At 71.3% G+C, this 57,671-nt stretch carries 45 protein-coding genes and 2 pseudogenes (2 of these 47 cut by a window edge); 33 read left to right on the top strand and 14 right to left on the bottom strand.

Annotated features, from left to right (window positions below; all coding sequences use genetic code 11):
* Nucleotides 1-683: the 5' portion of a serine hydrolase domain-containing protein gene (locus AC5P09_RS05105; protein ID WP_493872782.1), read on the bottom strand. Its footprint begins 460 nt before the window's first position; the window shows 683 of its 1,143 coding nt (coding positions 1-683); it begins with the start codon at nucleotides 681-683; its stop codon lies beyond the left edge, outside the window.
* A 311-nt stretch (nucleotides 684-994) separates the two neighbouring features.
* Here AC5P09_RS05105 and AC5P09_RS05100 point away from each other — a divergent pair, with 311 nt between their 5' ends.
* Nucleotides 995-2,656 (top strand): RNA polymerase sigma factor, encoded by a 1,662-nt coding sequence (locus AC5P09_RS05100; protein WP_493872649.1) that lies wholly within the window; start codon nucleotides 995-997, stop codon nucleotides 2,654-2,656.
* Nucleotides 2,657-2,688: 32 nt separating this feature from the next.
* Here AC5P09_RS05100 and AC5P09_RS05095 read toward each other — a convergent pair whose 3' ends face one another.
* Complete coding sequence (locus tag AC5P09_RS05095) at nucleotides 2,689-3,375, bottom strand: glycerophosphodiester phosphodiesterase (protein ID WP_493872648.1); 687 nt, start codon at nucleotides 3,373-3,375, stop codon at nucleotides 2,689-2,691.
* A 31-nt stretch (nucleotides 3,376-3,406) separates the two neighbouring features.
* On the bottom strand, nucleotides 3,407-4,468 hold the full coding sequence (locus AC5P09_RS05090) for an adenosine deaminase (protein ID WP_493872647.1): 1,062 nt from the start codon (nucleotides 4,466-4,468) through the stop codon (nucleotides 3,407-3,409).
* Between the two features lie 151 nt (nucleotides 4,469-4,619).
* Between AC5P09_RS05090 and AC5P09_RS05085 the strand changes: the two genes are divergently transcribed.
* Nucleotides 4,620-5,588: a DUF4190 domain-containing protein gene (locus AC5P09_RS05085; protein ID WP_493872646.1), complete on the top strand. Its 969-nt coding sequence runs from the start codon at nucleotides 4,620-4,622 to the stop codon at nucleotides 5,586-5,588.
* A gap of 88 nt (nucleotides 5,589-5,676) precedes the next feature.
* On the opposite strand, the gene ybiA is transcribed toward AC5P09_RS05085, so the two are convergent.
* Nucleotides 5,677-6,243 carry a riboflavin biosynthesis intermediates N-glycosidase gene (gene ybiA / locus AC5P09_RS05080; protein ID WP_493872645.1) on the bottom strand — a complete coding sequence of 189 codons (567 nt, stop codon included), beginning with the start codon at nucleotides 6,241-6,243 and terminating at the stop codon, nucleotides 5,677-5,679.
* A gap of 217 nt (nucleotides 6,244-6,460) precedes the next feature.
* Between ybiA and AC5P09_RS05075 the strand changes: the two genes are divergently transcribed.
* The 7 genes and pseudogenes from AC5P09_RS05075 to AC5P09_RS05045 all read left to right on the top strand — a co-directional run.
* Nucleotides 6,461-7,996, top strand: coding sequence for a gamma-aminobutyraldehyde dehydrogenase (locus AC5P09_RS05075; RefSeq protein ID WP_493872644.1), 1,536 nt, complete (start codon nucleotides 6,461-6,463; stop codon nucleotides 7,994-7,996).
* A gap of 60 nt (nucleotides 7,997-8,056) precedes the next feature.
* On the top strand, nucleotides 8,057-9,304 hold the full coding sequence (locus AC5P09_RS05070) for a polyamine ABC transporter substrate-binding protein (RefSeq protein ID WP_493872643.1): 1,248 nt from the start codon (nucleotides 8,057-8,059) through the stop codon (nucleotides 9,302-9,304).
* Nucleotides 9,301-10,479, top strand: a complete 1,179-nt coding sequence (locus AC5P09_RS05065) for an ABC transporter ATP-binding protein (protein WP_493872642.1) — start codon at nucleotides 9,301-9,303, stop codon at nucleotides 10,477-10,479. Before AC5P09_RS05070 ends, AC5P09_RS05065 begins: the two co-directional genes overlap by 4 nt.
* Nucleotides 10,479-11,408, top strand: a complete 930-nt coding sequence (locus tag AC5P09_RS05060) for an ABC transporter permease (RefSeq protein WP_493872641.1) — start codon at nucleotides 10,479-10,481, stop codon at nucleotides 11,406-11,408. Before AC5P09_RS05065 ends, AC5P09_RS05060 begins: the two co-directional genes overlap by 1 nt.
* Before the next feature lies 1 nt (nucleotide 11,409).
* The gene (locus tag AC5P09_RS05055; RefSeq protein ID WP_493872640.1) at nucleotides 11,410-12,210 is read left to right on the top strand and encodes an ABC transporter permease; all 801 of its coding nucleotides are present in this window, start codon (nucleotides 11,410-11,412) and stop codon (nucleotides 12,208-12,210) included.
* 29 nt (nucleotides 12,211-12,239) lie between these two features.
* Nucleotides 12,240-13,658, top strand: coding sequence for an NAD(P)/FAD-dependent oxidoreductase (locus tag AC5P09_RS05050; RefSeq protein ID WP_493872639.1), 1,419 nt, complete (start codon nucleotides 12,240-12,242; stop codon nucleotides 13,656-13,658).
* A gap of 124 nt (nucleotides 13,659-13,782) precedes the next feature.
* Nucleotides 13,783-14,247: pseudogene (locus AC5P09_RS05045) on the top strand (hypothetical protein); the annotation flags it as partial.
* A gap of 84 nt (nucleotides 14,248-14,331) precedes the next feature.
* On the opposite strand, the gene AC5P09_RS05040 reads toward AC5P09_RS05045, so the two are convergent.
* Both AC5P09_RS05040 and gabT read right to left on the bottom strand, forming a co-directional pair.
* Nucleotides 14,332-15,141, bottom strand: coding sequence for a phosphatase PAP2 family protein (locus AC5P09_RS05040; RefSeq protein ID WP_493872781.1), 810 nt, complete (start codon nucleotides 15,139-15,141; stop codon nucleotides 14,332-14,334).
* Nucleotides 15,142-15,291: 150 nt separating this feature from the next.
* A complete protein-coding gene (gabT, locus tag AC5P09_RS05035) occupies nucleotides 15,292-16,626 on the bottom strand; it encodes a 4-aminobutyrate--2-oxoglutarate transaminase (RefSeq protein ID WP_493872638.1) in 1,335 nt (444 codons plus the stop codon).
* 246 nt (nucleotides 16,627-16,872) lie between these two features.
* Between gabT and AC5P09_RS05030 the strand changes: the two genes are divergently transcribed.
* The 3 genes from AC5P09_RS05030 to AC5P09_RS05020 all read left to right on the top strand — a co-directional run bounded on the left by AC5P09_RS05030 (nucleotide 16,873) and on the right by AC5P09_RS05020 (nucleotide 22,402).
* A complete protein-coding gene (locus AC5P09_RS05030; protein WP_493872637.1) occupies nucleotides 16,873-19,002 on the top strand; it encodes an ATP-binding protein in 2,130 nt (709 codons plus the stop codon).
* Nucleotides 19,003-19,129: 127 nt separating this feature from the next.
* Nucleotides 19,130-20,809: a PucR family transcriptional regulator gene (locus AC5P09_RS05025; RefSeq protein ID WP_493872636.1), complete on the top strand. Its 1,680-nt coding sequence runs from the start codon at nucleotides 19,130-19,132 to the stop codon at nucleotides 20,807-20,809.
* A gap of 147 nt (nucleotides 20,810-20,956) precedes the next feature.
* Nucleotides 20,957-22,402, top strand: coding sequence for an aldehyde dehydrogenase family protein (locus AC5P09_RS05020; RefSeq protein WP_493872635.1), 1,446 nt, complete (start codon nucleotides 20,957-20,959; stop codon nucleotides 22,400-22,402).
* A 120-nt stretch (nucleotides 22,403-22,522) separates the two neighbouring features.
* Here the strand turns inward: AC5P09_RS05020 and AC5P09_RS05015 are convergent, their stop codons facing one another.
* On the bottom strand, nucleotides 22,523-25,378 hold the full coding sequence (locus AC5P09_RS05015; RefSeq protein ID WP_493872634.1) for a glycoside hydrolase family 3 C-terminal domain-containing protein: 2,856 nt from the start codon (nucleotides 25,376-25,378) through the stop codon (nucleotides 22,523-22,525).
* Nucleotides 25,379-25,729: 351 nt separating this feature from the next.
* On the opposite strand from AC5P09_RS05015, the gene AC5P09_RS05010 reads away from it, so the two are divergent.
* The 7 genes from AC5P09_RS05010 to AC5P09_RS04980 all read left to right on the top strand — a co-directional run bounded on the left by AC5P09_RS05010 (nucleotide 25,730) and on the right by AC5P09_RS04980 (nucleotide 36,746).
* Nucleotides 25,730-27,412, top strand: a complete 1,683-nt coding sequence (locus AC5P09_RS05010) for an extracellular solute-binding protein (RefSeq protein WP_493872633.1) — start codon at nucleotides 25,730-25,732, stop codon at nucleotides 27,410-27,412.
* Nucleotides 27,412-28,464, top strand: a complete 1,053-nt coding sequence (locus AC5P09_RS05005; protein WP_493872632.1) for an ABC transporter permease — start codon at nucleotides 27,412-27,414, stop codon at nucleotides 28,462-28,464. Before AC5P09_RS05010 ends, AC5P09_RS05005 begins: the two co-directional genes overlap by 1 nt.
* Entirely contained in the window at nucleotides 28,461-29,387 is a 927-nt protein-coding gene (locus AC5P09_RS05000) for a carbohydrate ABC transporter permease (protein ID WP_493872631.1), read from the top strand. Before AC5P09_RS05005 ends, AC5P09_RS05000 begins: the two co-directional genes overlap by 4 nt.
* 194 nt (nucleotides 29,388-29,581) lie before the next feature.
* Nucleotides 29,582-31,795 carry a 1,4-beta-glucanase gene (locus AC5P09_RS04995; protein ID WP_493872630.1) on the top strand — a complete coding sequence of 738 codons (2,214 nt, stop codon included), beginning with the start codon at nucleotides 29,582-29,584 and terminating at the stop codon, nucleotides 31,793-31,795.
* A complete protein-coding gene (locus AC5P09_RS04990; RefSeq protein ID WP_493872629.1) occupies nucleotides 31,795-33,762 on the top strand; it encodes a beta-galactosidase in 1,968 nt (655 codons plus the stop codon). The genes AC5P09_RS04995 and AC5P09_RS04990 overlap by 1 nt, the downstream gene beginning before the upstream one ends.
* Nucleotides 33,759-35,975, top strand: coding sequence for a glycosyl hydrolase family 95 catalytic domain-containing protein (locus AC5P09_RS04985; protein ID WP_493872628.1), 2,217 nt, complete (start codon nucleotides 33,759-33,761; stop codon nucleotides 35,973-35,975). The genes AC5P09_RS04990 and AC5P09_RS04985 overlap by 4 nt, the downstream gene beginning before the upstream one ends.
* Nucleotides 35,976-36,020: 45 nt before the next feature.
* Nucleotides 36,021-36,746, top strand: a complete 726-nt coding sequence (locus tag AC5P09_RS04980; RefSeq protein ID WP_493872627.1) for a glycoside hydrolase family 12 protein — start codon at nucleotides 36,021-36,023, stop codon at nucleotides 36,744-36,746.
* Nucleotides 36,747-36,778: 32 nt separating this feature from the next.
* On the opposite strand, the gene AC5P09_RS04975 is transcribed toward AC5P09_RS04980, so the two are convergent.
* The 3 genes from AC5P09_RS04975 to AC5P09_RS04965 form a co-directional block, all read right to left on the bottom strand.
* Nucleotides 36,779-37,966: a sulfotransferase family protein gene (locus AC5P09_RS04975; RefSeq protein ID WP_493872626.1), complete on the bottom strand. Its 1,188-nt coding sequence runs from the start codon at nucleotides 37,964-37,966 to the stop codon at nucleotides 36,779-36,781.
* Nucleotides 37,967-38,064: 98 nt separating this feature from the next.
* Nucleotides 38,065-40,125: a glycoside hydrolase family 31 protein gene (locus AC5P09_RS04970; protein WP_493872625.1), complete on the bottom strand. Its 2,061-nt coding sequence runs from the start codon at nucleotides 40,123-40,125 to the stop codon at nucleotides 38,065-38,067.
* An 83-nt stretch (nucleotides 40,126-40,208) separates the two neighbouring features.
* A complete protein-coding gene (locus AC5P09_RS04965) occupies nucleotides 40,209-41,225 on the bottom strand; it encodes a LacI family DNA-binding transcriptional regulator (RefSeq protein ID WP_493872624.1) in 1,017 nt (338 codons plus the stop codon).
* A gap of 352 nt (nucleotides 41,226-41,577) precedes the next feature.
* On the opposite strand from AC5P09_RS04965, the gene AC5P09_RS04960 reads away from it, so the two are divergent.
* Nucleotides 41,578-42,387, top strand: a complete 810-nt coding sequence (locus AC5P09_RS04960) for a GH12 family glycosyl hydrolase domain-containing protein (RefSeq protein WP_493872623.1) — start codon at nucleotides 41,578-41,580, stop codon at nucleotides 42,385-42,387.
* A 21-nt stretch (nucleotides 42,388-42,408) separates the two neighbouring features.
* Nucleotides 42,409-42,645 (top strand): annotated as a pseudogene (locus AC5P09_RS04955) (CDP-alcohol phosphatidyltransferase family protein); the annotation flags it as partial.
* An 83-nt stretch (nucleotides 42,646-42,728) separates the two neighbouring features.
* Here the strand turns inward: AC5P09_RS04955 and AC5P09_RS04950 are convergent.
* Nucleotides 42,729-43,331: a hypothetical protein gene (locus AC5P09_RS04950; protein ID WP_493872622.1), complete on the bottom strand. Its 603-nt coding sequence runs from the start codon at nucleotides 43,329-43,331 to the stop codon at nucleotides 42,729-42,731.
* A 367-nt stretch (nucleotides 43,332-43,698) separates the two neighbouring features.
* On the opposite strand from AC5P09_RS04950, the gene AC5P09_RS04945 reads away from it, so the two are divergent.
* The 12 genes from AC5P09_RS04945 (at nucleotide 43,699) to AC5P09_RS04890 (ending at nucleotide 55,788) form a co-directional block, all read left to right on the top strand.
* A complete protein-coding gene (locus AC5P09_RS04945; protein ID WP_493872621.1) occupies nucleotides 43,699-45,630 on the top strand; it encodes an acyl-CoA dehydrogenase family protein in 1,932 nt (643 codons plus the stop codon).
* 347 nt (nucleotides 45,631-45,977) lie between these two features.
* A complete protein-coding gene (gene dxr, locus AC5P09_RS04940) occupies nucleotides 45,978-47,183 on the top strand; it encodes a 1-deoxy-D-xylulose-5-phosphate reductoisomerase (RefSeq protein WP_493872780.1) in 1,206 nt (401 codons plus the stop codon).
* 8 nt (nucleotides 47,184-47,191) lie between these two features.
* On the top strand, nucleotides 47,192-48,484 hold the full coding sequence (locus AC5P09_RS04935) for a M50 family metallopeptidase (protein WP_493872779.1): 1,293 nt from the start codon (nucleotides 47,192-47,194) through the stop codon (nucleotides 48,482-48,484).
* Nucleotides 48,485-48,685: 201 nt separating this feature from the next.
* Nucleotides 48,686-49,843, top strand: coding sequence for a flavodoxin-dependent (E)-4-hydroxy-3-methylbut-2-enyl-diphosphate synthase (gene ispG / locus AC5P09_RS04930; RefSeq protein ID WP_493872620.1), 1,158 nt, complete (start codon nucleotides 48,686-48,688; stop codon nucleotides 49,841-49,843).
* 219 nt (nucleotides 49,844-50,062) lie between these two features.
* On the top strand, nucleotides 50,063-50,911 hold the full coding sequence (locus AC5P09_RS04925) for a GNAT family N-acetyltransferase (protein WP_493872619.1): 849 nt from the start codon (nucleotides 50,063-50,065) through the stop codon (nucleotides 50,909-50,911).
* 42 nt (nucleotides 50,912-50,953) lie between these two features.
* Entirely contained in the window at nucleotides 50,954-51,484 is a 531-nt protein-coding gene (locus AC5P09_RS04920; protein WP_266433124.1) for a GNAT family N-acetyltransferase, read from the top strand.
* A 73-nt stretch (nucleotides 51,485-51,557) separates the two neighbouring features.
* Nucleotides 51,558-53,261 carry a proline--tRNA ligase gene (locus tag AC5P09_RS04915; protein WP_493872618.1) on the top strand — a complete coding sequence of 568 codons (1,704 nt, stop codon included), beginning with the start codon at nucleotides 51,558-51,560 and terminating at the stop codon, nucleotides 53,259-53,261.
* 136 nt (nucleotides 53,262-53,397) lie between these two features.
* Nucleotides 53,398-53,715 (top strand): hypothetical protein, encoded by a 318-nt coding sequence (locus AC5P09_RS04910; RefSeq protein WP_493872617.1) that lies wholly within the window; start codon nucleotides 53,398-53,400, stop codon nucleotides 53,713-53,715.
* Complete coding sequence (locus AC5P09_RS04905) at nucleotides 53,715-54,680, top strand: FAD:protein FMN transferase (RefSeq protein ID WP_493872616.1); 966 nt, start codon at nucleotides 53,715-53,717, stop codon at nucleotides 54,678-54,680. The genes AC5P09_RS04910 and AC5P09_RS04905 overlap by 1 nt, the downstream gene beginning before the upstream one ends.
* Nucleotides 54,677-55,054, top strand: a complete 378-nt coding sequence (locus AC5P09_RS04900) for a ferric reductase-like transmembrane domain-containing protein (protein WP_493872615.1) — start codon at nucleotides 54,677-54,679, stop codon at nucleotides 55,052-55,054. The genes AC5P09_RS04905 and AC5P09_RS04900 overlap by 4 nt, the downstream gene beginning before the upstream one ends.
* 72 nt (nucleotides 55,055-55,126) lie before the next feature.
* Complete coding sequence (locus tag AC5P09_RS04895; RefSeq protein ID WP_493872614.1) at nucleotides 55,127-55,264, top strand: hypothetical protein; 138 nt, start codon at nucleotides 55,127-55,129, stop codon at nucleotides 55,262-55,264.
* Nucleotides 55,261-55,788: a hypothetical protein gene (locus AC5P09_RS04890; RefSeq protein ID WP_493872613.1), complete on the top strand. Its 528-nt coding sequence runs from the start codon at nucleotides 55,261-55,263 to the stop codon at nucleotides 55,786-55,788. The genes AC5P09_RS04895 and AC5P09_RS04890 overlap by 4 nt, the downstream gene beginning before the upstream one ends.
* Here AC5P09_RS04890 and AC5P09_RS04885 read toward each other — a convergent pair.
* The 3 genes in view from AC5P09_RS04885 to AC5P09_RS04875 are tightly spaced (at most 27 nt apart) and all read right to left on the bottom strand, a layout consistent with a single transcriptional unit that may run on beyond the window.
* Complete coding sequence (locus AC5P09_RS04885) at nucleotides 55,785-56,684, bottom strand: aminoglycoside phosphotransferase family protein (RefSeq protein ID WP_266433120.1); 900 nt, start codon at nucleotides 56,682-56,684, stop codon at nucleotides 55,785-55,787. The genes AC5P09_RS04890 and AC5P09_RS04885 overlap by 4 nt on opposite strands.
* 27 nt (nucleotides 56,685-56,711) lie before the next feature.
* Nucleotides 56,712-57,194: a ferritin-like domain-containing protein gene (locus tag AC5P09_RS04880; RefSeq protein ID WP_493872612.1), complete on the bottom strand. Its 483-nt coding sequence runs from the start codon at nucleotides 57,192-57,194 to the stop codon at nucleotides 56,712-56,714.
* Nucleotides 57,191-57,671 carry the 3' portion of a hypothetical protein gene (locus tag AC5P09_RS04875; RefSeq protein WP_493872611.1) on the bottom strand. It continues 74 nt past the right edge of the window, so 481 of the gene's 555 nt are visible here — the last part of the coding sequence; its start codon lies off the right edge, out of view — the gene reads right to left on this strand; the stop codon is at nucleotides 57,191-57,193. The genes AC5P09_RS04880 and AC5P09_RS04875 overlap by 4 nt, the downstream gene beginning before the upstream one ends.

Here is a 57,671-nt window from a genome sequence, read left to right as displayed (position 1 = left end):
GGGCGGAAGAGCCGTACGGCCGCCTGGTGGGCGTACGAGTCGCCGGTGACCTTCTCGATCAGCATGCCGAGCACGGTGTAGTGGATGTTGCTGTAGAACTGCCGCTCGCCGGGTGCGTGGTCCGGGTTCGGGCCCTTGGCGACCGACGCGGCCACGACCTCCTCGGGCGTCAGCGTCTCGAAGCGGTGCGGGTACATCTCCTCGGTGCTGTCGCCGAGGGACGCCCCGGGCTGCAGGCCGCTCGTGAAGTTCAGCAGCTGCCGGACGGTGATTGGCGCGAAGTCCTCGGTGAGCAGGCCGGGCAGGTACTGCTGGACCGTCCCGTCCAGGGAGATCCGGCCCTCGGCCGCGAGTTGCAGCGCGAGCGCCGCGGTCACGATCTTCGTCGTCGAACCGGCCCGGAACCGCGCCTTCTCCAGCGCGGGCGCCCCGGTTCTCAGGTCGCGCACCCCGGCCGTCCCGCGCCAGCTCCCCTTGCCGCCCACCCGCACGAGGGCCGCGGTGGCGTCCTGGTCCGGGAGGCCCGCGATCGCGGCCTCCAGGGCCTCGGTGTCGGGGCCGGTCGTGGTGGCGTGCGCTGCGGCCGGTCCGGACGCGGCGAACGCGGGGGCGGCCAGGGGGACGGCCCCCAGGGCGAGGACGAGGGAGGCGGCGAGGACGGTCGTACGGCGGCGGGCGCGCATGCGTCTGCTCCAGAGGTCGACATATGTGTTGCTGATCATCTTCTGCGCGTACGGCGATCCCCGGATCGTCGGCGAGGAGGGCACCCGACCCTGGTGGAACCCCTAGTAACTCCCGTTCCCGGCAAGGGGGTTGTCAGGGGCGCCCCCTAAGGGCGCCGAAAAACTGTTATCCCCGCCGCCTTCACACCGTCTCCGCACTGTGATCCCGGACATAGCCACCAGCCCCGGACTGCCTGAGAGGGTGCGTGCAGAAGACCACTGACCTCAGCCGACACTTGAGCCACCTGAGTCATCGCCACCGAAAGGGCCCCGTGGACACCCAGCACTGGCGCTCCACCATCGCCGCCGCCCAGGCCGGCGACCGGCAGGCGCTGGACGAGCTCGTCGCGGGCTGGCTGCCGCTGGTGTACAACATCGTCGGCCGGGCCCTGAACGGTCACGCCGACGTCGACGACGTCGTCCAGGAGACGATGCTGCGGGCCGTCGACAACCTCGGCTCGCTGCGCGACCCGGACAGCTTCCGGTCCTGGCTGGTGGCGATCGCCATGCGGCAGATCCGGGACCGGGCCCGCCGCAGGACCACCGACCGGCTGGACGAGTCGGCACCGCAGGACGCCGCCGACTTCGCCGAACTGACCGTGCTGCGGCTCCAGTTGGAGGGGCAGCGGCGCGAGGTCGCGGAAGCGGTGCGCTGGCTCGACGACGAGGACCGCCAGCTGCTGTCCCTGTGGTGGCTGGAGGTCGCGGGCGAACTCACCCGGCGCGAGCTCGCCGCGGCCGTCGGCATCAGCAGGCAGCACGCGGCCGTGCGCGTCCAGCGGATGAAGGAGCGCCTGGAGACCTCGCGCGGCATCGTGCGCGCTCTCGACGGCGCCTGCCCGGACCTGCGCGAGCTGACCGCCCGCTGGAACGGCCGCCCCGACTCGGTCTGGCGCAAGCGGCTGGCCCGGCACCTGCGGGGCTGCGGCTACTGCGGCGACGCCCGCGAGCCCGTCGTACCGGCGGAGCGCCTGCTCGTCGGGATCGCGCTCGTCCCGATCCCCGTCGGCTTCACCCTCTCGCTGGCCTTCGGCGGCAAGACGGCGGCCGCGGCCACCTTCGCCGGCACGTCCGTCGGCTGGTCCGCCAAGGTGCTGGGCGCGCTCACCAAGCCGGCCGTCGCCATGACGGCGGGCGCGACCATCGTCGCGGGCGGCGCGTACGTCGTCACGCAGCCCCCGGAGCCCGTCCCGCCACCGCGCGCGGCCGTCACCAGCTCCGCCCCGGCGGCCACCTCCGCCCCGCCGCCGCCCGCTTCGGCCACCCCGTCCCCCTCGCCGTCGGTGACGAAGAAGACCGACCTGTACGGCACCGTCGTCGACGCCGTCGACCGGGCGCCCGACCCGAACGCGAAGCCCGCGGCGCTGCCGCACCGGCCCGAGTCCGGGATCACCAGCACCGGCGGACGGCAGGCCGTGATGCAGCACCGCGGCGAGAGCGTGACGCTCAGCGGGCAGGGCTATGTCCTGGTGCGCTGGCAGATCGCGCCGCACGACCGGCCCGGCGGGCTGACCATGCCGACCTGGACCGGTCTGAAGGGCAGGATCTTCCACGTCGCCTCCGGTGGCGGCCGTCGTATGGACGACGTCATCGGGGACGGTTCCGACCGTGGCTACGTCACCGGCATGGGCGGCCCGGACATCGGCTACACGGTCCTGCCCGACGGCACCCAGCAGATGTGGCAGAACGAGTACTTCTACGTCGACGGCACCGTCACCCTCAACCAGAACGAGCGCGGCGCGTCCTACGGCCTGACCGTCTTCCCGACCACCTGGGACAAGGTGACCGAGGACATCACGGCCGGCCCTCCCGAGGGCGCGATCCGCTACGGCCTGGTCCGTGACACCGGCGAGGACGACGCCCCGGTGCCGCAGTACGTCACCCGCGCGACGCCGGCCGACCCCGCGACCGTCCCTCAGGAGTCGCGCGTGTAGCGCTCCGACGTGCCGGTGGCGCTCCCGCGACGTCAGACGCCGTCCCGCAGGGCGCACAGGATGTCGACGCGGTTGGTGGTGATCGAGTCGACGCCGATGTCGATGAGGCGGCGCATCGAGCGGCGGGTGTCGGGGGTCCAGACGGAGAGCAGGTAGCCGTCGGTGTGGACGCGCTCGGCGAGGGCGCGGTCGACGAGCGCGAAGCGGTAGTTGAGCCAGCGCGGCCGGACCGCGGCCAGCAGCGCGGGCCGCGGCGGCGCCAGTGTCGTCCAGGTCAGCGCGATCTCGGCGGCCGGATCGGCGGCGCGCACGGCGAGCATGGCCGTGGCGTCCGCGCAGTAGTACACGCGCTCCTCGGCCCCGCACTCGCGCACGACGTCCACCACCCGGCGCGCCACCCGCACGTCGGAGGTACGCGGCAGGTCGAGCATCACCCGGCTGTCGCCGGTCGCGGCGAGCGCCCGGGCCAGCGTCGGCACCTCGTCGCCGGTGAGCCCGCACACCTCGTCCGACGACAGCGACAGCAGCGGGCGGTCGTGCTCCCACAGCCGCTTCAGCGTCTCGTCGTGCAGCAGCACGGGCACGCCGTCCCGGGTGAGCCGTACGTCGATCTCGACCGCGTCCGCGCCCAAGCGGAGCGCGGAACGCAGCGAGTCGATGGTGTTCTCACGGACGCGGTAGGGGTCGCCGCGGTGCGCCACGGCGGTCAGCTTCTGCATGCGCCCATTGTGGTGGTCGACATGGTCGTCGTCAGAGGGCGAGCCAGGCCGAGGTGTAGGTGTCGATCTCTTCCTTGATGCGGGCCTTGCCGGCCGTGTCGAGGAAGGACACCTCCACCGCGCTCTTGGCCAGGTCGGCCAGACCCCGCTCGTCGAGGTCCAACAGCCGGGCGGCGACCGCGTACTCGTTGTTGAGATCGGTGCCGAACATCGGCGGGTCGTCGGAGTTGATGGTGACCAGGACGCCGGCCTTCACGAACTCCTTGATCGGGTGCTCGTCGAGGGTGCGGACCGCGCGGGTGGCGATGTTGGAGGTCGGGCACACCTCCAGGGCGATCCGGTGCTCGGCGAGGTGGGCGAGGAGCTTCTCGTCCTGCGCGGAACTGGTGCCGTGTCCGATGCGCTCGGCGCGCAGGTGGTTCAGCGCGTCCCACACCGTCTCGGGCCCGGTGGTCTCGCCGGCGTGCGGCACCGACCGCAGGCCCGCGGCGATCGCCCGGTCGAAGTACGGCTTGAACTGCGGCCGCGATACGCCTATTTCGGGCCCGCCGAGCCCGAAGGACACCAGCCCCTGAGGACGCACCCGGTCGTCGGTGGCCAGCCGCGTCGTCTCCTCGGCGGCCTCGAGACCGGCCTCGCCGGGAATGTCGAAGCACCAGCGCAGTACGGTCCCGAAGTCCGCCTCGGCCGCCTTGCGGGCGTCCTCGATCGCGTCCATGAAGGCGCCCTCGTCGATACCGCGCCGGGTCGAGGAGAACGGCGTGATGGTCAGCTCGGCGTAGCGCACCTGCTGCCGGGCCAGGTCCCGGGCCACCTCGTACGTCAGCAGCCGGACGTCCTCCGGGGTGCGGATCAGGTCGACGACCGACAGGTACACCTTGATGAAGTGGGCGAAGTCCGTGAACGTGAAGTAGTCGACCAGGGCCTCGGGATCGGTCGGCACCATGGAGTCGGGGTGGCGGGCGGCCAGTTCCGAGACGATCCGCGGGGAGGCGGAGCCCACATGGTGCACATGCAGTTCGGCCTTCGGCAGCGACGCGATGAAGGCGTGCAGGTCGCGCGGGACACGGGGCTCGATGAGGTGGTCGGTCAAGGTTCCTCCCCGGGAACGGCGTCCCCGGCCGGTGTGCGGCGGGACGCGGTGATCGGCTGATCGGTGACTCGGGGATCATCGTAGGCCGGGGTCACGCCGGACGGTCCCGGGCCTTAGCATGACGGAACGTTCGACAGAGGGGGGCCCGCGCATGTCCGACGACGCGCAGACGCCGGAAGCGCAGGGAAACGCCGCTCCCGGGCCGACGCCGACGCGTGGGGCCGGTGAGCCCGTCGACGCTCCCCGCGACCCGTGGGCGGCGCCGGGCGACCAGGGATCCGACCGGCCCGAGTCGGGGTCCGAGCCGTGGCCGACGGCGCCGCAGGACTCTCTGCCCGGCCCCGGTGCGACCGTTGCCGACGCGGAGTCCGTGCTGCCGCCGACCTCCCCACCGTCCTCCTCCGTGCACGACCAGCAGACGGTCACGTCGATGCCGGGCGTGGGCGGTACGCCGCCGCACGGTGCCACGCCGTCCCAGGGCGGCACCGCTCCGGCCGATGCCGTCCCGCCCTTCGGCGGCAAGGCCCCCGCCGGCGGTCCCGAGGCACCTCAGCCCTGGTCCTCGCCCTTCACGCCGTCCGCCCAGCCGAACGGCGAGGCCAACCCCTTCGCCCCGCCGAACGCCGCGGCACCCGCGAACCCCGGCCCGGCGGGCGCCTTCGCGCCCCCGGCCCCCATCGCCCCCTACCCGGCCGCGCCGTACGGGCAGGAGCAGGTGCCCCCGCCGCCCATCGCCCCCGGCGGCCCGGGCCAGGCCCCGTACGGCTACCCAGGCGGCTACGGCTACCCGGCCCCGCCCGGACCCGGCTACGGCTCCCACGCCCCGCACTCCCAGGGCCCCGGCGCCTACTACGGCTGGCCCGGCATGGCGCCCGCGCCGAACAACGGGATGGGCACGGCCGCGCTGATCGTCGGCATCATCTCGGCCGTCGGTTTCTGCATGTGGCCGATCGCCATCATCGGCGGGATCGTGGCGGTGGTTCTGGGGGTGCTCGCCCGGCAGAAGGCGCGGCGGGGCGAGGCCACGAACGCGGGCCAGGCCCTGGCCGGGATCATCTGCGGCTCGGTGGGTCTGGCCCTGGCCGTCGGGATGATCGCCTTGCTGGTCTTCATGTCGTAGGGCCGACCGAGGGGGAGACCGGGTGCGCTTTTCAAAGGGTGCGCCCGATCACCGGGCGCACCCGATCGCCGGGCGCACCCGGTACGCCCTACCCCAGCAACCGCCCCCGCGCCTCCATCAACGCGAACCCCAGCAGGTTCGGCCCCCGCCACAGCTCCGGGTTCCCGGCCCGCTCGTCGTCCGCCGCGAGCCCGATGCCCCAGATGCGGTCCACGGGGCTGGCCTCGACCAGCACCCGGTTCCCGGTGCCCAGCAGGAACTCCCGCAGATCGGCGTGCGCGGCGAACTTGTGGACGCTGCCCTCCACCACGATCCCGTACCGCTCGCGCTCCCATACGGCGTCGTCGAAGCCGCGCACGAGCCGCCCCGCCTTCTTGGCCTGGGCCGGGCTCCGCGCCTCGACAGCGGCGCGCTCGGCCTCCGGGTCACCGAAGAGGCGCGCCTTGGACGCCATCATCCAGTGCTCGGCCGTCCGGTACGCCACGCCGTCCACGGTGAACGGCGACGGCCACCACTGACTCAGGCAGCTCGCGCCCACCTGTCCGTCCGGGCGCGGCCGGTGCCCCCAGAAGTGCAGGTACTTCACCTTCGCCCCAGAACGGACTTCGCTGGTCAGGGCCTCCCAGGAAGTGATCTCCCCCGTGGTTCTCTCCATGCACCCGAGTCTGGCAGCCACCACTGACACTCCGTCCTCCCTTTTCCGCGCCGACTCGACACCTGGTCGACAGATTCCGTCGCGTAACCAAAAGGCAACAACGGAATCACTTGTTGGGTGCCCATAGCTCTGTCAGGATCGGCACTCAAATCGAGCTGGAGCTACGCCACCCGCATTCGACAAACGCGGGGCGACGGCGGAGGAGAGCGAGAGCGACATGCACAACCCGGGCAATGCCACCCCGGAACGATTCCCGGCCCAGGACCGCTTCGCGGACGGCGCGCAGTTCATCGCGGGGCGCCTGACCAAGGGCACCTCCGGCCGTACGCACGCCGTCGTCGACCCGTCGACCGGCGAGGAGGTGTACACGTACGAGCTGGCGGGCGCCGCCGACGTGGACGCGGCCGTCGCCGCCGCCCGCGCGGCCTTCCCGGGCTGGTCCTCGGTCACCCCGGGCGAGCGCTCCGACGCCCTGCACCGCTTCGCCGCCGTGCTCGCCGAGCGCGCGGAGGACTTCGCCCGCGCCGAGTCCCTCCAGTGCGGCAAGCCGCTCAAGCTGACCCGCGAGTTCGACGTCCCGGGCACCCTCGACAACACCGCCTTCTTCGCCGGTGCCGCCCGCCACCTCCAGGGGCAGTCGGCCGGCGAGTACTCCGGCGACCACACCTCGTACGTACGCCGTGAACCCATCGGCGTCGTCGGCTCCATCGCGCCCTGGAACTACCCCCTCCAGATGGCCGCCTGGAAGATCCTCCCGGCGATCGCCGCGGGCAACACGATCGTCCTCAAGCCCGCCGAGCTCACCCCGCTCACCTCGCTCCTCTTCGCCCAGGCCGCCACCGACGCCGGTATCCCGGACGGCGTGATCAACATCGTCAGCGGCACCGGAAAGGAGGCCGGCGAGCACCTCGTCGGCCACCCGGACGTGGCCATGACCTCCTTCACCGGCTCCACCGCGGTCGGCAAGCGGGTCGCCGAGGTCGCCACCGCGACCGTCAAGCGCCTCCACCTGGAGCTCGGCGGCAAGGCGCCCTTCGTGGTCTTCGACGACGCCGACCTGGAGGCGGCCGTCCACGGCGCGGTCGCGGGCGCGCTCATCAACACCGGGCAGGACTGCACGGCCGCCACGCGCGCGTACGTGCAGCGGCCCCTCTACGAGGCGTTCGTCGAGCGGACGGCCGCCCTCATGGAGACCGTCCGGCTGGGCGACCCGTTCGCGCCGGGCACCGATCTCGGACCGCTGATCTCGCACGTCCAGCGCGACCGGGTGGCCGGTTTCGTCGACCGGGCGCGTGCCTACGCGCGCGTGGTGACCGGCGGCGAGGCTCCTCAGGGGGATCTCAAGAACGGTGCGTACTATCGCCCCACCCTGGTCGCGGACGCCGCCCAGGACAGCGAGATCGTCCAGTCCGAGCTCTTCGGTCCGGTGCTCGTGGTCCTGCCCTTCGACAGCGACGACGAGGGGATCGGGCTGGCCAACGACACCCCGTACGGGCTCGCCGCCTCCGCCTGGAGCCGCGATGTCTACCGGGCGAACCGCGCCACCCGCGAGATCAAGGCGGGCTGTGTGTGGGTCAACGACCACATCCCGATCATCAGCGAGATGCCCCACGGCGGATACAAGGCGTCCGGCTTCGGCAAGGACATGTCCGCGTACTCGTTCGAGGAGTACACCCAGATCAAGCACGTCATGTTCGACAACACGGCGGTGCCGCGCAAGGACTGGCACCGCACGATCTTCGGGGACCGATAGCCGTATTCGGGCCGCCTGACCCGCGGCCGCCCACCATCCTCCCGAAAGGGCACCACGCGCATGGAGCAGTACGAGCCCGACCGCCTGTCCCCGGCCCAGGTGGCCGCCATGCGGCGCAGCTTCAGGAACGGCAGGGCCGCCCTCACCCGCCGCTCACTGCTGCGCGCCTCCGCGGGCGGCGCGCTCGCGGTCGGCGGAATGGGCGCGCTGAGCGCCTGCGGCATCCCCGCGGCGGGCAAGACGCAGGGCGGGGTCTCCGCCGACGACCACTCGGCGAAGGAGAAGACCGTCAACTTCTCCAACTGGACCGAGTACATGGACGTCGACGACAGCGGCAAGCACCACCCGACGCTGGAGGCGTTCACCAAGCGGACCGGCATCAAGGTCAAGTACACCGAGGACATCAACGACAACAACGAGTTCTTCGGCAAGATCAAGCCGCAGCTCGCCGCAGGCCAGGACACCGGCCGCGACATCATCGTCCTCACCGACTGGCTGGCCGCCCGCCTCATCCGCCTGGGCTGGGTCCAGAAACTCGACCCGTCGAACCTCCCGCACGCCTACGCGAACCTGTCGGCGCAGTTCCGCGACCCCGACTGGGACCCCGGCCGCGCCTACTCGTACGTCTGGCAGGGCATCTCCACGGTCATCGCCTACAACAAGAAGGCGCTGGACGGCGTCGAGGTGAAGTCGGTCTCCGACCTGCTCGACAACCCCAAGCTGAAGGGACGCGTCGGCTTCCTGTCGGAGATGCGCGACAGCATCGGCATGACCCTGCTCGACATGGGCAAGGACCCGGCGAACTTCACCGCCGACGACTACGACGCGGTCATCGCCCGCCTCCAGAAGGCCGTCGACAAGGGCCAGATCCGCCGCTTCACCGGCAACGACTACACCTCCGACCTGACCAGCGGCGACTTCGCCGCCTGCATCGCCTGGGCCGGTGACGTCGTCCAGCTGAAGGCGGACAGCCCCGACATCGACTTCCTGATCCCGGACAGCGGTTACATGACGTCGACCGACAACCTGCTGGTCCCCAACAAGGCGCGTCACAAGACGAACGCCGAACGGCTCATCGACTACTACTACGAGCCGAAGCCGGCCGCCGAACTCGCCGCGTACATCAACTACGTGTGTCCCGTCGACGGAGTCAAAGCCGAGCTGGAGAAGATCGACGCGGATGCGGCGAACAACCCGCTGATCATCCCCGACCAGGCCATGGCCGCCAAGTCCCACGCCTTCCGCTCGCTGAGCTCGAAGGAAGAGACCGAGTTCGAAGAGAAGTTCGCGAAGCTGACTGGGGCGTGACCACCATGACGAACAAGACCGACACCACGGGCGATGTCCGCCTCTCGGGCATCAGCAAGACCTACGGCTCCTTCACCGCCGTACACCCGCTCGACCTGACCGTGCCGCAGGGCTCCTTCTTCGCCCTGCTCGGCGCCTCCGGCTGCGGCAAGACCACCACCCTGCGCATGATCGCCGGCCTGGAGGAACCTTCCTCCGGCACCGTCTTCCTCGGCGACCAGGAAGTCACCCACCTCCCGCCCTACAAGCGGCCGGTGAACACGGTCTTCCAGTCCTACGCCCTCTTCCCGCACCTCGACATCTTCGAGAACGTCGCCTTCGGCCTGCGCCGGCGCGGCATCAAGTCGGTGAAGAAACAGGTCGAGGAGATGCTGGACCTCGTCCAGCTCGGCGAGCAGGCCCGCAAGAAGCCGCACCAGCTCTCCGGCGGCCAGCAGCAGCGCGTCGCGGTCGCCCGCGCCCTGATCAACCACCCCAAGGTGCTCCTCCTGGACGAGCCCCTCGGCGCCCTCGACCTCAAGCTGCGCCGCCAGATGCAGCTGGAGCTCAAGCGCATCCAGACCGAGGTCGGCATCACCTTCGTGCACGTCACGCACGACCAGGAGGAGGCCATGACCATGGCCGACACCGTCGCCGTGATGAACGCGGGCCGCGTCGAACAGCTCGGCTCGCCCACCGACCTCTACGAGAACCCGAACACCACCTTCGTCGCCAACTTCCTCGGCACCTCCAACCTGATCGAGGCCGAGGTCGACTCCAAGAGCGGCGACGAGATCGTCCTCAGGGCGGGCGGCGGCAAGCTGGTGCTCCCCGAGGCGCGCTGTTCCGCCCCGACACAGACCGGCGGCAAGGTGCTGGTCGGCGTCCGCCCGGAGAAGATCTCCCTCACGCACGCCGACGACGCGGGCGAGATCCCGGTCGGCCGCAACCACATCACCGGAAGGATCGCCAACTCCAGCTTCATCGGCGTCTCCACGCAGTACGTCGTCGACAGCCCGGTCTGCCCGGAGTTCGAGGTGTACGCCCAGAACATCGACCGCGACGCCCGGCTCGTGCCCGGCGCCGAGGTCGTCCTGCACTGGAGCCCGGCCCACACCTTCGGCCTGGACGCGGCCCAGGCTGTATCTGCTGGAAAAATGGGCGACGCCGGTGTCCAGGAAGAGGCGGCGCTCTGATGTCGACCCTCACCGAGGCGCCCCCGCCTCTGTCTCCGACGGCACCCGAGAAGAAGCCCCCGCGCAGACGCGGCCGCCTTGTGCCGTACTGGCTGCTGCTGCCCGGCATCCTCTGGCTGCTGGCCTTCTTCGCGCTGCCGATGGTCTACCAGGCCTCCACGTCCGTGCAGACGGGCTCCCTGGAGGAGGGCTACAAGGTCACCTGGCACTTCGCCACCTACTGGGACGCCCTGTCCGAGTACTGGCCGCAGTTCCTGCGCTCGATCGCCTACGCGGCCGCCGCGACCGTCCTGTGCCTCCTCCTCGGCTACCCGCTGGCCTACCTCATCGCCTTCCGCGCGGGCCGCTGGCGGAACCTGATCATGATCCTGGTGATCGCGCCGTTCTTCACCAGCTTCCTGATCCGTACGCTCGCCTGGAAGACGATCCTCGCGGACGGCGGCCCGGTCGTCGGCGCCCTCAACACGCTGCACGTCCTGGACGTCACGAGCTGGCTCGGCTGGACCTCCGGCGACCGCGTGCTGGCCACGCCGCTCGCGGTCGTCTGCGGTCTGACGTACAACTTCCTGCCGTTCATGATCCTGCCGCTGTACAGCTCGCTGGAGCGCATCGACGGACGCCTCCACGAGGCGGCGGGCGACCTGTACGCCAAGCCGTTCACGACCTTCCGCAGGGTCACCTTCCCGCTGTCGATGCCGGGCGTGGTCTCCGGCACGCTGCTGACCTTCATCCCAGCGGCCGGCGACTACGTCAACGCGGATTTGCTTGGCTCCACGGACACCCGCATGGTCGGAAACGTCATCCAGAGCCAGTTCCTGCGGATCCTCGACTACCCGACGGCCGCGGCACTCTCCTTCATCCTCATGGCCGGGATTCTCGTGATGGTCACGGTCTACATCCGCAAGTCCGGCACGGAGGATCTGGTTTAAAATGACCTTCGTCAACTGGCTCAAGCGCCATTTCGTCGTCATCGCGGGACTTTTGACGCTCGGATATCTCCTCCTGCCGAACGTCGTTGTCACGGTGTTCTCCTTCAACAAACCGAAGGGGCGCTTCAACTACGAATGGCAGCAGTTCTCCACGGACGCCTGGAAGGACCCGTGCGGGGTCTCCGACCTGTGCGGCTCGCTGTCACTCAGCCTCCAGATCGCCTTCTGGGCGACGCTCGGCGCGACCGCCCTCGGTACGGCGATCGCCTTCGCGCTGGTCCGCTACCGCTTCCGGGCGCGGGGTGCCGTCAACTCGCTGATCTTTCTGCCGATGGCGATGCCCGAGGTCGTCATGGCGGCCTCGCTGCTCACCCTGTTCCTCAACATGGGTGCGCAGCTGGGCTTCTGGACGATCCTCATCGCCCACATCATGTTCTGCCTCAGCTTCGTCGTGACGGCGGTCAAGGCGCGCGTGATGTCCATGGACCCGAGGCTGGAGCAGGCAGCTCAGGACCTGTATGCGGGCCCTTTCCAGACCTTCATACGGGTCACCCTGCCGATCGCGGCTCCCGGAATCGCGGCGGGTGCGCTGCTCGCCTTCGCGCTCTCCTTCGACGATTTCATCATCACGAATTTCAACGCGGGCTCGACCGTCACCTTCCCCATGTTCGTCTGGGGTTCGGCACAGCGCGGCACACCCGTTCAGATCAATGTCATCGGGACGGCCATGTTCCTGGTCGCCGTCCTGTTCGTCCTGACCTCGATGGTCATCGGCAACCGCCGCACCAAGCAAAAGGCGTGAGCGGAAGAGCCCTGCAGGGAGTTGACATCATGGCCCCAAGCGCCATGAGCCGTTGGACCACGTCCCTTTCCGACGCCCAGCCGGTCCCGTACTGGCTGGACGACCCCGGCAAGCCCCACCCCGAGCCCGCGCTCACCGGCACCGAGACCTGCGACCTGCTGGTCGTCGGCGGCGGCTACAGCGGACTGTGGACCGCGCTCCTCGCCAAGGAGCGCGACCCGCAGCGGGATGTCGTCCTGCTGGAAGGCCGCGAGGTGGGCTGGGCCGCCTCGGGCCGCAACGGCGGCTTCTGCGCCGCCTCCCTCACCCACGGCCTGCCCAACGGCCTGACCCGCTGGCCGGACGAGATCCACAAGCTCCAGGAGCTCGGCGCCCGCAACCTCGACGAGATCGAGAAGGCGGTCGCCCGGCACGACCTCGACTGCGACTTCGAGCGCACCGGCGAGATCGACGTGGCCACCGAGACGTACCAGGCGCGGGAACTGCGCGACTGGTACGAGCAGATGGAGCGCGAGGGTCTCGCCGACGGCGTCGAGTTCCTGGACAGGGAGGCCGTCCGGGAACAGGTGGCCTCACCGACCTTCCAGGCCGGCCTCCACGACCGCCGGGGCGTCGCCATGCTCCACCCGGCCAAGCTGGTCTGGGGGCTGAAGCGGGCCTGCGTCCGGCTCGGCGTCCGTGTCCACGAGCACACGCCCGCGCTCACGCTGAAGCCGTACGGCGCCGGGATGGCCGTACGCACTCCGTACGGCTCGGTCCGCGCCCGCACGGTCGCGCTCGGCACCAACATCTTCCCGAACCTGGTCAAGCGCGTGCGGGCGTACACGGTCCCGGTCTACGACTACGCGCTGATGACCGAACCGCTGAGCGCCGGCCAACTGGCGTCGATCGGCTGGAAGAACCGGCAGGGGCTGGGGGACAGCGCCAACCAGTTCCACTACTTCCGCCTGTCCGCGGACAACCGCATCCTCTGGGGCGGCTACGACGCGATCTACCCGTACGGCGGCCGGGTGCGCGCCGAGTACGACGACCGCCCTCAGACGTACGCCAAGCTCGCCGAGCACTTCTTCACCTGCTTCCCGCAGCTGGAGGGCCTCCGCTTCACGCACGCGTGGGGCGGCGCGATCGACACCTGCTCGCGCTTCTCGGCGTTCTACGGCACGGCCCACCACGGGAAGGTGGCGTACGCGGCGGGCTACACGGGTCTGGGCGTCGGGGCCACCCGGTTCGGCGCCGACGTGATGCTGGACCTGCTGGCGGGGGAGTCCACGGAGCGCACGGCGCTGGAAATGGTCCGCAAGAAGCCGCTGCCCTTCCCGCCGGAGCCCTTCGCGTGGACGGGCATCGCCCTCACCAAGTGGTCGCTGGCACGGGCGGACGCGCACGGCGGGCGGCGCAACCTGTGGCTGCGGACGATGGACAGACTCGGGCTCGGCTTCGACAGCTGAACTGTCGTATGTGGTCCGGTTCACTCCAACGAGGGGCGAAAACCCGCGTAATGCTGCCAGGAGACCTCCCTCTCTCTCGTGACGCGACTCGCGTCCACGACACAACAGGGAGGTCCCCTCATGACTGGGGCGAAGACGGCGGTCGACTGGGGCGAAGACGGCGGTCGACTGGCTCGCATCCGTGGCTCCGGATCCGGAGGCCTGCCGCTGGGAGTGGGAACGCAACCCCCTCGGGGTCGCGCTCCTGCCCGCGGGCAAGGCCTGGGACGTACTGATCCTGCCGGGCGAGCTCGGCTCCCCCACGCTCGACGTCCTCACCCGCATCCTCGACCAGCCGGGACCGGTGCTGGTCGACTTCGGCGACGCCCGCATGGGCTTCTTCGTACCGCCCGGGACCGCGGCCCGCTGGCTCGGCACGGGCATCCGTACCGCGGGCGCCGGCACCTGGATCGTGGTGCCGTACCCGGGCCGCGCCACCGGCGGCGGAGTCCGCTGGCTGGTGCCCCCGGACGGCTCCGGCACCCTCACCGACCCGGCACTCCTCGAACTGGCGATGCACGAGGCGGCGGCGGGCCTGGCGACGGACGAGCACGACCAGACGAGACCGACTGGACGGCTACTCGTCGGCCGCCCGTGCGGCCGACGCGGAAGGCCGCCTCCGTCCACCTACTACCTACTCCGTCGGCTCGTCGTCGGGCGTCCCCCGCCCGAGGAACAGCCACAAGGACGACAGCAGCACCGCACACAGACACCAACTGGCCACGACATCCAGCGGCCAGTGGTAGCCGCGGCGGACCAGGCCGAAACCGACGCCGACGTTGACGACTGCACAGGCGATGAGGAGTTCCCGGCGGGCGTAGGCCGTGCGCAGCCACGGGAAGAGGAGCAGGGCCGCGGAGCCGTACGCGACGGCGGCCGTGGCGGTGTGGCCGGAGGGGTAGTAGCCGGCCCCCGGCGGCATGACCGAGGTGCCGTGGCGGGCCGTGAGTTCCTTGAGCGGGATGATCAGCGCCGGGACCAGGGCCATGAGGAGGGCCGCCGCGGTGGGCGGGAGCCACCAGCGGTCTGCACCACTGCGCCGGCCCCGCCAGGCGACATAGGCCAGGACGGCGGCGAGGACGGGGACCGCGACCTGGATGTTGCCCAGGTCGGCGAGGAGTTCGGAGACGCGGTCCGGATGCACCAGGGCGCGGCTGACGCGCTCGTCCGCGCGCAGCAATGGGCCGTCGGCGACGACCTGCCAGGTGATCAGCGCGAAGAGGAGGGCCGGAAGCCCGAAGAGGAAGAAGAAGGAGGTCGGCCGCCCCGGAACAGGGGGGGTGGTTCCGGGGCGGCCGATCAGATCGGATGGTCGGCCGCCCCGGGGGGTTTGGGGCGGGCGACTGTCCGATCGGTGAGGAGATCCGGAGCCGGAGGCACCGGTTGTGTGCGCGAGGGCACGACCAGGTCGAAGCTGGGGAGGCCCCGGCCTGATGTCGCCCACAGTCCCCTGTGGGCGGGGTGTATCTCTCATCTGGTTAGAACCTACGTCAGGCGATGGGGCTAGGACAGGCGGAATCGAGTCCTCCCATCCACCTCGCACACCTTCTTCACACGGTCTGCCGCTCGCGGAATCACCTGTGCGGCCCACCCGTCAGATGCGCGCGAAAGCCTGCTCGATGATGTCGAGTCCCTCGCGCAGGAGATCCTCGCCGATGACCAGCGGGGGCAGGAAGCGCAGCACGTTGCCGTAGGTGCCACAGGTCAGGACCAACAGGCCCTCCTGGTGGCAGGCCTTGGCGAGGGCGGCGGTCGCCTCCGGGTTCGGCTCCTTGGTGGCGCGGTCCTTGACCAGCTCGATGGCGATCATCGCGCCGCGGCCGCGGACGTCGCCGATGATGTCGAACTTCTCGGCCATGGCGGACAGCCGGGCCTTCATCGTCGCCTCGATCGCCTTCGCCCGGGCGTTGAGGTCGAGCTCCTTCATCGTCTCGATGGAGCCGAGCGCACCCGCGCAGGCGACCGGGTTGCCGCCGTAGGTGCCGCCGAGGCCACCCGCGTGCGCGGCGTCCATGATCTCGGCGCGGCCGGTGACGGCGGCGAGCGGCAGACCGCCCGCGATGCCCTTGGCGGTGGTGATCAGGTCGGGCACGATGCCCTCGTCCTCGCAGGCGAACCACTGGCCGGTGCGGCAGAAGCCGGACTGGATCTCGTCGGCGACGAACACGATGCCGTTGTCCGAGGCGAACTTCCGCAGCGCGGGCAGGAAGCCCTTGGCCGGCTCGATGAAGCCGCCCTCGCCGAGCACCGGCTCGATGATGATCGCGGCCACGTTGTCCGGGCCGACCTGCTTGGTGATCTGGTCGATGGCCTGGGCGGCGGCCTCCGGGCCCGCGTTCTCCGGGCCGGTCGGCCAGCGGTAGCCGTAGGCCACCGGGACCCGGTAGACCTCGGGCGCGAACGGGCCGAAGCCGTGCTTGTACGGCATGTTCTTCGCGGTCAGCGCCATCGTCAGGTTGGTACGGCCGTGGTAGCCGTGGTCGAAGACGACGACCGCCTGCCGCTTGGTGTAGGCGCGGGCGATCTTGACGGCGTTCTCGACGGCCTCGGCGCCGGAGTTGAACAGAGCGGACTTCTTGGCGTGGTCGCCCGGGGTCAGTTCGGCGAGGGCCTCGGCGACCTCCACGTACCCCTCGTACGGCGTGACCATGAAACAGGTGTGGGTGAAGTCGGCGAGCTGGGCGGAGGCCCGGCGTACGACGGCCTCGGCCGAGGCGCCGACCGAGGTGACCGCGATGCCGGAGCCGAAGTCGATCAGACGGTTGCCGTCGACGTCCTCGATGATCCCGCCGCCCGCGCGCGCGGTGAACACGGGCAGCACGGAGCCCACTCCCTGCGCGACCGCGGCGACACGGCGGGCCTGCAGCTCCTGCGACTTCGGGCCGGGGATGGCGGTGACGACGCGGCGCTCCTGCGGAAGTGCGGTCATGGGGGGCTCCTGGGGTTTCTGCTCTGCCGACGATTGCCTTCTCTTTTCTCGCAGGCTAGGGCGGGGACTGGGAGGTGGGCATGCTCCATGTGGGCGTTCTCGCCGATACGGCTTGTCCGCCGTGGACATAGAGATGTACGGCCCGGTCGGTGCGGGCCCGGCCGCGTAAGCGGTGAACTACCCAGGCGGGGGCGTTAGATTGACTCGCTGACGGTGGACGGAACGGCTGGTCAAGGGGCGAGGGCGATGGACAGCGACGGGACGCGGGACGCGCGGGGTACGCATGCGAACCCTGTGCCACGTCCGGCGGGACCCCCCGGGATCCCGGCGATGCCGCCGCGGCCGACCGCGGCTCCGACGCCGGGCGTGCCGCCGAGGCCGGACGGGTCGGCCTTCCTCGCGTGGCTGCGGACGCCCCGGCCGGAGGCGGCACCGGGGGTCTGGCGGTTCGGGCACGAGCCCCGTCCGGAGGTCGAGCCGGAGCAAGTCCCGACGCGGCAGTTGTTGAGTGGGGCGGTGATCGCGTTCCTGGTGGGCTGGCTGATCTGGTCGCTGCTGGAGAATGGCTACCTCGGGGGCTGGTGGATCCTGCCGTTGCAGCTCCTTGCGCCGGACGCCTGGTTGCACAGCGACAGCAGTGTCGTCAGGCTCCTTCTTTACGACGGCTACACCCTGCTCATCGTCCTGGCGATCATGGTCGGGGTGGGTCGGCTCGGCCGCTGGGATGAGGTGTGGCGTCGCTTCGTAGCCCCCCGTTTCCGGCGCCGTGAACCTGAGCAGGCAACCCCCGCCCCTCAGGAAGACCCCGCCGAGTGGCCCCAGCTGCGGGCCGCCGGGGCCGTCGACGCCGCCGAGCGGCTCGCCGCCGAGGCCCGGGCCGGGCTGATGCGGGACGTCGACCTCGCCCGGATCGACCGCGCCTGGCAGGGCGTGCGCAGCGGCCGCCACAGCCTCGCCACCTTCACCGGCGCGGTGCTCGGCGAAGGCGCCGCCGCCTGCGCGCACCCCTCCGGCGAGCGCGACCTGCCGACCCGGATCGCCCGCCACGACCTGGTCACCGGCCAGGTGCGCCTGGGCACCACGGCCGACGACGCCCGCAACCCGTACGCCTACCGCGGCAGCGGCCTCGGCCTCGGCCCCGAGCTGCTCGGCACCTCGCTCCTCGCCGTCGGACCGCCCGGCTCCGGCAAGACCGGGACCGTCGTGAACCCGCTCGCCGAGTCGCTGTGCCTGCACGCGCTCGCCGGGCGCGCCTCGGTCGTGGTGGTCGGCGCGGCGGGCGCCGGGCTCGGCCCGGCCGACTCCTACGACGTGGTCGTACGGATCGGGAATCCGGAATCGGTGTACGACCTCGACCTGTACGGCGGGACGACGGACCCGGACGAGGCGGCGGCGGTGCTCGCCGAGGCGCTCGTCGGCGATCTCGCCGAGCCGCACCAGGGCGGGGACACCCGCCGCTCCACCACCGTCCTCGCCCAGCTCCTCGGGCCGTTCCGGACGGTCCACGGACGCTTCCCCTCCGTACCGGAGCTGCGGCAGCTGCTCGACGGATCGCCCGCCCCGCTGGCCGCACTGCGCAAGGGCCTCGAGGACTCCGGGCAGGAGTCGCTGCTGCGCGAACTGGACGCGCGGGAGCGGCAGATGGGGCAGCCGGGGGACGTGGGGGGCGTACTCGCGGATCGCGTGGCGCTGCTCGACCGGCCGGCCTTTGCGGGCTTCTTCGACACGTCCGGACAGTCGCGGCCGTTCTCGCTCAAGGCGCTCGACCATCCCGTGCGGGTCCGCGTCGACCTGCCGCAGCGCGGGCACGCCGACGCCTCGCGGATGCTGGCGCGGCTGGTGCTGGCCCAGTTCACGGCGAGCGTGGCGGTACGGGAGGACCGGTCGCTGTTCGCCTGCCTGATCCTCGACGACGCCACGGGCGTGGTGACACCCGAAGCGGTGCGGGGCATTCAGCGGCTGCGGTCGGGCAACGCCGGTGTCGTGCTGACGCTGCGCACCCTGGACGACGTACCGAGGCCGCTGCGCGGGCCGCTGCTCGGGGCCACCGGGTGCCGGATGGCGCTGTCCGGGCTGACGCCGTGGGACGGGCAGGACTTCGCCGAGGTGTGGGGCAAGGAGTGGATCGAGGCGCGGGACGTCACCGACCGGCAGATCATCGCCGAGACGCCGGCCGGCAAGGTGCTGCACGCGGTGCGGCGGGTGATCACCGGCAAGGCGCCGACCGCGCGGGCGGTGACCGTACGGCAGGTCGAGCGGGAGCGGTGGTCCGCGTCCGAGCTGGCGCACGGCGTGCCGCCGGGGCACGCGGTGCTGTCCCTCACCAACGTGAAGGGCGAGCACGCGCCGCCGCTGCTGGTGGATCTGCGCGGTTGAGGTGACGGGGGGACCGTACGCTGAGGCAGAATCGGCACAGGCCGTTCATACGTAGCGGCCAAAAGATCACAAAGATCACGACAGCCACACATGCCACACATACCTGTCTCGTACACCTGAAGGCCTCATGCCCCCCACGCTCGCCTCGCTCGTCCACCACTCCGCGCTGAAGCTGACCGTGCGGGCGGGCGAGGACCGCCTGGACGTGCCGGTCCGCTGGGCGCACGTCAGCGAGCTCGCCGACCCCGTGCCCTACATGGAGGGCGGCGAGCTGCTGCTGGTCACCGCGCTGAAGCTGGACGCGGAGGACCCGGAGGCGATGGCGCGCTATGTGAAGCGGCTGGTCGGCGCGGGGGTCGTCGGGCTCGGTTTCGCCGTCGGGGTCAACCACGAGGAGATCCCCAAGGCGCTCGTCGACGCGGCCGAGCAGGAAGGGCTGCCGCTGCTGGAGGTACCGCGCCGCACCCCCTTCCTCGCCATCAGCAAGGCGGTGTCCGCGGAGATCGCCGCCGACCAGTACCGGGCGGTGACCGCGGGCTTCGCGGCGCAGCGAGAACTGACCAAGCAGGCCCTCACGGACGGCCCGGAGGGGCTGCTGAGCGCGCTCGCCTCGCAGGTCGACGGGTGGGCCGCGCTCTACGACGCCTCGGGCGCCGTCGTCGCCACCGCGCCGGAGTGGGCGGTACGGCGGGCCGCCCGGCTCACGGCGGACGTCGAGCGGCTGCGGGACCGGCCCGCGCCCGCCTCGTCGGTCGTCGGCGGCCCCGAGCACGAGGACCGGGTCGAACTGCACTCGCTGGGCACCGGGCGGCGGCCGCGCGCCGCGCTGGCCGTCGGGACCGCCGCGGCCCTCGGCACGGCCGAGCGGTACGCCGTCCACTCGGCCATCGCCCTGCTCACCCTCACGACGGAACGGTCACGCTCCCTGCACGCGGCCGAACAGCGGCTCGGCGCGGCGGTGCTGCGCATGCTGCTCGCCGGGGAGCCGGACCACGCGCGCACGGTCGCCGGGGATCTGTACGGCGCTCTGCTCGACGCCCCCTTCCGGATGATCGTCGCCGAGTCGGCCTCCGCCGCGTCGGCCGCCCGGGTGCAGACCGACGACCACGCGCGCGTGCCGCCCGCCAATCCGACGGCCGCCACCCTCGCCGCCGCCGACACGAACGGTGATCCGCTGGGCGCGCTCACCGAGGTCGTGGAGTCGGCGGCGGCCCGCTCCGGCGAGGCCGTGCTGGTCGTGCCGGAGAACGGGGGCGGCGAGAGCGAGCGGCTGGTGGTGCTCGCCGCGGACGGCGGTGCCGCGGTGGCCGCGTGCGGGGAGTACGCGGCGGCGCTGGAGGCGGCGCGGGCGGGGGTACGGGAGCAGGCGGCCGGCGGTGACGAGGACGAGCTGGTCGTGGGGCTGTCGGCGCCGGTCGGGCCGATCGCCGCGGCGGCCGCGTACAAGCAGGCCGAGCAGGCGTTGTCGGTGGCTCGGCGGCGGGGGCGGGTGTTCGTCGAGCACGAGCAGATGGCGGCGGGGTCGGTGCTGCCGCTGCTGGCCGACGATGCGGTGAAGGCGTTCGCGGACGGTCTGCTGCGGCCGCTGTACGAGCACGACGCGACCGGGCGGGGGGATCTGGTGGCCTCGCTCCGGGCGTGGTTGTCCCGGCACGGTCAGTGGGATGCGGCGGCCGCGGACCTGGGCGTTCACCGGCATACGCTGCGGTATCGGATGCGGCGGGTCGAGGAGATCCTCGGGCGCTCGCTGGACGATCCGGACATGCGGATGGAGCTGTGGCTGGCGCTGAAGGCGACGTCGGCGTAGGTACCCGGCGCGGGCGCGGGCCTCCCTGGGGGCGGAGCCCCCAGGGACCCGCACCCCCACCGACCCTGCCAATCCGGCGCAACCCCTGCCCCCACCACTACAACTCGGCGAAACACCATCCGCCCTCCCCACCCCTACCGTCGACACATGACTTCCACCCACGCCTTCTGGCTCGCCGGCCGCCAGGCCACCGGCGAGGACAGCTTCGACGTCACCTCGCCCTGGGACGGCCGCCTCGTCGGCAAGGTCGCCGTGCCGAGCGACGCGCAGATCGAGGAGGCCGTGGCCGCCGCGCACGCCGTCCGCGAGGACTTCGCGGCCACCCCCGCCCACCTCCGCGCCGCCGCCCTCGACCACGTGAGCCGGCGGCTGGCCGAGCGCACGGAGGAGATCGCGCAGCTCATCTCCGCGGAGAACGGCAAGCCGGTCAAGTGGGCCCGCGGCGAGGTCGGCCGGGCCGTCTCCGTGTTCCGGTTCGCCGCCGAGGAGGCGCGGAGGTTCAACGGCGGCGAGGCGCAGCGGCTCGACACGGACGCCGGCGGTCAGGGCCGGCTCGCGCTCACCCGCCGCTTCCCGAAGGGCGCCGTGCTGGGCATCGCGCCGTTCAACTTCCCGCTGAACCTGTGCGCCCACAAGATCGCCCCGGCGATCGCCGCCGGTGCGCCGATCATTCTCAAGCCGGCCCCGGCCACCCCGCTCTCCGGGCTCGTCATCGGCGAGCTGCTCGCCGAGACCGAGCTCCCGGCCGGTTCCTGGAGCATCCTCCCGGTGCCCAACGACCGGATGCCCGCCCTCGTCCAGGACGAGCGCCTGCCGGTCATCTCGTTCACCGGTTCCGAGAAGGTCGGCTACGCGATCATGGACTCGGTGCCGCGCAAGCACTGCACCCTGGAGCTGGGAGGCAACGGCGCCGCGGTCGTCCTCGGCGACTACGCCTCCGACGCCGACCTCGACTGGGCCGCCACCCGCATCGCCACCTTCTCCAACTACCAGGGCGGCCAGTCCTGCATCTCCGTGCAGCGGGTCATCGCGGACGCGTCCGTCTACGACCGTCTGCTGCCCCGCGTCGTCGCCGCCGTCGAGGCCCAGGCCACCGGCGACCCGAGCGACGACAAGACCGACGTCGGGCCGCTGGTCAGCGAGGACGCCGCCAAGAGGGTGGAGGCGTGGGTGCAGGAGGCCGTCGAGGCCGGGGCGCAGCTCCGCACCGGCGGCAAGCGCGACGGCGCCTCCTACGCGCCGACCGTCCTGACCGACGTACCGGCGAGCACCACCCTGTCCTGCGAGGAGGTCTTCGGGCCGGTTCTCACCGTGCAGAAGGTGGACGGGGAGGCGGCTGCCTTCGCCGCCGTCAACGACTCCAAGTACGGCCTCCAGGCGGGCGTGTTCACGCACGACCTCCAGGTCGCCTTCCGCGCCCACCGCGCGCTGGAGGTCGGCGGTGTCGTCATCGGCGACGTGCCGTCCTACCGCGCCGACCAGATGCCGTACGGCGGCGTCAAGCAGTCGGGAGTGGGCCGCGAGGGCGTGAAGTTCGCGATGGACGACTACACGTACGAGCGGGTCCTTGTACTGACCGGACTCGCCCTCTAGCTAATGGGAACCATTTTCAGCTAAGGTTGCGTCCGACGCGCTTACGCCGTCCCTGAAGGGGCCCGGCACCGATGCCTTCCGGTGCCGGGCCCCTTCTCTGCGCCGGTCTCCTCCGGACCCTCAGCCGGAGAAGCCGACGTGCGCGAGCCGCAGCGGGCCGCGCAGTCTCAGGTGGACGTCGTGCACGCCCTCGGCGCCGAACCCGGCGCCGAGCGTGGTGTAGGCGTACGGCCCGGAGCCGGCCGCGTCCGACGTCAGGGTGGCCAGCGTCGGCCCGCCGTCCAGGGCGAGCTCGACCACTCCCTCGCCCGCCACCGACACCGTCACCCGCGTGGCACCGGCGCCGAAGTCGCAGGCGCGGTAGACCAGTTCACCGGTCCGGCCCTCCGCCGCCGTCACCGCGTCGCCCGCGGTCTTCGTACGGTCGACGATCTCGACGCCGCTCTGGTCGTCGAAGTCGGCGCCGTCCAGGCCGCGTTCGAGCACCGGACGCGGGGCCGAGGGCTCGCCGTCCAGGAGGACGGTCGTACGAAGGCGGACGTCCTCGCTGGAGGCGCCGGCCAGCAGCTCGTACGGGCCCGGCTCCAGGCGCCACCTGCCCCGGGTCACGTCCCAGAACTCGTAGGAACGCAGGGGGACTTCGAAGGCCAGCTCCGCCTCGGCGCCGGGTGCGAGCGTCACGCGCCGGTGCGCCAGCAGTTCGCGGCGCGGGCGCGGGACCACCGGGTCCACGGCGCGGGTGTAGAGCTGGGCGACCTCGTCGGCCGTGACGTCACCGGTGTTGGTGATCGTGAAGGAGACGTGCAGCGTCTCGCCCTCGACGCGGGAGCTGAGATCGCCGTAGGAGAACGTCGCGTACGACAGTCCGTGGCCGAAGGGGAAGAGCGGCGTGCCCTCGAAGTAGAGGTACGTCTGGCGGCTGCCGATCACGTCGTAGTCGAGAAGGCCGGGCAGGTCGGCGTCGTCGGCGTACCAGGTCTGCGGGAGGCGGCCGGCGGGGGAGACGTCGCCGGCCAGGACGCGGGCGAGGGCGGTGCCGGCCGCCTGGCCGCCGTGGGCCGTCCACAGCACCGCCGGGAGATCAGCGGTGTCCAGCGCGTAGGGGTAGGCGGAGGTCAGCGCCAGCACGGTGTCCGGGTTGGCGGCGCGGGCGGCGCGCAGCAGGCGCTCCTGCTGGGCGGGCAGGCGCAGCGTCGTACGGTCCTCCGTCTCTCGGCCGTTGATGTGCGGGTCGTTGCCCGCGACCACCAGGACCACGTCGGCCTCCGAGGTGACCCGGGTCACTGCGTCCTCGCCGCGTTCGACGATGATCAGCTCGAACGTTTCGGGGTTCTCGTCGTTCTCGTCGTTCTCGTCGGCAACCTTTACTCCGTCGGCGGCGACAGAGACGTGGCGACCCGTACCGACGTGCCTGAGGAGGTGTCCGTTCTCGTGCGGTTCCATCCGGAACGTCTCCTGGACGACCCAGCCTCCGGGCTGGTCGGCGGAGGCGCGTACGTAGCCGTCCTCGGCGACCGAGAGATAGCGGCCGTCGGGCGCGCGCAGGGTCAGGACGCCCTCGCCCCAGTCGACAAGCGCGAGTTCGGTGCCGACGGCGGCCGCGGTGAGCGGGGGCAGGTCGGTGCGGCCCGCGAGCAGGGCCGGGTCCAGCGCGCCCTCGGCGCCGCGCACCTCGTCGGTCGCGTCCTGTGCCTCGGGGACGTGGAGGAACGTACCTCCGCGCGTCTTCAGCAGGACCCGGTCCACCCCCTCCGCGAACTCGACGCGCTCCGCGCCGAACCGCTCGTACAGGCCCTCCAGCGGGGTCGAGCGGTGGATGAGGGTGCCGCTGTACCAGTCGAGCTTGCACTCGTCGGCGAGCAGGCCGACCACGGCGATCCGGGTGTCCTGGGCCAGCGGCAGCACGCCGTCGTTCTTGAGCAGGACGATCGCCTGCTCGGCGGCCTCCTTGGCGAGCGCGCGGTGCGCCGGGGTGTCGAAGTCCGAGGTGTCGGCGTACGGGTCGTAGCGCGGGTCGAACTCGCCGAGCCGGAAGCGGACGGAGAGCTGGCGGCGGACCGCGGTGTCGAGGTCGGCCTCGGTCAGCAGGCCCTGATCCAGCGCGCCTCGCACCCTCTGGACGATCTGCGAACTGTCCGTGCCGTGGTCGGTGAAGCTGTCGACGCCGGCGAGGACCGCGGCCGCGGTGGCCTCCTCGTGGGTGTCGAAGTAGTGCTCGGAGTCGACCAGGTTGGTGGGCGCGCCCGCGTCCGAGCAGACCAGCAGCTCCTCGTCGGTCCAGGTGCGCAACTGCTCGCGGAGATAGGGCGAGACGTGGTTCGGGCGGCCGTTGACCAGGTTGTACGCCGGCATCACCCCGGCCGTCGCGCCCGCCTCGACGGTCTCGCGGAAGGCGCGCAGGTCGTACTCGTGCAGCACGCGCGGGCGCACCGAACTCGACGCCGTGGCCCGGTCCGTCTCGTTGTTGTGCGCCAGCCAGTGCTTGAGGACCGGCGCCGTGCGCCAGTACGTCGGATGGTCGCCGCGCAGGCCGTGTGTGTAGGCGGTGGCGATGGCCGAGGTGAGCTTCGGGTCCTCCGAGTAGCCCTCCTCGTTACGGCCCCACAGCGGATGCCTCAGCAGGTTCACCGTCGGCGACCAGACGTTGAGGCCGACGCGCTCGTCACGGGCACGCATCGCGCGGGTCTCCTTGGACACCGCCTCGCCGACCCGTCGTACCAGATCGGTGTTCCAGGTCGCGCCGAGGCCCACGGCCTGCGGGAACACCGTGGCCGGGCCCATCCATGCCACGCCGTGCAGGGCCTCCTGGCCGGTGCGGAACCCGGCGATGCCGAGGCGCTCGACGGCGGGCGTGAACTGGTGCAGGAATCCGGTCTTCTCGTCGAGGGTCAGCCGCGACAGCAGATCGTCGATGCGCTTCGCGAACGGCAGGCGCGGATCGCGGAAAGGCGTCGTAGGCGGCGTTTGTGCGGTCACGTGGGGATCCCCTTGCGATGGAGCGGCGAAGCGCTTTCGAAGCGCTTCGATGCTGATTCGATCCGGGGGTGGGTGTCAAGACACCCCGGGGCAACAACTGCGACTCCCCGCCGACATTTCAAGTCGCGTAAGAGGCCCGTTCGATCCTCCATACCTCGGAGGAATCTTGGAAGCGACTCTTGTGCACCCCTGGGTGTTCACTTAACCTCGCAGCAACATCGAAGCGCTTCGACTACTTCGACTCATTCGACTAGTCACTATGACCGCTTCAGCTCAGCCAGTTCCACTCAAGACACCGCAGCCGACGGCTCCACCGCCGGGTGTCCTGGTGCGCCATGAAGGGTTGACGCAATGACGCCGAACGCCGCTTCCGCCTCCTCCGCCCCAAGTCGGAGAAGCTTCCTCGCCTCCACGGCGGTGGCCACCGCCGCGGTGGCGGGCGGGATGCCGCTGCTTGCCGCCTGTGGCGGCTCGGACAGCGGGTCGCGTGACGGGACCACGTCGGGCAAGGCGGCGGACAAGCTGCTCCCGACGTTCGTCGCCAGCGCGGTCGCCAAGCCGGACCTGCCCTCGAAGAACGGTTCGGCTTCCGGATACACCGGCAAGGTCGAGCTCGCGGCCCTCGCCACCTCGGTCCCGGACAAGCTCGGCACCGGCGCCCCCTTCAAGATCATGTCCCCGTTCTGGGGCTCCCCGCCGAAGGCCGGCTGCGCTTACTACACGCAACTCGACGCCGCGGCGGGCACCAAGGTCACCTGGCAGAACCAGGACGGCAACACCTACGGCCAGAAGCTCGGCGCCGTCCTCGCCTCCAGCTCCATACCCGACATGGTGGTCGTGCCGAGCTGGGAACTGGTCGGCAAGATCTCGAACGCCGTCACCGCGAAGTTCATGGACCTCGGTCCGTACCTGGCGGGCGACAAGGTCAAGAAGTACCCGAACCTGGCCGCGATCCCCTCCGACGCCTGGCGCATGGGCATCTTCGGCGGCGCGCTGCGCGGCATCCCGATGCCGGCCGCCACCGCGTCCTTCATCGTGCCCTACTACCGCAAGGACATCTTCGACAAGAAGGGCTACTCCGTACCCAAGTCGCCCGACGAGTTCCTCAGCTGGGCCAAGGAGGCCACCAGCGCCAAGGCCAAGGTGTGGGCCTGCGGCGACAACATGACCTGGACCGCGTGCAACATATTCGGTGTCCGCCCCTCCGGGTCGCTCGGATGGAACGTCGGTTCCGACGGCAAGCTGACGTACCGCATCGAGCAGCCCGAGTACCTCGAGGCCCTCGAGTGGACGCGCAAGCTGTTCGACGCGGGCCTGGTCCACCCCGACGCCAAGGCGCGCTCGGGCGACGATGGCCAGCGGTTCACCGCCGGGCAGATCCTGGTCTTCAACGGCGACATGTCCGCCTGGTACGGCCTGACCGCCGAACAGGCCGCGTCCAACCCGGACTTCGTGATCGAGGGCATGGACATCTTCGGCGCCGACGGCGGCAACCCGTCGCTGACGGCGGCCCAGCCCGCCGGCATCTGGTCGATGATCCGCAAGGGCGCCTCGAAGACGACGATCGAGAACGCGCTGGCCGCCGCCGACTTCGCGGCAGCGCCCTACGGCACCAAGGAGCGGATGCTCGTCGACTACGGTGTCGAGGGCACCCACTACACGGTCAAGGACGGCGTGCCGGTCAAGAACGACCTGGGCAACTCCGAGGTGATCAACGCCTGGGTGATGCTGGCCGCGCCGGCCGCCTACTACGCCCACCCGGACTTGCCCGACATCGCCCGCAAGCAGGTCGAGTGGCAGCAGCGGATGGGCGCCTTCATGAAGAAGACGTCCACGTACGGCATGAACATCGTCGAGCCGACCCGCTACGCCAACCTCTGGAGCCAGTTCGAGCAGCTGGAGATCGACTACGTGCGCGGCAACAAGAAGCTGTCCGACGTCCAGCAGGCCATCTCCACCTGGAAGTCCTCCGGCGGCGACAAGCTGCGCGACTGGTACCAGCAGCTCATCGACAAGAACGGCAGCGCCAACTGATGTCCATCACGGCGGGGAGCAGGCCCGACGGGACCCGTCCCCCCGCGGCCGTCGAGGAACCGACGGCCGCGGTCGCCGCCGCGGCGGCGAAGGAACGGGTGCCGCGCAGGGCGGGCAAGGCGGGCAAGATCCCCTGGCGGGTCCGGCTGCGCCGGGACCGCGCGCTCATCCTGATGACGCTGCCCGTCGTCGTGCTGCTCCTGATCTTCAACTACGTCCCGCTGCTCGGCAACGTCGTCGCCTTCCAGGACTACGACCCGTACGTCTCCAGCAACGGCGTCACGGCCATCTTCCACAGCCCCTGGCTCGGCGTCGAGCAGTTCTCGCGGATGGTCGACGACCCGCTGTTCTGGGACGCCACGCAGAACACCCTCGTCCTGTTCTCGCTCCAGCTGGTGCTGTTCTTCCCGATCCCCATCGCCCTCGCGCTGCTCATCAACAGCGTGGTCCGGCCCCGGGTGCGGGCGGTGGCGCAGGCGATCATGTATCTGCCGCACTTCTTCTCGTGGGTCCTCGTGGTCACCGTCTTCCAGCAGATGTTCGGCGGCGCGGGCATCATCGCCCAGACCCTGGAGGATCACGGCTGGAGCGGCTTCGACCTGATGACCAACGCGGACCTCTTCAAGTACCTGGTCACCGCGCAGTCCGTGTGGAAGGACGCCGGCTGGGGGATCATCGTCTTCCTCGCCGCGCTGGCCGCGGTCAGCACCGACCTGTACGAGGCCTCAGCCATGGACGGCGCCGGGCGCTGGCGGCGCATGTGGCATGTGACGCTGCCCGCGCTGCGCCCGGTGATCGCGCTGCTGCTGGTGCTGCGGGTGGGCGACGCGCTGAGCGTCGGCTTCGAGCAGTTCCTGCTCCAGCGGGACGCGGTCGGCGTGGGGGCCAGCGAGGTCCTCGACACGTATGTGTGGAACATGGGTATCCAGAACGGCGACTTCAGCTACGCGGCCGCGGTCGGCCTCGTCAAGGGCGCCATCGGAGTCTGTCTCGTCCTGGGCGCGAACAAGTTCGCGCACCTCCTCGGCGAGCAGGGGGTGTACAAGAAGTGAGCCTCAACACGCAGCTCGTCCGCAGCCTCAAGGCTCCCGCCCGCCCTGTGTGGGAGGAGCCGCCCAGCAGAGCCGGACTCACCGCGAAGGGCGCCTTCCTCGCGCTCTGCTGCCTGGGGGTGCTCGGTCCGCTGTGGATCGTGATCGTCACCAGTCTCTCCCCCAAACCCGTGATCGACCAGGCCGGCGGCCTCGTCGTGATCCCCAAGGGCATCACCTTCGTCAACTACACGGAACTGCTCAGCGGCGGCCAGGTCAGCCGCGCGATCATGGTCTCACTCGGCGTCACGCTCTTCGGCACGTTGTTCTCGATGACGGTGTCGGTGCTCGCGGCCTACGGCCTGTCCCGGCCGGGCAGTCTGGGCCACCGGTTCCTGCTGATGACCATCATGGCGACCATGTTCTTCGGGGCCGGCCTCATCCCGACGTACCTTCTGGTGCAGTCGCTGGGCCTCACCGACACCTATCTGTCGCTGATCCTGCCGAGCGCGGTCAGCGTCTTCAACATCCTCGTGCTGCGCGCCTTCTTCATGGGGATCTCCCCCGAACTCACCGAGTCCGCCCGCATCGACGGGGCCAGTGACCTGCGCGTCCTGCTGACCATCATCATGCCGCTGTCGCGGGCGGTGCTGGCCGTCATCTCCCTGTTCTACGCGGTCGGGTACTGGAGCGCCTGGTTCAACGCCTCCATCTACCTCACCGACCAGCAGATGATGCCGCTGCAGAACGTGTTGATCCAGCTGGTCCAGAAGAACTCCGAGGCGCCGACCGGCCTCCAGCAGGCGGTCCGCACCGGTCAACTCTCCGCGCTCGGGCTTCAGATGGCTGTCATGGTCCTCGCGTTGATCCCCGTCGCCATCGCATCTCCCTTCGTCCAGCGGCACTTCAAGAAGGGCATGCTGACCGGCGCGATCAAGGGCTGACGCCCGAGCGGGTGGCGTGAGTGGGAGCTTCTGCGGGTTCCCGGCTGCGGGTCCGTCGTGGCTGGTCGCTCCCCCAAGTTCTCGGCTTCGCTCGAACCCGGGGGACCCCCATCGCGGCGGAGCCGCAGAATGTCACCGCCCCGCGCCCCCAGGTAGGTCTCCCCACTCCCCTTTTGCAGAACGAGGTATGTGGCATGCACGCGTCCAGCTTGAGTAGACGTGCCGTTCTTGCCGGGACCGCGGCCGCTGCCGCGCTCACCAGCCTTCCCACTCTCGCCGGTCCCGCCCGGGCCGCGGAGTCCGCCCCCACCCCCGCCTACCGCTGGCGCAACGCCGTCCAAGGCGGCACCGGCTTCGTCACCGGTATCCTCTTCCACCCCTCCGTCCGCGGCCTCGCCTACGCCCGTACCGACATCGGCGGCGCCTACCGCTGGGACGACCGGGCCGCCCGCTGGACGCCGCTGACCGATCACCTCGGCTGGGACGACTGGAACCTGCTCGGTGTCGAGGCCATGGCCGTCGACCCCGCCCACCCGAACCGCCTCTACCTTTCCCTCGGCACCTACGCCCAGTCCTGGGCCGGCAACGGTGCCGTCCTGCGCTCCGAGGACCGCGGTGCCACCTGGGCCCGTACCGACCTCGATGTGAAGCTCGGCGCCAATGAGGACGGGCGCGGCGCCGGCGAGCGGCTGCTCGTCGATCCGCGCAACAGTGACGTCCTGTGGCTCGGCACCCGGCACGACGGGCTGCTCAAGTCGACCGACCGGGGAGCCACCTGGGCCACCGCCGCCGGCTTCCCGGGCACCCCGAGCGCGGGCGGCCAGGGCGTCACCCTCCTCGTCGCCGCCGGGCGCACGCTCTACGCCGGCTGGGGCGACAGCGACGGCACCACCGCCAACCTGTTCCGCACCGCCGACGGCAGCACCTGGGAGGCCGTCCCCGGTCAGCCCTCCGGCGCCGCCGCCATGGTGCCGATCCGCGCCGCCTACGACCGGGGCACCAGCCACCTGTACGTGACGTACGCCAACGCGCCGGGCCCCAACGGCCAGTCCGACGGCAGCGTGCACAAGCTGTGCATCCTCAACGGCAAGTGGACCGAGGTCACGCCCGTCAAGCCGGGCGGCACCACCGCCGACGGCTCGGCCGACAATTTCGGGTACGGCGGTGTCGCCGTCGACGCCCGTAGGCCCGGCACGCTCGTCGTCTCCACCAACAACCGGTGGGCGGAGGTCGACACGGTGTTCCGCAGCACCGACGGCGGACGCACCTGGACGTCCCTGAAGGACACGGCTGTCCTCGACGTCTCCGAGACCCCCTACCTCAAGTGGGGAGCGGACAAGCCGAAGTTCGGCTGGTGGATCCAGGCCCTCGCCCTCGACCCGTACGACTCCCGGCACGTCCTCTACGGCACCGGCGCCACCATCTACGGCACCCGGGACCTGAAGACCTGGGCCCCGCGGATCCGCGGCATCGAGGAGGCGTCCGCCCGCCAGCTGATCTCGCCCCCGACCGGAACGGCGCACCTGATCAGCGGCAACGGGGACATCGGCGTGATGTACCACGAGTCGCTCACGGCATCCCCCTCGCGCGGCATGGCGTCGAACCCCGTCTTCGGGTCGGCGACGGGACTCGCGCAGGCCGCGACCAGGCCGGCGTACGTCGTCCGCGCGGGCTGGGGCGACAACGGCAACGGCGCCCACTCGAACGACGGCGGGCAGACCTGGGCGCCCTTCAAGGCACAGCCCGCCATCGCCAAGGACGCACCGGGACCGATCGCCACCAACGCCGACGGCAGCGCGGTGCTGTGGTCCTTCGTGCACTGGGACGGCACGAAGTACCCGGCCCACCGCTCGGCGGACAACGGTGCCACCTGGACCGAGATCTCCTCCTTCCCGAAGGGCGCCGCGCCGGTCGCCGACCCGGCCGACCCGACGCGCTTCTACGCATACGACACCGACACAGGAACGCTACTCGCCAGCACTGACAGTGGCCTCTCCTTCACAGCGCGTGCGACCGGACTGCCGTCCGGCGACAGCCAGTTCAAGCTGGTCGCCGCCCCCGGCAGGTCGGGCGACCTGTGGCTCTCCACCAAGACCAACGGCCTCTACCGGTCCACCGACGGCGGGGCCACCTTCACCAAGGTCGACAGCTGCTGGGCCTCGCACACCCTCGGCTTCGGCAAGGCGGCCGAGGGAGCCCGGTACCCCGCCATCTACCAGGTCGGCGCCACCGAGAGCATCACCGCCGTCTACCGCTCCGACGACGAGGCCAGGACCTGGGTGCGGATCAACGACGACGCCCACCAGTGGGGCTGGACCGGCGAGGTCATCGTCGGCGACCCGCGCCTCTACGGCCGGGTGTACCTCGCCACCAACGGGCGCGGCATCCAGTACGGGGAGCCCGTCTGATGCCCTCGCTGAACGACGCCACGCGCGGCCGCATCCTGTACGGCGGCGACTACAACCCCGAGCAGTGGCCCGAGGAGACCTGGCTCGAAGACGTCCGGCTGATGAAGGACGCCGGCGCCAACTCCGTCACCCTCGGTGTCTTCTCCTGGGCGAAGCTCGAACCACGCCCGGGGGAGCGGGACTTCGGCTGGCTGGACCGGCTGATGGATCTGATGCACGACAACGGCATCGGGGTCGTCCTCGCCACGCCCACCTCCTCGCCCCCGCCCTGGATGGGCCACCTGCACCCCGACACGCTGCCCGTCGACCAGGACGGCCGCACCGAGTGGTGGGGCGGCCGGCAGCACTTCTCGCACTCCAGCGCCACCTACCGCCGGTACGCCGCCGCCGTCACCGAGGACCTCGCCGCCCGCTACGGCGGCCACCCGGCCCTCACGATGTGGCACATCAACAACGAGTACTGCACGTACGACTGGAGCGACGAGGCAGCCGTCCGCTTCCGCGGCTGGCTCCAGGACAGGTACGGCACGCTCGACGCGCTCAACGAGGCCTGGGGCACCGCCTTCTGGAGCCAGGGCTACGGCGACTGGGCTCAGATCCACACGCCCCGCCACGCCCACTACCTGAAGAACCCCACCCAGGTGCTGGACTTCAAGCGCTTCACGTCCGACATGCTCCTGGAGTGCTACGTCGCCGAGCGTGACATCGTCCGCCGGGCCACCCCGCACCTCCCCGTCACCACCAACTTCATGCCGCTGTGGGTCGGTCAGGACGCGTGGCGCTGGGTCGAGGAGGAGGACGTCGTCTCGGTGGACCTGTACCCCGACCCGCGCGATCCGCTCGGCGCCCAGAACGGCGCCCTCGTCCAGGACATGACCCGCTCCCAGGCGCGCGGCCCCTGGATGCTGATGGAGCAGGCGGCGGGACCGGTCAACTGGCGAGGCGTCAACCACCCCAAGCCGCGCGGTCTCAACCGCCTCTGGTCCCTCCAGGCCGTGGCCCGAGGGGCCGACGCCGTCTGCTACTTCCAGTGGCGGCAGTCCCGGCAGGGCGCGGAGAAGTTCCACTCCGGGATGGTCAGCCACGCGGGGGAGGAGGGGCGGACGTACCAGGAGGTCAAGCAGCTCGGTGCCGAGCTGGCCCAAATCTCCGCGGAGGTGACGGGCAGTCACACCGCCAACGACATCGCCGTCCTGCACGACTGGCACGCCTGGTGGGCCGGCGCCCAGGACGGCCGCCTCTCCAGCGAGGTCGACCACCCGGCCGTCGTCCGTGCCTGGCACCGCGCCCTGTGGGAGGCCCACCTCACCACCGACTTCGCCCACCCCGAGCACGACCTGAGCGGCTACAAGCTCGTCGTCGTCCCCCAGCTGTACGCCCTCACCGACGCGGCGATCGAGAACCTCCTCGCGTACGTCCGCGACGGCGGCACCCTCGTCTCCGGCTTCCTCACCGGTGTCGCCGACGAGGACGACCGGGTGCGGGCCGGCGGCATGGACGCCCGGCTGCGCGAGCTCTTCGGCATCCGCACGCTGCACGAGTGGTGGCCGCTGGACGCGGACGAGCACGTCGAGTGCGGCGGCTTCCGCGGCACCCTGTGGTCGGAGGAGATCGAGACGTCCGAGGAGGCCGAGGTCGAGGCCGCGTACAAGGGCGGGGAGCTGGACGGGCTGCCGGCCGTGCTCCGCAAGGGACGTGCCTGGTACCTCTCGACGCTCCCCGAGCCGGACGCGATGCGCGACCTGCTCGCCCGGGTCGCCGCCGGCGTCGGCGCTCAGCCTGTGCTCGACGCACTCCCCGCCCAGGTGGAGGCGGTCCGCCGCGGTGATCTGCTGTTCGTCCTGAACCACGGACGCGAGTCCGTCACGGTCGAGGTGCCGGGCACCCGCCGCGACCTGCTGACGGGGGCGACCGTCCGGGGCGAGGTCACCCTCGGCCGCTACGGAGTGGCGGTGCTGAAGCCATGAGCACCGGTCCCGTCCACGGCACCTGGGAGCCGCGGCCCGCCGCCCGCTGGGAGGACGCCTTCCTGAGCGGCAACGGCCACCACGGCGCCATGGTGTTCGGCGATCCGAACGACGAGCGGATCGTCGTCACGCAGCACACCCTCGTCCGCCCGAACGGCGGCGAAAGCGCCCGCCCGCCGGAACTCGCCGCCGAACTCCCCGCCCTCCAGGACCGGTTGCTCGCCGGAGAACTGACCGCCGCCGAGACCTTCACCGACGGCCGCCCCCTCCAGTGGGTCCAGCCGTTCCACCCGGCCTTCCACATACGGCTGAGGGCGCCGCAGGAGGAACCGCGGGCGTACCGCCGCTGCGTGGACTTCGCCACCGGCGTCGCCACGGCCGAGTGCGCGGGCCGGCGCAGCCAGGTCTTCGTCTCCCGCGCCGACGACGTCGTCGTCCAGCAGGTCACCACGCCCGACCTGGACATCACCCTCGACCACCGGCTCCCGGGCGCACCCCACGACCTCGCCGTCGGCCACGGCGCCGTCCTCACCCCCGAGGGCGCCCTGCTCACCCTGCGCGTCCGCTACCCGGGCAGCGACCGCGCGTACACCGGGGTGACACTGGTCCTGGTCACCGGCGGCCGTACGACGCTCACGCCCCCCGGGCTGCGGATCACCGGCGCCGAGTCGGTCCTGCTGCTCACCCGCGTCCTGCGCCACACCGGCGCCCCGGGCGCCCCGGACACCGACGACCCGGACGCCCTCGCCCAGGCCCGCGCCCTCGGCGACCTGATCCCGGACGACGAGGACCCGTACGCCCGCCTCCTGGACCGCCACACCGAGCTCCACCGCACGGCCTACGAGCGCGTGACCCTCGATCTCGGGGCGGACCCCGCCGAACGTGCCCTGTCCGGCTCGGAGTTGCTGGCCCGGCCCGACAGCCCGGCCTGCCTGGAGCGTCTCTTCGCCGCGGGGCGCTACCACCTGCTGTCCGCCTCCGGCATGCTCCCGCCCCGTCTGACCGGGCTGTGGACCGGCGACTGGAACACGGCCTGGTCCGGCGCCTTCACCACCAACGCCAACCTGAACCTGCAGACCGCCTCCGCGGCGGCCGCGGCCCTTCCCGAAGTCACCGAAGCACACGCCTCACTGATCCACCGTCAACTCGACGACTGGGCCGACAACGCCCGCGCCGTCTTCGGCGCCCGGGGCGTGGTCGCCCCGCCCCACAGCGACGGCGAGTCCGGACTGACGTACCACTTCCGCCGTGAATACCCGCTGCACCTGTGGACCGCCGGCGCCGACTGGCTCCTCAAGCCGCTCGTCGACCACGACGAGACCCGCGGCGAGCGCGACCCGCGCACGGCTCATGTCCTCGCCCAAGTCGCCCTGTTCTACGAGGACTTCCTCACCCGCACCGACGAGAACGGCCACCTCACAGTCGTCCCCTCCTACTCGCCCGAGAACCGTCCGGCGAACGCGAGCTGGGGTGCGATCAACGCGGCCATGGACCTCTCGGCCGCCCGCCACGCCCTGCTCACCGCCGCCGAGTACCACCCGGAGCAGGCGGAAGGCTGGCGTGCCCTCGCCGACCGGCTCCCGCCGCACCGGATCAACGCCGACGGCGCCCTCGCCGAGTGGGCCTGGCCGGGCCTCGACGACACCTACGACCACCGCCACCTCAGCCACCTCTACGGCGTCTGGCCGCTCGACGAGATCAACCCGTACGACACCCCGGACCTCGCGGCAGCCGCGTACCGCGCCCTCGAACTGCGCGGCGCCGAGAACGACTCCGCGCACGGCCATCTGCACCACGCCCTCGTCGCGGCCCGGCTGCGCGACGGGGAGCGGGTCGCGCACGCCCTCGGGCAGGTGCTCAAGGGGGACTTCTTCCACGCGTCCCTGATGAGCGCGCACTACCCGAACCGTGACGTCTACAACGCGGACGCGGCGCACACCCTGCCCGCCGTGCTCGTCGAGATGCTGGTGCAGTCGACGCCGGACCGGCTGGTCCTGCTGCCCGCGCTGCCGACGGCGTACCCGACGGGCCGACTCCTGGGCGTCCGCACCCGGTTCGGGGCGGCGATCGACCTCACCTGGAACCAGCACGAAGCGACCGCGGTGATCCGCCCCACGCGCACGCACCGCGTCGAACTCCGGACTTCCTCCGGTGCCGAGCCGCTCGACCTCGTCGCCGGAGAAGACCGCGTCCTCACCCTGGGGACGTGGTAATCCCCCCAATCCCCCGCATTTCCCCCCACCCATGGAAGGGATCCCATGGCAACACGCACCCGCACCCGCATCCTCAGCAAGATCGGCAAGGCCCTGCTGCCCCCGGCCCTCGCGCTCGGGGCCACCGTCGGCCTCGCCTCCGCCCCCGCCTCGGCCGCCGTCTGGAACTCCTGCGACCAGTGGGGCAACACCAGCCTGAACGGCTACACGCTCTACAACAACATCTGGGGCTCCGGCGCCGGCAGCCAGTGCATCTGGGCCAACTCCGGCACCAACTGGGGAGTCTGGGCCAACCACCCCAACACCGGCGGCATCAAGTCCTACCCCAACTCCAAGAAGGTGATCAACAAGACGATCACCTCGCTCGGCTCGCTCTCCAGCAGCTACAACGTCACCGTCCCGTCGTCCGGCGCGTACAACACGTCGTACGACATCTGGGACACCGACTACGACTACGAGATCATGCTCTGGGTCAACTACAACGGAGCCGTCGGTCCGCTCGGCACCTCGCAGGGCAACGTGACCCTCGGCGGCCACACCTGGACCGTCTACAAGGGCAGCAACGGCGCCAACGAGGTCTTCTCGTTCCTGCGGACCTCCGACTCCAACTCCGGCACCGTGAACATCCTGCCGATCCTCAAGTGGATCAAGGACACCAAGGGCTGGATGGGCAACGAGACCATCGGTGACGTCCAGTTCGGCTACGAGGTCACCTCCTCGTCCGGCGGCCTGGACTTCACCACCAACAACCTGACCGTCAGCAGCAGCTGACGTCACCCGAGGGCCGGGGCCGGTCCGTGCCGTCAGGCGCGGTCGACCTCGGCCCGCAGGGCGTTGTAGTCCCCGAAGGCCGCGTCCACGTCGGCGCGGGTGAGGCCGTAGCGGGCCAGGTCGTAGCTGTGCGGCCGGCTGCCCTTGGGGCGGGCGGCCACCTCCGGGAGCCGGACGGCGTCGGCCTCGGTCCAGCGGGCGCCGATCGCCTCGTACAGCTTCGGGGCGCCGGCGGCCGGGTCGGAGCCGAGCCAGGAGTACGGGACGTCCACCAGGGACTCGCGCGGGACGGCCGCCCGGGCGGCGAGGCCGCGCCGCACCGAGCGGCTCAGCAGGTCGAGCCAGGTGGCACCCAGGGCGTGCAGGTCGACCGTGCGGCGGGAGAGGGCCATACCGCACTCGACCAGACTGCAGAACGAGGCCACGGCGGTCGCCGGGTCGCGGTGGGTCCACACGAGGGTGGCATCCGGGAACACGCTGAGCAGGGCGTCGAGGTTCCCGGTGTGCATGGGGGACTTCAGGATCCAGCGGCGCCGCGGGCGGCCGTACTGGAGCACCTGGAAGCACTCCTTGAGGTGCCGGTAGTCGGGGACGAAGTCCCGCTCGAACTGCCGGGCGTGGTACTCCGGCAGACGGGCCTGGGACAGCGGCACCAGGGCGTGCGGCAGCAGGAAGGTGCATTCCTCCGGTCCCTCGGCGGTCATGGGGTGGATGTCGCGGAAGCGCGGGGTGAGCAGGTAGGTGCCGTCCAGGGTCCGGCGCGCGGACGTGATCGCCTTCTGCCGCTCTCGGGGCGAGGGGGCGAGACCGGGGGCGAGCAGCTCCCACAGCCGGGGGCAGCGGTGCTCGTCGGAGAGGGACAGCACACTGTGGGTGAGCGTGGTGGCGGTGCGCGGCAGACCCACCACGAACACCGGCTTCTCGATGCGCTCCCGCGCGATCGCGGGGTGCTCGGCGATCAGCCGCCGGATCCTGGCCCGGTTGGTGAGATGCCTGCGGACGTGGGACCGCGCCGACTGCCAGCCGACCGGCGACAGGCCCTCGTCGGCCGCCCACTCACGCAACAGCAGCCTGAAGCCGTCGGTGAACCACTCGTCCCCGTCCGTCTGCCCGGCCTTGCCGGCGATCCGGTCGAAGACCCGGTCCGGGTCGCGCCGGGAACCGAACGAGGGCCGCAGTAACAGATTGGCCAGCGTCAGAGGGAGGGGCGCGGAAGACACGAGGCGGGGTTCCTTCGTTCGGGGCGTGGGGCGGAGGGTTCACCGACCAGTGTGCAAAACACGGAAGTCCAAGACACCACCGCCCCGCCCGGGTGCCGCTACTCGACGACCGGCAGCCGCGCCCCGTCCCGCAGGAACAGCGGGATGCGGTCCAGCGGCGCGTCGACCGTCACGTGCGTACCGCCCTCGTACGTCTCACCCGTCCACGCGTCCGTCCAGGTCGCGCCCGCCGGGAGATACGTCGTACGGGCCGTGGCGCCCGCCGTCAGCACCGGGGCCACCAGCAGGTCCCCGCCGAAGAGATAGGCGTCGTCGACCGTCCAGGTCGCCTGGTCCTCGGGGAACTCCAGGAACAGCGGGCGCATGACCGGCAGGCCCTGCTCGTGGGCCTCGCGCATGACCTTCAGGACATACGGCTTGAGGCGCTCGCGCAGGCGCAGGTACCGCTCCATGATCGCGCCGGCCTCCTCGCCGTACGACCACACCTCGTTGGGGCCGCCCGTCATGGCCGGGCCCAGCGGCATGCCCGGGTCGCGGAAGCCGTGCAGGCGCATCAGCGGGGACAGCGCGCCGAACTGGAACCAGCGGACCATCACCTCGCGGTACGCCGGGTCGTCCGGGTCGCCGCCGTGGAAGCCGCCGATGTCGGTGTTCCACCACGGGATGCCGGACAGCGCGGTGTTGAGACCGGCCGCGATCTGCCTGCGCAGGGTCGCGAAGTCGGTGCCGATGTCACCGGACCACAGGGCGGCGCCGTAGCGCTGGCTGCCCGCCCACGCCGAGCGGTTGAGGGTGATGATCTCTTCCTCACCGGTCGCGCGCAGGCCCTCGTAGAAGGTGCGGGAGTTCTCGGCGGGGTAGCTGTTGCCGACCTCCAGGCCGGGGCCGGCCCAGTAGCGCAGGTTCTCCTGGAAGCCCGGCTTCAGCTCCGGCTCGCAGGCGTCCAGCCAAAAAGCCGTGATGCCGTACGGCTCCAGGTAGTTCCGCTTCACCCGCGACCAGAGGAAGTCGCGGGCCTCCGGGTTGGTGGCGTCGTAGAAGGAGACCTGGACGGTGGAGGCGACCTCCTTGTCCGGCCAGTCGGCGTGGGCCATCGGGCCGTACTGGGTGCCGATGAAGTAGCCGCGCTGCTCCATGAGTTCGTGGTTCTCGGAGAGGGGGGACACCGACGGCCAGACGGACACCACCAGCTTGATGCCGAGCTCCTCCAGCTCCCGGACCATCGCCGCAGGGTCGGGCCACTCCTTGAGGTCGAACTTCCAGTCGCCCAGGTGCGTCCAGTGGAAGAAGTCGCAGACGATCACGTCGATGGGCAGGCCCCGGCGCTTGTACTCCCGTGCCACGGCGAGGAGCTCGTCCTGGGTGCGGTAGCGCAGCTTGCACTGCCAGAAGCCCGCCGCCCACTGAGGCAGCATCGGCGTACGGCCGGTGACCGCGCTGTACTGGCGCTGGGCGTCCGCCGGGGCGCCCGCGGTGATCCAGTAGTCGAGCTGGCGGGCCGAGTCCGCCACCCAGCGGGTGCCGTTGCCGGCCAGCTCCACGCGGCCGATCGCCGGGTTGTTCCACAGCAGCGTGTAGCCGCGGCTGGAGGTGAGGACCGGGATGCCCACCTCGGCGTTGCGCTGGATCAGGTCCAGGACCAGGCCCTTCTGGTCCAGCCGGCCGTGCTGGTGCTGGCCGAGGCCGAACAGCTTCTCGTCGTCGTAGGCGGCGAAGCGCTGCTCCAGGCGGTGGTAGCCGTTGCCCACGGCGGTGTACAGACGCGGGCCGGGCCACCAGAAGTGGGCGCGCGCCTCGGAGAGGAGCTCGGAACCGTCGTCCGTGCGCAGGAAGCGGATCAGTCCCTCGGCGTCGACCTCGACGGTCAGCGAGCCGACGGTCAGCGTGCCCCGGCCGCCCTCGATCTTGATGGTGGACCCGGTGGCGGGCGGCTCGTCGAGCAGGGCGCCCGGCAGCCCCTCCAGGATCGGACCGCCGAGCCGGGCGCGGACCCGGACCGCGTCCGGCCCCCACGGCTCGATGCGCACGGTCTCCTGGCGGCCGCTCCACTCCAGTACGCCGTCCCGCTCGCGGAAGGTGCCGACGGTGGGTGACGACTGCGCGAGGCCGACCTGGGGCTCGTTCCCGGCCGGGGGCTGAATTTCGGCAGGCTGATTCACGTGGGGTGCTCCTTGAAGGAGGGCGGGCATGGCGGTGCCCTGGCGGGGCACGGCGTCAGAGGGAAGAGCGGAGGGGGCGGAGGTCAGGGGGCGACGGCCGGGGCGGGCCCGGTGCTCGTCCGTACCGTCAACTCGGGGGCGATCAGCACGACTTCGTCGGTTCCGTGGCCGTCGAGCTTGGCGACCAGACGCTCCACGGCGTGCCGGCCCATCTCCTGCGCGGGGATGGCGACCGACGTCAGCCGCACCGAGGCCTGGACGGCGACCTGGTCGGGGCAGATCGCGACCACCGACACGTCCTCGGGCACCGCCCGGCCCTGCTGGCGCAGCAGGGCGAGCAGCGGCTCGACCGCCGACTCGTTCTGCACGACGAACCCGGTGGTGCCGGGGCGCTCGTCGAGGACCCGGGCGAAGGTCACGGCCATCGCGTCGTACCCGCCCTCGCACGGCCGGTGCAGCAGCCGTACGCCCAGTTCCTGGGCGCGGGTGCGCAGTCCGTCGAGGGTGCGCTCGGCGAAGCCGGTGTGCCGTTCGTAGACCGCCGGGGCCTCGCCTATGACAGCGATGTCGCGGTGGCCGAGCTTCGCGAGGTGCTCGACGCACAGCGCGCCCGTCGCCTTGAAGTCGAGATCGACGCAGGTCAGCCCGGAGATGTCGGCGGGCAGTCCGATCAGCACGGACGGCTGGTCGGTGCCGCGCAGCAGCGGCAGCCGCTCGTCGTCGAGTTCGACGTCCATCAGGATCATCGCGTCGGCGAGCCCGCTGCCGGTGACGCGGCGCACGGCGTCGGGACCCTCCTCGCCGGTGAGCAGCAGGACGTCGTAGCCGTACGTGCGGGCCGTGGTGGCCACCGCGATGGCGATCTCCATCATCACCGGCACGTACATGTCGGTGCGCAACGGGATCATCAGCGCGATGATGTTCGACTTGCTGCTGGCCAGGGCACGGGCGCCCGCGTTCGGGTGGTAGCCGAGCTCACGGATGCTCTGCTCGACCCGCTGCCGGGTGGCCCCGGAGATGGACCGCTTGCCGCTGAGGACATAGCTCACCGTGCTCGCCGAGACTCCGGCGTGCTGGGCGACCTCGGCGAGGGTGACCATCCAGCTCTCCAAGATTTGTGAAGCGCTTCGACAGTGCGCGTTGCGAATAAGGGCGGGTGAGGGTGGTTCGAGGTGGTTCGACAGTAGCTCCACCGGGGGTGGGTGTCCATAGGTTGTCGAAGCGCTTCGACAGGGAGTTCCCGCATGTGGGGCCGAATGGAGTGATCCGTGGCCTGCCCGGTCTGCGCGGGCTGCGGGTTCCTGCCTACCACGGCCGGCCCCGGGGGGCCATGGAACACGGGCGGGCGGCGGCCGTGAAGGCACCCCACGCCCGCCCGCCGATCCGACGGCAACCTTTCGCGAGGCGGCGACCACTGGGAGGGCGTAGCAGGAACCCCCCGGAAGGACCCCCATGCAGCACCGTCGTCCCCGCCTGTCCAAGAAGGCGAAGACCCTCGTCGCCACCACGGTCGCTCTCGCGGCCGCGGCCGGCATCACCGTCGCCCAGGCGGACGAGTCGAGCAAGAAGTGCGCGGCCTTCGACACGATCACGCTCGGCAAGTACTACGTGAACAACAACCTCTGGAACGAGGGGAAGTACACCGGCACCCAGTGCGTCTGGGACAACTCGCAGTCGGGCTCGACCATCTCGTGGGGTACGAGCTACAGCCTGGCCAACAGCGCCACGGGCAAGGACTACGACGTGAAGTCGTACGCCAGCACCGTCCTCGGCTGGCACTGGGGCTGGAAGGTCGACAAGGCGTCCACCGGGCTGCCGATCCGGGTCGGCGACCTCAAGCCGGTGAAGACCAGCTGGGAGTTCTCGCTGAACTCCACCCCCGGCACCATGAACGTCGCCTACGACCTGTGGCTGCACACCAAGAACACCGCCGACTGGCAGGACCAGCCCACCGACGAGATCATGATCTGGCTCAACCGGCAGGGCGGGGCCGGCCCGCTCGGCACCAAGTACGGCAGCGTCAGCCTCGGCGGCGCGATGTGGGACATCTACCAGGGCGACATCGGCTGGAACGTCTACTCCTTCGTCCGCCGCACCAACACCACCAAGGCCACCCTGAACCTCGACGACTTCACCCAGGCCCTGGTCCGCCGTAACCTCCTGAGCAACGACAAGTACGTCTCGGGCATCGAGTCCGGCACCGAGGTCTTCAAGGGCACCGGCCGACTGGACACCAAGTCGTATTCCGTCGACATCGGCTAGCGTCCCGGACAACCGCCCACTCTGACGGCGTTGCGCGGCGCGCAGAAGTCGGCGAAGGGGTGCCGCTCTACTCGCGGTACGTGAACCGGCCGGGGGTGGGCGGGTGCTCGCGCCGGGGGCGAACCGAGTGGGGCTGACGCCCAATCAAGTGGCCCTGCTGAGTGCCGCGTTAGCCCGATCGACGGCCAGCTCGCGCGGCTCACCGGGAAGAGCGGGTCCGCGAGGGAGTGGCTCGACCATGTCGTGGACTGCGCGAAGAGCAGAGCTCCCGTCCGGTCCGGCAGCGACTTCAGCCGCGGCTGCCCGAACTCCTGGGCGCGGGGCGTTCACCTGAAGTGCCGTCAGCCCAGCCGCCGAGCTGGGCCGTACCCGCGCCTCCGAGACCTCCGCGAGGCCCGGGACCACGGCCGGCTGGAGTCCCGGCCGTGCAGCGCCCAGGACACGTGCCGCAGCCGCTCGCCGGTCATCCGCAGCCCAGGCACCACCAGGGTCACCTCCGCTCCGGAGGCCTCCACGGCCCGCAGGACGACATCGGCGTCCTGGCTGTGGTCCGCGGTCAGCGGCTTCAGCCGGTCCATCACCGGCATCCCGGACCCCAGGGCCTGGAATCCGACCGGCACCGCCCCCACCGCCACGTACGCATGGTCCGTCCGGGAGGCGAGCCGCCCCACCACCCGGTCCACGGCGGCCGGTTCACCCACCACCAGCGCCCGGCGCGCCGCCGGCAGTTGGGATGCGGCCGCGTGAGCGGCGCGACGGTGGCCGACAGGAGCAGCCAGTGCCGGCGTCGGCCGGGGCCCGTTCTCCACGTCGGACAGGACGAGGGCCGGCGCCAGGAGCCCGGCGAACAGCACCCAGTCCCGCACGGCCGCCGGCACGCCCCACGACTCACCGAGCCGCTGGTCCGCGTACCGGCGCCGTATCGCCCGGACGGCCGCCCACACACCCGCGCCGACCAGTCCGCCGACGACGGGCAGCTCCTGGGCGTCCGCCTCCAGCGCCGCGGCCGGCGGGACGCCGATCCCACAAGTGTCCTCGGCCGCCGTAAGCCGGTCGGCCCCGATTATTCCGCTCGCGGTCCGGCCGGGCCGTCCTCCTCCACAACCCCCTGCCGGTCCCCGGTTCCCGGCCGACTCCGACGTGCCGTCATCCCGCATGTGACGGAAAATCGCGGGGAAAGGACGGGTGGCCAACGGGTGGACCGAGCGCGAGGGGTGGTCGGGTCGCCCGCTATCGGGTACATACGATCCAGTAGCACCGGTCAGTAACGTAACGGACCCAAGATCCCGATTCGCGGCGAGGTGAGCCTCAATGTCCGCAGCACCCACCCAACCCACCGTCACCGAGCGTGAAGCACGCCAGGTGGCGGAGGCCGCTCGGGAACAGGACTGGCGCAAGCCCAGCTTCGCCAAGGAACTGTTCCTCGGCCGCTTCCGGCTCGACCTCATCCACCCCCACCCGATGCCGCCCGACGAGGACGCCCAGCGCGGCGAGGAGTTTCTGGCCAAACTGCGCGACTTCTGCGAGACGAAGATCGACTCGGCACGGATCGAGCGCGAGGCCCGGATCCCCGACGAGACGATCAACGGGCTCAAGGAGCTCGGCGCCCTCGGCATGAAGATCGACACCAAGTACGGCGGCCTCGGCCTCACCCAGGTCTACTACAACAAGGCCCTCGCCCTGGTCGGTTCCGCGAACCCGGCGCTCGGCGCGCTGCTGTCCGCCCATCAGTCGATCGGAGTACCGCAGCCACTGAAGATCTTCGGCACCCAGGAGCAGAAGGAGACCTTCCTGCCGCGCCTGGCCCGCACGGACATCTCGGCGTTCCTGCTGACGGAACCGGACGTCGGTTCCGACCCCGCCCGCCTGGCCACGTCGGCGGTACCCGACGGCGACGACTACGTCCTGGACGGCGTCAAGCTGTGGACGACCAACGGCGTGGTCGCCGACCTGCTCGTCGTCATGGCCCGCGTGCCCAAGTCCGAGGGTCACAAGGGCGGCATCACCGCCTTCGTCGTGGAGGCCGGCTCCGATGGCATCACGGTCGAGAACCGCAACGCCTTCATGGGCCTGCGCGGCCTCGAGAACGGCGTCACCCGCTTCCACCAGGTCCGCGTCCCCGCCGCCAACCGCATCGGCCCGGAGGGCGCCGGCCTCAGGATCGCCCTCACCACCCTCAACACCGGCCGCCTCTCGCTGCCCGCCATGTGCGTCGGCGCCGGAAAGTGGTGCCTGAAGATCGCCCGCGAGTGGTCGGCGGCCCGGGAACAGTGGGGCAAGCCGGTCGCCTTCCATGAGGCGGTCGGCTCGAAGATCAGCTTCATCGCGGCGACCACCTTCGCCCTGGAGGCCGTACTCGACCTGGCGTCCCAGATGGCGGACGAAGACCGCAACGACATCCGCATCGAGGCGGCCCTCGCCAAGCTCTACGGCTCCGAGATGGCCTGTCTGATGGCCGACGAACTGGTCCAGATCAGGGGCGGCCGCGGCTTCGAGACGGCCGAGTCGCTGGCGGCCCGCGGCGAACGCGCGGTCCCCGCCGAACAGATCCTGCGCGACCTGCGCATCAACCGGATCTTCGAGGGCTCCACCGAGATCATGCACCTGCTGATCGCCCGCGAGGCCGTCGACGCCCACCTGTCGGTCGCGGGCGACCTGATCGACCCGGAGAAGTCCCTGTCCGACAAGGCGAAGGCGGGCGCCCAGGCCGGTGCCTTCTACGCCAAGTGGCTGCCCAAGCTGGTCACGGGGGTGGGTCAACTCCCGAACTCCTACAGCGAGTTCAAGCATGAGGTCGACCTCTCCCCGCACCTGCGCTATGTCGAACGCACCGCCCGCAAACTCGCCCGCTCCACCTTCTACGCCATGTCCCGCTGGCAGGGCCGGATGGAGACCAAGCAGGGCTTCCTGGGCCGGATCGTCGACATCGGCGCCGAACTGTTCGCGATGAGCGCGGCCTGCGTGCGCGCGGAGCTCCTGCGCTCCACCGAGGACCACGGCCGCGAGGCCTACCAACTGGCCGACGTCTTCTGCCGCCAGTCCCGCATCCGGGTCGAGGAACTCTTCGGCCGCCTGTGGACCAACACCGACGACCTCGACCGCACGGTCGTCAAGGGCGTGCTCTCCGGCACGTACGAGTGGCTGGAGCAGGGCATCGTCGACCCGTCGGGCGAGGGACCCTGGATCGCGGACGCGACGCCGGGGCCGAGCAAGAAGGAGAACGTGCACCGCCCGATCCGGTGAGCGACCCATGAACGCGCGTCCCTCTCGGCCCCCCGTGCGGGGGACGAGAGGGACGCGCTGTCCTCACACACCGTCCTTACGGCAACAATGGAGGGATGAGCGACAGTCCAGCCCCTTCAGGGCGCGGGGCGGAAGCCCCGTCTGCCCCGCGACGCCATGCACGCACTCTCGCCGCACCGGGCCCCGACCCAAGTACGTCCAGTACGAGGGTCAGGGCCCGGCACGCCGAGAGCACGCACCTACTGGCGACATCAGCCGCTCCGCGGCGGGCGCAGGACCCGTCCTCCGGGCAGACGACGGGGCTTCCGCCCCGCGCCCTGGCCGACCCGCACCTGGTCTACGACCCCGTGGCGGGCGACGGGCCGAAGGATGTGGTGATCCTCGGCTCCACCGGCTCCATCGGCACCCAGGCCATCGACCTCGTGCTGCGCAACCCCGACCGGTTCCGGGTCACCGGCCTCTCGGCCAACGGCGGCCGGATCACCCTCCTCGCCGAGCAGGCACACCAGCTGCGGGTACGGACCGTCGCGGTCGCCCGCGAGGACGTCGTACCGGCCCTGCGCGAGGCCCTGAGCGACCGGTACGGCACCGGCGAGCCGCTGCCCGAGATCCTCGTCGGCCCCGACGCGGCGACTCAGGTCGCCGCCTCCGACTGCCACACCGTCCTGAACGGCATCACCGGCTCCATCGGCCTCGCCCCGACCCTCGCCGCCCTGGAGGCGGGCCGCACCCTCGCGCTCGCCAACAAGGAGTCGCTCATCGTGGGCGGCCCGCTGGTCAAGGCCCTCGCCAAGCCCGGACAGATCATCCCGGTGGACTCCGAGCACGCGGCGCTGTTCCAGGCACTGGCGTCCGGCACGAGAGCGGACGTGCGCAAGCTCGTCGTCACCGCCTCCGGGGGACCCTTCCGCGGCCGTACGAAGGCCGAGCTGGCGAACGTCACCGTCGAGGACGCCCTCGCGCACCCCACCTGGGCCATGGGCCCGGTGATCACGATCAACTCCGCGACCCTCGTCAACAAGGGCCTGGAGGTCATCGAGGCACACCTCCTCTACGACATTCCCTTCGATCGGATTGAGGTGGTCGTGCACCCGCAGTCGTATGTCCACTCGATGGTTGAGTTCACGGACGGATCCACGATCGCCCAGGCGACGCCCCCCGACATGCGCGGGCCGATCGCCATCGGCCTCGGCTGGCCCGAACGCGTCCCGGACGCGGCGCCCGCCTTCGACTGGAGCAAGGCGTCGACCTGGGAGTTCTTCCCGCTCGACAACGACGCGTTCCCGTCGGTGAACCTGGCGCGACACGTGGGCGAGCTCGCGGGCACCGCCCCGGCGGTGTTCAATGCCGCCAACGAGGAGTGCGTCGAGGCCTTCCGGGCCGGCGCGCTGCCGTTCGACGGGATCATGGACACCGTGACCCGGGTGGTGGACGAGCACGGCACCCCGCGTACGGGAACCTCGCTCACCGTCGCGGACGTCCTCGAAGCGGAGACCTGGGCACGGACCCGGGCCCGGCAACTGGCGGCACAGACGGCGGAGGCCCGTGCATGACGACCCTGATGTTCATCCTCGGCATAGTGGTCTTCGCCGTGGGCCTGCTGGTGTCGATCGCCTGGCACGAGCTGGGGCACCTGTCCACCGCCAAGCTCTTCGGCATCCGTGTGCCGCAGTACATGGTCGGCTTCGGCCCGACCATCTTCTCCCGCAAGAAGGGCGACACCGAGTACGGCATCAAGGCCATCCCGTTCGGCGGCTACATCCGCATGATCGGCATGTTCCCGCCCGGCCCGGACGGCCGCCTGGAGGCGCGCTCCACCTCGCCCTGGCGCGGCATGATCGAGGACGCCCGCTCGGCCGCCTTCGAGGAACTGCGCCCCGGTGACGAGACCCGCCTCTTCTACACCCGCAAGCCCTGGAAACGGGTCATCGTGATGTTCGCGGGCCCGTTCATGAACCTGATCCTCGCGGTGGCGCTGTTCCTCACCGTCCTCATGGGCTTCGGCATCTCCCAGCAGACCAACACGGTCAGCTCGGTCTCCCAGTGCGTCATCGCCCAGAGCCAGAACCGGGACGACTGCAGGAAGTCGGACCCGGCCTCCCCGGCCGCGGCCGCCGGCCTCAAGGCGGGTGACAAGATCGTCTCCTTCGCCGGCGTGAAGACCGACGACTGGAACAGGCTCTCCGACCTCATCCGCGCCAACCCCGACAAGGAGGTGGCGATCGTCGTCGACCGCAAGGGTGAGGAAGTGACCCTGCACGCGAAGATCGCCTCCAACCAGGTCGCCAAGAAGGACTCCAGCGGCCAGTACGTCCAGGGCGAGTACGTCACCGCCGGCTTCCTCGGCTTCAGCGCCGCCACCGGCATCGTCAAACAGGACTTCGGCGACTCCGTGACCTGGATGGGCGACCGCGTCGCCGACGCCGTCGACTCCCTGGCCGCCATCCCGAGCAAGATCCCCGCCCTGTGGGACGCGGCCTTCGGCGACGGCGTGCGCGAGCCGGACTCCCCGATGGGCGTGGTCGGCGCGGCCCGCGTCGGCGGCGAGATCTTCACCCTGGACATCCCCGCGACCCAGCAACTGGCCATGGCCCTGATGCTGGTCGCCGGCTTCAACCTCTCCCTGTTCCTCTTCAACATGCTCCCGCTGCTGCCCCTCGACGGCGGCCACATCGCGGGCGCCCTGTGGGAAGCCCTGCGCCGCAACGCGGCGAAGGTGCTGCGCCGGCCGGACCCGGGCCCGTTCGACGTGGCGAAGCTGATGCCAGTCGCCTATGTGGTGGCGGGGATCTTCATCTGCTTCACGATCCTGGTCCTGATCGCGGACGTGGTTAACCCGGTGAGAATCTCCTAGCCACCAGGAGTTCGCGGCGGCCCGGCATGGTGGATGCCGGGCCGCCTCCCGTCGAGTGGGTTTACGGCCGATGGGGTCCCCCCGCCGAGTGGTTCGAGGTGGGGAAGTGCTCGCGCCCGGGCACGTGCCGTAATCTCGAAGCCTGGAGCCCGCCGCTGACGGGACCGGGACCTTGATCCACGACTTGGGGTTGCACAGCAGATGACTGCGATTTCTCTCGGCATGCCGTCCGTTCCGACCAGGCTCGCCGAGCGCCGGAAGAGCCGGCAGATCCAGGTCGGAACCGTGGCGGTCGGCGGTGACGCCCCGGTGTCCGTGCAGTCGATGACCACGACCCGCACGTCCGACATCGGCGCCACGCTCCAGCAGATCGCCGAGCTCACCGCCTCCGGCTGCCAGATCGTCCGCGTGGCCTGCCCGACCCAGGACGACGCCGACGCCCTCTCGACCATCGCCCGCAAGTCGCAGATCCCGGTCATCGCCGACATCCACTTCCAGCCCAAGTACGTCTTCGCGGCCATCGAGGCCGGCTGCGCCGCGGTCCGCGTGAACCCCGGCAACATCAAGCAGTTCGACGACCAGGTCAAGGAGATCGCCAGGGCGGCGAAGGACCACGGCACCCCGATCCGCATCGGCGTGAACGCGGGCTCGCTGGACCGGCGCCTGCTCCAGAAGTACGGCAAGGCGACCCCCGAGGCGCTGGCCGAATCCGCCCTGTGGGAGGCGTCCCTCTTCGAGGAGCACGACTTCCGGGACATCAAGATCTCCGTCAAGCACAACGACCCGGTCGTGATGGTCGAGGCGTACCGCCAGCTCGCCGCCCAGTGCGACTACCCCCTCCACCTCGGTGTGACGGAGGCCGGCCCCGCCTTCCAGGGCACGATCAAGTCGGCGGTCGCCTTCGGCGCGCTGCTCTCCCAGGGCATCGGCGACACGATCCGCGTCTCCCTGTCGGCCCCGCCGGTCGAGGAGGTCAAGGTCGGCAACCAGATCCTGGAGTCGCTCAACCTCAAGCAGCGCGGCCTGGAGATCGTCTCCTGCCCGTCCTGCGGCCGCGCCCAGGTCGACGTCTACAAGCTGGCCGAGGAAGTCACCGCCGGCCTGACCGGCATGGAGGTCCCGCTGCGCGTCGCCGTCATGGGGTGCGTCGTCAACGGCCCGGGCGAGGCCCGCGAGGCCGACCTCGGCGTCGCCTCCGGCAACGGCAAGGGCCAGATCTTCGTCAAGGGCGAGGTCATCAAGACCGTCCCCGAGTCCAAGATCGTCGAGACCCTCATCGAGGAGGCCATGAAGCTGGCCGAACAGATGGAGGCCGACGGCGTCGCTTCGGGCGAGCCGTCGGTCGCGGTGGCGGGCTGACGTTCTTTCGAGCGCCGGTCAGCTGCACTCAGCCCGTCCGGCGTTTGAGGACGAGGCCCCTTCAGGGCCGAAGCGGGGGTCTGGGGGCGGCAGCCCCCAGGGACGGCACCACCGGCCGACGGTCACCTACACACGGGCGGCACCACACACAGGGCGACGCTGCTCAGCTTCCGCAGGTACAGTGCGGAGATCAGCAGATCCCAGTGTGAGGCCCCGCCCGTGTTGACCCAGACGACCTCCCGGGTCCTCGAACCGAGCGACCTGGACGCCGCGCTCGCCGTCCTGAACCGTGAGCCGGTCGCGAACGCCTTCGTGACGTCCCGGGTGCAGATCGCCGGACTCGACCCGTGGCGGCTCGGCGGCGAGATGTGGGGCTGGTACGAGGACGGCATGCTCACGTCCCTGTGCTACGCCGGCGCCAACCTGGTCCCGATCTGCGCGGCCCCGCGGGCCGTGCGCGCCTTCGCCGACCGCGCCCGCAGGGCCGGCCGCCGCTGCTCCTCCGTCGTCGGTCCGGCCGAAGCGACCTCCCTGCTCTGGCGGTTGCTGGAACCGAACTGGGGCCCGGCCCGCGAGGTCCGCCCGCACCAGCCGCTCATGGTCACCGACCGCGCGTCCACCACGATCGCCCCGGACCCCTACGTCCGTCGCATCCGCAAGGACGAGATGGACACGATCATGCCGGCGTGCGTGGCGATGTTCACCGAGGAGGTCGGCGTCTCGCCGATGGCGGGGGACGGCGGGCTGCTGTACCAGGCCCGAGTCGCCGAACTCGTCGGCTCCGGCCGCTCCTTCGCCCGCCTCGACGCCGACGGCAAGGTCGTCTTCAAGGCAGAGATCGGCGCCGCGACCGACCGCGCCTGCCAGATCCAGGGCGTGTGGGTGGCCCCCGAGTACCGGGGGAGGGGCCTGGCGGCTCCGGGCATGGCGGCGGTCCTGCGCTACGCGCTCGCGGACGTGGCTCCGGTGGTCAGCTTGTACGTGAACGACTTCAACACGGCGGCGAGAAGGACGTACAGGCGGGTGGGCTTCCAGGAGGTCGGCGAGTTCATGAGTGTCCTGTTCTGACCGGACCGACCTCCGCCGAAACCCCCCCTGTAGGCTCCCCGCATGGACCTCGTCATCGGCCCCTTGAACCTCTCCACCCACGTAGACGAGGCCCTGGCCGTCCAAGCCCTCGCCTTCGGACTCGGCCCCGACGAGGTCGCCGTACGCCGCCAGATCGTGCTGCGCCACATGACCTACCCGGGCGCGCGGGCCTTCGGCGCCACCACCAAAGGCCGCCTCGTCGGCTTCGTGTACGGCATGCCCAACGACCGCACCCACTGGTGGTCCACGGTCGTCGAGCCGTACCTCCGCGCCAGGCACTGCGACGACTGGCTCGACGACTCCTTCGTGATCACCGAGCTGCACGTCCACCCGCACCACCAGAACCGTGGCATCGGCCGCGCGCTGATCACCACGATCACCGACACCGCCGCCGAACCCCGTTCGATCCTCTCCGCGATCGACCAGGACAGCCCGGCCCGCGGCCTCTACCACTCCCTCGGCTACCAGGACCTCGCCCGTCAGGTCCTGTTCCCGAGCGCCCCGAAGCCGTACGCCGTGATGGGCGCCCCCCTGCCGCTGCGCCGCCGCTAACCGATTTCCACCGCCCCGTACCCCCCGGCTAACCTCCTGCCATCACCCCACTCGCAGCAGGAGTACGAGAACCATGGCGAAGCTACCGGTCCAGCGCATGTCCCAGTTGATGGCGAAGACGCTGCGCGACGACCCGGCGGACGCCGAGGTCCTCAGCCACAAGCTGCTCGTGCGCGCCGGCTACGTCCGCCGCACGGCGGCCGGTATCTGGAGCTGGCTGCCGCTGGGCAAGAAGGTCCTCGCCAACGTGGAGCGGATCGTCCGTGAGGAGATGGACGCGATCGGCGCCCAGGAGGTGCTGCTCCCCGCGCTGCTGCCGCGTGAGCCGTACGACGCGACCGGGCGCTGGGACGAGTACGGCCCGGAGCTGTTCCGCCTGAAGGACCGCAAGGGCGGCGACTACCTGCTCGGCCCGACCCACGAGGAGATCTTCACGCTGATCGTGAAGGACCAGGCGTCCTCCTACAAGGACCTGCCGGTCATCCTCTACCAGATCCAGCACAAGTACCGCGACGAGGCCCGCCCCCGCGCCGGCATCCTGCGCGGCCGCGAGTTCCTCATGAAGGACTCGTACTCCTTCGACACCGAGGACGAGGGCCTCGCCCGGTCGTACGCCCTGCACCGCCAGGCCTACCAGCAGGTCTTCGAGCGCCTCGGCCTCGACTACCGCATCTGTGCCGCCACCGCGGGCGCGATGGGCGGCTCGAAGTCGGAGGAGTTCCTGGCCCCGGCCGGCGCCGGCGAGGACACCTTCGCGGACTGCCCGAACTGCGACTTCGCGGCGAACACCGAGGCGATCACGTACGAGCTGAAGGCGGTGGACGGCTCCGGGGTCCCGGCCGCCGAGGAGATCCCCACCCCCGACACCCCGACCATTGAGACCCTGGCCGCCTCCCTCGGCGTCCCGGCCTCCGCCACGCTCAAGAACCTCCTCGTGAAGGTCGACGGCGAGATCGTGGCCGTCGGCGTGCCCGGCGACCGTGAGGTCGACATGGGCAAGGTCGAGGCGCACTTCGCCCCGGCCACCGTCGAGATGGTCACCGAGGCGGACTTCGCGGGCCGCCCGGACCTGGTCCGCGGCTACGTCGGCCCGCAGGGCCTGGGGGAGAAGGTCACGTACATCGCCGACCCGCGCGTGGCCCCCGGCACCGCGTGGATCACGGGCGCCAACAAGGCGCACACGCACGCGAAGAACGTCGTCGCGGGCCGCGACTTCGAGGTCGGCGAGTACGTCGACGTCGTGGTCGTACAGGAGGGCGACCCCTGCCCGAAGTGCGGCACCGGCCTCAAGCTGGACCGCGCCATCGAGATCGGCCACATCTTCCAGCTGGGCCGCAAGTACGCCGACGCCCTCAAGCTCGACGTCCTCGGCCAGAACGGCAAGCCCGTCCGCGTCACCATGGGTTCCTACGGCATCGGTGTCTCCCGCGCGGTCGCCGCCCTCGCCGAGCAGACCGCCGACGACAAGGGCCTGTGCTGGCCCAAGGAGGTCGCCCCGGCCGACGTGCACGTCGTGGCCGCGGGCAAGGCCCTCCAGACCGAACTCGCCCTCGACGTCTCCGACAAGCTGGCCGCGGCCGGCCTCCGCGTCCTGGTGGACGACCGGGCCGGCGTCTCGCCGGGCGTGAAGTTCACGGACTCGGAGCTGATGGGCGTACCGCAGATCCTGGTGGCCGGACGGCGGGCCGCCGAGGGCGTGCTGGAGCTGAAGGACCGCCGGACCGGTGAGCGCGAGGAGCTGACGGTCGAGGAGGCGATCGCCCGACTGACCGCCTGACCTCCTTATAAGCCTGACCGCTTATAAGGAGGCTCTCAGAGAGTTCTGTGGAGGCGTATGGGCGCCTCACAGACTTCTCTCAGATCGTTCCCCGACCGTAGGGCGTGACACAGCGTCACTACGGGAGGGGAACGTCATGGCAGCCAGGGAACGAGGTGCCGCCACCGCGGTCCGCAGAGGGACGCGGCGCACGGCGGCCGCCGCGGCAGCGATCACGCTCGCCGCGGCGGCGGGAGTGTTCGCTCTGGTGGGCACCATGCAGGCGGACGCCGACACGACGGCGAGCGGCAGCACCGGGTCGAGCAGCTCGAGCTCCAGCAGCACGGCCGACACCGACACCGGTACGGATGCATCGGCGCCCTCGTCGAGCGGCTCGTCGTCGGACAACTCGTCGTCCTCCGGCAGTCTCACCGCAGGCAGCGGCTCCGCCGACTCCACCTCGGGGGCGTCGTGATGACCGCCGGCTCCCCGCGCAGCACGGCCGCCACCGAGTGGCGTGCCCTCGGTACGACCGTCCGGCTCGTCGTCACCGACCCGGCCCTCCTCGACTCCTGCAACCTCCTCCTGGCCCGGCACCTCGCCGAGGTCGACGCGGCGTGCAGCCGCTTCCGTACCGACTCCGAACTCGTCGCGCTCGACAGCGCCCAGGGCCGCCCGGTCCGGGTCAGCCCGCTGCTCGCCGAGGCCCTCGCGGTGGCCCTCGCCGCCGCGGAGGCGACGGACGGGGCGGTCGACCCGACGGTCGGCTCGGCGATGGCCGCGATCGGCTACGACCGCGACTTCACCCTCGTCCAGGAGGACGACCGCCCGGTACGGCTGCGCGTGAAACGGGCGCCCGGCCGGCGCCAGGTGCGGCTGGACCGCGCGACACGCACGGTCACCGTCCCGCCCGGCGTCCGCCTCGACCTCGGCGCCACCGCCAAGGCCTGGGCCGCCGACAGAGCCGCGGCCATGCTGGCCCGCGCCGCGGACTGCGGGGTCCTGGTCGGCCTCGGCGGCGACACGGCCGTCGCGGGCGAGCCCCCGGCCGGCGGCTGGCAGATCCGCGTCCAGGACGTCACCGGCCCCGTCGAGGAGACGCCGACGCAGGGCCCGTACGCCACGGTCGGCCTCCACGCCGGCGGCCTCGCCACCTCCGGCACGGCGGCCCGCCGCTGGCACCGGAGCGGCCACGACCTCCACCACATCGTCGACCCGCACACCGGCCTGCCGGTCCGCACCCCCTGGCGCACGGTCTCGGTCGCCGCGGCCAGCTGCGCCGACGCCAACGCGGCGACCACCGCGGCCCTGGTGAAGGGCGCGGGCGCGGAACGGTGGCTGGCCCGGCGCGGACTGCCGGCGAGGCTGGTCGCGCGGAACGGGGCTGTCGTGACGACCCCGGGCTGGCCCGCCCCGGTCGCCGCGGAGACAGCCGCATGACCTCCGAAGCGCTCTGGTACGCCAACCGGGCCACCGGCGCCGTCTGCCTCGTCCTGTTCACCATCGTCGTCCTGCTCGGCATCGCCGTGCGGCTGCGCGGCCGGATCCCGGGCCTGCCCCGGTTCGGCACGGTGCGCCTCCACCGCACCCTGTCCCTCTCCGCGACCGCCTTCCTGACCCTCCACCTCACCACCGCGATCGTCGACGGCTACGTCGACATCACCGTCCTCGACGCCGTCGTGCCCTTCGCCTCCGGCTACCAGCCCCTCTGGCTCGGCCTCGGCACGGTCGCCCTCGACCTGATGCTCGCGGTCGTGATCACCAGCCTCCTGCGGGAACGCATCGGGCATCGCGTCTGGCGGGCCGTGCACTGACTGGCCTACGCCTCCTGGCCTCTCGCCCTGATCCACGGCCTCGGCATCGGCACGGACACCGGCACCGACTGGATGACCTGGCTGACCGTCGCCTGCGTGGCCGCCGTCGTCGCCGCCTTCGGCATCCGCGTCGCGCACTCCGCCCGCGCCGCCCGCCGCACCCCCGCCGCCCTGCTCCGCACGGCCGAAGGAGCCCGACCGTCACCATGACCATGACCTTCCCGGACCTGCACATGTCCCCCCGGCTGCTCGCCCCCGGCGGCGCCCCCGCCGACCTCGCCACCCACGAGCAGCGCTACGGCCCTCTGCCGTACGGCGAGCCCGTCGCCCTCCTGCGTACGGTCGCCGAGTCCGGCCTCACCGGCCGGGGCGGAGCCGCCTTCCCCGTGTACCGCAAGCTGGCCTCGGTCGCCGAGGCGGGCCGCCGCACCGGTCGTGCGCCGGTCGTCGTCGCCAACGGCGCCGAGGGCGAGCCCGCGAGCCGCAAGGACAAGACGCTGCTGTGCCGGTCGCCGCATCTCGTCCTGGACGGGCTGCAGGTGGCGGCCGCGGCGGTCGGCGCGGGGGAGGCCCACCTGGCCGTGGAGGACGGCGCGTCCTGGGGCTACCCGCTCGTCGCCGGCACCCCCGTCCCCGCCAGAACCGTCAAACGCGCCCGCAGGGCGGTGGCCGACTGCCCGGTCCTCGCTCTCAAACTGGCGTCGACGGGGCGGAGTTGGAGGGGGCGGAGTTAGAGCCAGCCCGCGAACTCCAGCAACAGCTCCGCATCCTTCGGCCGCCCCACCCGGAGCGCCCGCACCCCCGACTCGACCGCCCGGAACAGCGTCCAGCCGCGCAGCCGTTCCTGGTCCACGTCCAGCGACTCCGCGAGCCGCTTCACCCGCCGCCGGGTCGTCGCCGCCCCCGAGGGCGAGGCGATCAGGTCCTCCACCCGGTCCCGCACCAGCCGCGCCAGATCGAAGGCGCACTCGCCGACCACCGGGTCCGGCCCCACGGCCAGCCACGGCGCCCGCTCACCGGCGAGCACCTTGCTCTGCCGGAACGTCCCGTGCAGCAGCCGGTCCTCCGGCGGCGCGGCCAGCAGCTCCTCGCGGGCCGCGAGCGCCGCGTCCACCAGCGACGCCACCTCCGCATCGGCCGCGGCACTCGCCCGCATCGCCCCGGCCTGCCGCCCGGTCCGCTCGGCCACCGTCTCGAACACATGCCCACCGGGCGCCTCGACCCACAGCCGCCGCAACGTCCCCGCCGCCTCCAGCAGCGCCTTCGCCTCCGGCAACGACCGCACCGACACATCCGGATGCAACCGCTCCAGAAGCAGCACGCCCTCCGCGGCAAAGGGTTCGAGCAGTTGGACGGCGCCCAGACCGCCCCAGTGCGCGAGCGCGGCCCGCTCACTCTCCGGGCGGGCCCGGGGCGGGGCCAGCTTGAGCACGGCGGGCGTCCCGTCCGGTCGCCGCACCAGCACGACCAGGCTGCTGCGCCCACCGGGCAACTGCACCCGCTCGACGGTCAACTCGCGCAGTTCGACGGCCCGTCGGGCCGCCTCGGGCAGCTTCTCCAACCAGTCGTCACCGTCCGGTGCCGTCTCGCCGAGCGCCCTCACCAGACGCTGCGGCGGTTCGAAAGCCATGCGCGAGTCGTTTCCTTCCTGTACGCGTTACGAGGTCGGCGTCGCCGCCGCCGGGCCCGATGGCGAAGCCGTCGCCGCCCGCTCGGCGAGCCCAGGGAAGGCTACGCTCTCGCCGCGCCAGCGCACCGCCCGCACCGCCGCCTCCCGCAGCGCCTCGGCCGCCGTGCCCCGCCGCCCGCCCTCCGCAGCCCGCACCAGGTCGGAGTACACCCCGGCCACCCGGTCCTCCAGCTCGGCGGCCAGCCGTACCGCCGTGGCCGAGTCCGGCACCGGGAAGGGCAGCGCGTACGCCGCCGCCGCGGCCACCGGCGTGCCGCCCGCGTCCCGCACCTCGCGCGCCAGCGCGTCGCGCCGGGCCCGATGGGCGTCGTACGCCGCCTTCGCCTCCGTACGACGGCCCTCGCGGATCCGGCCGCCGACCACCCCGTAGCCGTACACCGCCGCGTGCTCGGCGGCCAGCGCCGCCTGGAGGGCCTTCAGCTCCTGTTCCTTCGGTTCCTGTTCCTTCACTTCGCACCCTCCGTCAGCAGATACGCGTGCGCCGCCCCGGCCGCGGCGACCGAGGCCAGCAGCCGCGCCGGCTCACCCGGCAGGTCGAGCAGCGCCTTCGCCCGCCGGTCCGCGAGGGACCGCTCGGCGGCGGCGAGTTCGGCGAGGGCGGCCTTCTCGTCGGCCGGGACCGAAGGAGACGGCGCGGCGGAGGCGGGGGGCGGGGAGGCCGCGGAAGGCGACACGGAAGGCGACACGGAGGGCGACGCCTTCCCGAGGCCCCCGAACGCCTCCGCATGCCGTACGGCCTCCGACCGCAGTGGTCCCAGCCGCTGCGCCAGCGCGGGATGTACGGCGATGACGGCGTCGTACCGTGCCACCAGATCCGTGCTCTCACCGGCCGCACGCGCGCGTGCCCGCTCCACGACCGACGGACTGCCGCCCGTCGTACCGCCGTCCGATTCCTCGGACCCGGTGGAGCAGCCCACCAACAGGACG

The sequence above is a fragment of the Streptomyces sp. a15 genome, assembly GCF_059026085.1.
Note: the sequence above shows the minus strand (reverse complement) of the source record. Positions and strands in the feature narration are given on the sequence as shown.

Coding starts and splice junctions, on each gene's coding strand:
- AC5P09_RS04965 (WP_493872624.1), bottom strand. CDS start 41,225: ATGGTCACCCTCGCCGAGGTCGCCCAGCACGCCGGAGTCTCGGCGAGC.
- AC5P09_RS05075 (WP_493872644.1), top strand. CDS start 6,461: ATGCACAACCCGGGCAATGCCACCCCGGAACGATTCCCGGCCCAGGAC.
- AC5P09_RS04905 (WP_493872616.1), top strand. CDS start 53,715: ATGACCGCCGGCTCCCCGCGCAGCACGGCCGCCACCGAGTGGCGTGCC.
- AC5P09_RS05020 (WP_493872635.1), top strand. CDS start 20,957: ATGACTTCCACCCACGCCTTCTGGCTCGCCGGCCGCCAGGCCACCGGC.
- AC5P09_RS05010 (WP_493872633.1), top strand. CDS start 25,730: ATGACGCCGAACGCCGCTTCCGCCTCCTCCGCCCCAAGTCGGAGAAGC.
- AC5P09_RS04935 (WP_493872779.1), top strand. CDS start 47,192: ATGTTCATCCTCGGCATAGTGGTCTTCGCCGTGGGCCTGCTGGTGTCG.
- AC5P09_RS04985 (WP_493872628.1), top strand. CDS start 33,759: ATGAGCACCGGTCCCGTCCACGGCACCTGGGAGCCGCGGCCCGCCGCC.
- AC5P09_RS05025 (WP_493872636.1), top strand. CDS start 19,130: ATGCCCCCCACGCTCGCCTCGCTCGTCCACCACTCCGCGCTGAAGCTG.
- AC5P09_RS04910 (WP_493872617.1), top strand. CDS start 53,398: ATGGCAGCCAGGGAACGAGGTGCCGCCACCGCGGTCCGCAGAGGGACG.
- ybiA (WP_493872645.1), bottom strand. CDS start 6,243: ATGGAGAGAACCACGGGGGAGATCACTTCCTGGGAGGCCCTGACCAGC.
- AC5P09_RS04920 (WP_266433124.1), top strand. CDS start 50,954: ATGGACCTCGTCATCGGCCCCTTGAACCTCTCCACCCACGTAGACGAG.
- AC5P09_RS05060 (WP_493872641.1), top strand. CDS start 10,479: ATGTCGACCCTCACCGAGGCGCCCCCGCCTCTGTCTCCGACGGCACCC.
- AC5P09_RS04890 (WP_493872613.1), top strand. CDS start 55,261: ATGACCATGACCTTCCCGGACCTGCACATGTCCCCCCGGCTGCTCGCC.
- AC5P09_RS04885 (WP_266433120.1), bottom strand. CDS start 56,684: ATGGCTTTCGAACCGCCGCAGCGTCTGGTGAGGGCGCTCGGCGAGACG.
- AC5P09_RS05070 (WP_493872643.1), top strand. CDS start 8,057: ATGGAGCAGTACGAGCCCGACCGCCTGTCCCCGGCCCAGGTGGCCGCC.
- AC5P09_RS04900 (WP_493872615.1), top strand. CDS start 54,677: ATGACCTCCGAAGCGCTCTGGTACGCCAACCGGGCCACCGGCGCCGTC.
- AC5P09_RS04960 (WP_493872623.1), top strand. CDS start 41,578: ATGCAGCACCGTCGTCCCCGCCTGTCCAAGAAGGCGAAGACCCTCGTC.
- ispG (WP_493872620.1), top strand. CDS start 48,686: ATGACTGCGATTTCTCTCGGCATGCCGTCCGTTCCGACCAGGCTCGCC.
- AC5P09_RS05050 (WP_493872639.1), top strand. CDS start 12,240: ATGGCCCCAAGCGCCATGAGCCGTTGGACCACGTCCCTTTCCGACGCC.
- AC5P09_RS04980 (WP_493872627.1), top strand. CDS start 36,021: ATGGCAACACGCACCCGCACCCGCATCCTCAGCAAGATCGGCAAGGCC.
- gabT (WP_493872638.1), bottom strand. CDS start 16,626: ATGACCGCACTTCCGCAGGAGCGCCGCGTCGTCACCGCCATCCCCGGC.
- AC5P09_RS04915 (WP_493872618.1), top strand. CDS start 51,558: ATGGCGAAGCTACCGGTCCAGCGCATGTCCCAGTTGATGGCGAAGACG.
- AC5P09_RS05055 (WP_493872640.1), top strand. CDS start 11,410: ATGACCTTCGTCAACTGGCTCAAGCGCCATTTCGTCGTCATCGCGGGA.
- AC5P09_RS05085 (WP_493872646.1), top strand. CDS start 4,620: ATGTCCGACGACGCGCAGACGCCGGAAGCGCAGGGAAACGCCGCTCCC.
- AC5P09_RS04945 (WP_493872621.1), top strand. CDS start 43,699: ATGTCCGCAGCACCCACCCAACCCACCGTCACCGAGCGTGAAGCACGC.
- AC5P09_RS05030 (WP_493872637.1), top strand. CDS start 16,873: ATGGACAGCGACGGGACGCGGGACGCGCGGGGTACGCATGCGAACCCT.
- AC5P09_RS04895 (WP_493872614.1), top strand. CDS start 55,127: ATGACCTGGCTGACCGTCGCCTGCGTGGCCGCCGTCGTCGCCGCCTTC.
- AC5P09_RS04990 (WP_493872629.1), top strand. CDS start 31,795: ATGCCCTCGCTGAACGACGCCACGCGCGGCCGCATCCTGTACGGCGGC.
- AC5P09_RS04995 (WP_493872630.1), top strand. CDS start 29,582: ATGCACGCGTCCAGCTTGAGTAGACGTGCCGTTCTTGCCGGGACCGCG.
- AC5P09_RS05005 (WP_493872632.1), top strand. CDS start 27,412: ATGTCCATCACGGCGGGGAGCAGGCCCGACGGGACCCGTCCCCCCGCG.
- AC5P09_RS05095 (WP_493872648.1), bottom strand. CDS start 3,375: ATGCAGAAGCTGACCGCCGTGGCGCACCGCGGCGACCCCTACCGCGTC.